General features: G+C 57.5%; 51 protein-coding genes and 1 pseudogene (1 of these 52 running past the window's edge). 23 read left to right on the top strand and 29 right to left on the bottom strand.

Annotated features, from left to right (window positions below; translation table 11 throughout):
* Nucleotides 1-1307, bottom strand: a pseudogene (locus tag HMPREF3039_RS06620) (hypothetical protein); the annotation flags it as partial.
* Between the two features lie 739 nt (nt 1308-2046).
* On the opposite strand from HMPREF3039_RS06620, the gene HMPREF3039_RS14480 reads away from it, so the two are divergent.
* From HMPREF3039_RS14480 to HMPREF3039_RS06630, 3 genes are all read left to right on the top strand, one after another.
* Entirely contained in the window at nt 2047-2181 is a 135-nt protein-coding gene (locus tag HMPREF3039_RS14480) for a phosphoenolpyruvate carboxykinase (GTP) (protein ID WP_167506760.1), read from the top strand.
* A 715-nt stretch (nt 2182-2896) separates the two neighbouring features.
* Nucleotides 2897-6304, top strand: a complete 3408-nt coding sequence (locus HMPREF3039_RS06625) for an alpha-amylase family protein (protein ID WP_067570091.1) — start codon at nt 2897-2899, stop codon at nt 6302-6304.
* A gap of 2 nt (nt 6305-6306) precedes the next feature.
* Entirely contained in the window at nt 6307-7386 is a 1080-nt protein-coding gene (locus tag HMPREF3039_RS06630; protein ID WP_067570092.1) for a hypothetical protein, read from the top strand.
* A gap of 70 nt (nt 7387-7456) precedes the next feature.
* On the opposite strand, the gene HMPREF3039_RS06635 is transcribed toward HMPREF3039_RS06630, so the two are convergent.
* The 4 genes from HMPREF3039_RS06635 to purH all read right to left on the bottom strand — a co-directional run bounded on the left by HMPREF3039_RS06635 (nt 7457) and on the right by purH (nt 10653).
* On the bottom strand, nt 7457-7738 hold the full coding sequence (locus HMPREF3039_RS06635; protein ID WP_147549779.1) for a hypothetical protein: 282 nt from the start codon (nt 7736-7738) through the stop codon (nt 7457-7459).
* Between the two features lie 151 nt (nt 7739-7889).
* Nucleotides 7890-8291 (bottom strand): holo-ACP synthase, encoded by a 402-nt coding sequence (gene acpS, locus HMPREF3039_RS06640; RefSeq protein ID WP_067570094.1) that lies wholly within the window; start codon nt 8289-8291, stop codon nt 7890-7892.
* Between the two features lie 34 nt (nt 8292-8325).
* Nucleotides 8326-9066, bottom strand: a complete 741-nt coding sequence (locus HMPREF3039_RS06645) for a pyridoxine 5'-phosphate synthase (RefSeq protein ID WP_067570097.1) — start codon at nt 9064-9066, stop codon at nt 8326-8328.
* Between the two features lie 39 nt (nt 9067-9105).
* Complete coding sequence (gene purH / locus HMPREF3039_RS06650; protein WP_231863868.1) at nt 9106-10653, bottom strand: bifunctional phosphoribosylaminoimidazolecarboxamide formyltransferase/IMP cyclohydrolase; 1548 nt, start codon at nt 10651-10653, stop codon at nt 9106-9108.
* A gap of 254 nt (nt 10654-10907) precedes the next feature.
* Here purH and rplI point away from each other — a divergent pair, with 254 nt between their 5' ends.
* From rplI to HMPREF3039_RS06670, 4 genes are all read left to right on the top strand, one after another.
* Nucleotides 10908-11354, top strand: coding sequence for a 50S ribosomal protein L9 (gene rplI / locus HMPREF3039_RS06655; protein WP_067570099.1), 447 nt, complete (start codon nt 10908-10910; stop codon nt 11352-11354).
* 175 nt (nt 11355-11529) lie between these two features.
* Complete coding sequence (locus tag HMPREF3039_RS06660) at nt 11530-12522, top strand: magnesium transporter CorA family protein (protein ID WP_067570101.1); 993 nt, start codon at nt 11530-11532, stop codon at nt 12520-12522.
* Nucleotides 12523-12575: 53 nt separating this feature from the next.
* A complete protein-coding gene (argB, locus tag HMPREF3039_RS06665) occupies nt 12576-13469 on the top strand; it encodes an acetylglutamate kinase (protein WP_067570103.1) in 894 nt (297 codons plus the stop codon).
* A gap of 12 nt (nt 13470-13481) precedes the next feature.
* The gene (locus HMPREF3039_RS06670) at nt 13482-13826 is read left to right on the top strand and encodes a lipocalin-like domain-containing protein (RefSeq protein WP_067570105.1); all 345 of its coding nucleotides are present in this window, start codon (nt 13482-13484) and stop codon (nt 13824-13826) included.
* A gap of 40 nt (nt 13827-13866) precedes the next feature.
* On the opposite strand, the gene HMPREF3039_RS06675 is transcribed toward HMPREF3039_RS06670, so the two are convergent.
* A complete protein-coding gene (locus HMPREF3039_RS06675; protein ID WP_067570107.1) occupies nt 13867-14151 on the bottom strand; it encodes a hypothetical protein in 285 nt (94 codons plus the stop codon).
* 327 nt (nt 14152-14478) lie between these two features.
* Between HMPREF3039_RS06675 and HMPREF3039_RS06685 the strand changes: the two genes are divergently transcribed.
* The 4 genes from HMPREF3039_RS06685 to HMPREF3039_RS06700 all read left to right on the top strand — a co-directional run bounded on the left by HMPREF3039_RS06685 (nt 14479) and on the right by HMPREF3039_RS06700 (nt 18411).
* Nucleotides 14479-15516: an energy-coupling factor ABC transporter permease gene (locus tag HMPREF3039_RS06685; protein WP_067570111.1), complete on the top strand. Its 1038-nt coding sequence runs from the start codon at nt 14479-14481 to the stop codon at nt 15514-15516.
* Between the two features lie 7 nt (nt 15517-15523).
* Nucleotides 15524-16336, top strand: coding sequence for a cobalt ECF transporter T component CbiQ (cbiQ, locus tag HMPREF3039_RS06690; RefSeq protein WP_067570113.1), 813 nt, complete (start codon nt 15524-15526; stop codon nt 16334-16336).
* Nucleotides 16333-17079, top strand: coding sequence for an energy-coupling factor ABC transporter ATP-binding protein (locus HMPREF3039_RS06695; protein ID WP_067570115.1), 747 nt, complete (start codon nt 16333-16335; stop codon nt 17077-17079). Before cbiQ ends, HMPREF3039_RS06695 begins: the two co-directional genes overlap by 4 nt.
* Before the next feature lie 99 nt (nt 17080-17178).
* Complete coding sequence (locus HMPREF3039_RS06700; RefSeq protein WP_147549782.1) at nt 17179-18411, top strand: hypothetical protein; 1233 nt, start codon at nt 17179-17181, stop codon at nt 18409-18411.
* A gap of 12 nt (nt 18412-18423) precedes the next feature.
* On the opposite strand, the gene HMPREF3039_RS06705 is transcribed toward HMPREF3039_RS06700, so the two are convergent.
* The 3 genes from HMPREF3039_RS06705 to ispE are packed head-to-tail and all read right to left on the bottom strand — an operon-like array spanning nt 18424 to nt 21908.
* Nucleotides 18424-20409 carry an ATP-dependent DNA helicase gene (locus tag HMPREF3039_RS06705; RefSeq protein WP_067570119.1) on the bottom strand — a complete coding sequence of 662 codons (1986 nt, stop codon included), beginning with the start codon at nt 20407-20409 and terminating at the stop codon, nt 18424-18426.
* Between the two features lie 15 nt (nt 20410-20424).
* Nucleotides 20425-20997, bottom strand: coding sequence for a DUF2059 domain-containing protein (locus tag HMPREF3039_RS06710; RefSeq protein ID WP_067570121.1), 573 nt, complete (start codon nt 20995-20997; stop codon nt 20425-20427).
* Nucleotides 20998-21044: 47 nt separating this feature from the next.
* A complete protein-coding gene (gene ispE, locus HMPREF3039_RS06715) occupies nt 21045-21908 on the bottom strand; it encodes a 4-(cytidine 5'-diphospho)-2-C-methyl-D-erythritol kinase (RefSeq protein ID WP_067570123.1) in 864 nt (287 codons plus the stop codon).
* Nucleotides 21909-22566: 658 nt separating this feature from the next.
* Here ispE and HMPREF3039_RS06730 point away from each other — a divergent pair.
* Genes HMPREF3039_RS06730 through ruvX form a run of 4 tightly spaced genes read left to right on the top strand, consistent with a single transcriptional unit; the run spans nt 22567 to nt 26665 of the window.
* Entirely contained in the window at nt 22567-24408 is a 1842-nt protein-coding gene (locus tag HMPREF3039_RS06730) for a DNA topoisomerase IV subunit B (protein WP_067570311.1), read from the top strand.
* A gap of 22 nt (nt 24409-24430) precedes the next feature.
* Nucleotides 24431-25147: an isoprenyl transferase gene (locus tag HMPREF3039_RS06735; protein WP_067570129.1), complete on the top strand. Its 717-nt coding sequence runs from the start codon at nt 24431-24433 to the stop codon at nt 25145-25147.
* 34 nt (nt 25148-25181) lie between these two features.
* Nucleotides 25182-26243, top strand: coding sequence for a mannose-1-phosphate guanylyltransferase (locus HMPREF3039_RS06740; RefSeq protein ID WP_067570131.1), 1062 nt, complete (start codon nt 25182-25184; stop codon nt 26241-26243).
* A complete protein-coding gene (ruvX, locus tag HMPREF3039_RS06745; protein ID WP_067570133.1) occupies nt 26240-26665 on the top strand; it encodes a Holliday junction resolvase RuvX in 426 nt (141 codons plus the stop codon). The genes HMPREF3039_RS06740 and ruvX overlap by 4 nt, the downstream gene beginning before the upstream one ends.
* Before the next feature lie 38 nt (nt 26666-26703).
* On the opposite strand, the gene HMPREF3039_RS06750 is transcribed toward ruvX, so the two are convergent.
* Nucleotides 26704-27243 carry a DUF3592 domain-containing protein gene (locus tag HMPREF3039_RS06750; RefSeq protein WP_067570135.1) on the bottom strand — a complete coding sequence of 180 codons (540 nt, stop codon included), beginning with the start codon at nt 27241-27243 and terminating at the stop codon, nt 26704-26706.
* Nucleotides 27240-28241 (bottom strand): MDR family NADPH-dependent oxidoreductase, encoded by a 1002-nt coding sequence (locus HMPREF3039_RS06755; protein ID WP_067570137.1) that lies wholly within the window; start codon nt 28239-28241, stop codon nt 27240-27242. The genes HMPREF3039_RS06750 and HMPREF3039_RS06755 overlap by 4 nt, the downstream gene beginning before the upstream one ends.
* Nucleotides 28242-28419: 178 nt before the next feature.
* On the opposite strand from HMPREF3039_RS06755, the gene rpmB reads away from it, so the two are divergent.
* Both rpmB and HMPREF3039_RS06765 read left to right on the top strand, forming a co-directional pair.
* Nucleotides 28420-28683, top strand: coding sequence for a 50S ribosomal protein L28 (gene rpmB / locus HMPREF3039_RS06760; protein WP_067570139.1), 264 nt, complete (start codon nt 28420-28422; stop codon nt 28681-28683).
* A gap of 199 nt (nt 28684-28882) precedes the next feature.
* Complete coding sequence (locus HMPREF3039_RS06765; protein WP_012420228.1) at nt 28883-29107, top strand: hypothetical protein; 225 nt, start codon at nt 28883-28885, stop codon at nt 29105-29107.
* Nucleotides 29108-29549: 442 nt separating this feature from the next.
* Here HMPREF3039_RS06765 and HMPREF3039_RS06770 read toward each other — a convergent pair whose 3' ends face one another.
* Together HMPREF3039_RS06770 and HMPREF3039_RS06780 are read right to left on the bottom strand one after the other, a co-directional pair.
* Nucleotides 29550-31151 (bottom strand): glycoside hydrolase family 27 protein, encoded by a 1602-nt coding sequence (locus HMPREF3039_RS06770; RefSeq protein ID WP_067982245.1) that lies wholly within the window; start codon nt 31149-31151, stop codon nt 29550-29552.
* Between the two features lie 55 nt (nt 31152-31206).
* On the bottom strand, nt 31207-32271 hold the full coding sequence (locus tag HMPREF3039_RS06780) for an FAD:protein FMN transferase (protein ID WP_167506761.1): 1065 nt from the start codon (nt 32269-32271) through the stop codon (nt 31207-31209).
* Nucleotides 32272-32475: 204 nt separating this feature from the next.
* Here HMPREF3039_RS06780 and HMPREF3039_RS06785 point away from each other — a divergent pair, with 204 nt between their 5' ends.
* Both HMPREF3039_RS06785 and HMPREF3039_RS06790 read left to right on the top strand, forming a co-directional pair.
* Nucleotides 32476-35865 (top strand): PA14 domain-containing protein, encoded by a 3390-nt coding sequence (locus HMPREF3039_RS06785; protein ID WP_067570143.1) that lies wholly within the window; start codon nt 32476-32478, stop codon nt 35863-35865.
* A 384-nt stretch (nt 35866-36249) separates the two neighbouring features.
* Nucleotides 36250-39666, top strand: coding sequence for an autotransporter outer membrane beta-barrel domain-containing protein (locus HMPREF3039_RS06790; RefSeq protein WP_231863871.1), 3417 nt, complete (start codon nt 36250-36252; stop codon nt 39664-39666).
* A 108-nt stretch (nt 39667-39774) separates the two neighbouring features.
* Here HMPREF3039_RS06790 and HMPREF3039_RS06795 read toward each other — a convergent pair whose 3' ends face one another.
* Both HMPREF3039_RS06795 and HMPREF3039_RS06800 read right to left on the bottom strand, forming a co-directional pair.
* Entirely contained in the window at nt 39775-41016 is a 1242-nt protein-coding gene (locus HMPREF3039_RS06795; RefSeq protein ID WP_067570147.1) for an LL-diaminopimelate aminotransferase, read from the bottom strand.
* 139 nt (nt 41017-41155) lie between these two features.
* Complete coding sequence (locus tag HMPREF3039_RS06800) at nt 41156-41851, bottom strand: DNA alkylation repair protein (protein ID WP_067570316.1); 696 nt, start codon at nt 41849-41851, stop codon at nt 41156-41158.
* Between the two features lie 112 nt (nt 41852-41963).
* On the opposite strand from HMPREF3039_RS06800, the gene HMPREF3039_RS06805 reads away from it, so the two are divergent.
* The 3 genes from HMPREF3039_RS06805 to HMPREF3039_RS06815 all read left to right on the top strand — a co-directional run bounded on the left by HMPREF3039_RS06805 (nt 41964) and on the right by HMPREF3039_RS06815 (nt 44393).
* Nucleotides 41964-42617 carry a TFIIB-type zinc ribbon-containing protein gene (locus HMPREF3039_RS06805; protein ID WP_067570149.1) on the top strand — a complete coding sequence of 218 codons (654 nt, stop codon included), beginning with the start codon at nt 41964-41966 and terminating at the stop codon, nt 42615-42617.
* An 83-nt stretch (nt 42618-42700) separates the two neighbouring features.
* Nucleotides 42701-43996 (top strand): phosphopyruvate hydratase, encoded by a 1296-nt coding sequence (gene eno / locus HMPREF3039_RS06810; RefSeq protein ID WP_067570151.1) that lies wholly within the window; start codon nt 42701-42703, stop codon nt 43994-43996.
* 28 nt (nt 43997-44024) lie between these two features.
* Nucleotides 44025-44393: an FtsB family cell division protein gene (locus tag HMPREF3039_RS06815; protein WP_067982248.1), complete on the top strand. Its 369-nt coding sequence runs from the start codon at nt 44025-44027 to the stop codon at nt 44391-44393.
* A gap of 878 nt (nt 44394-45271) precedes the next feature.
* Here HMPREF3039_RS06815 and HMPREF3039_RS06820 read toward each other — a convergent pair.
* From HMPREF3039_RS06820 to HMPREF3039_RS06880, 12 genes are all read right to left on the bottom strand, one after another.
* Nucleotides 45272-45511, bottom strand: coding sequence for a hypothetical protein (locus HMPREF3039_RS06820; protein WP_067570156.1), 240 nt, complete (start codon nt 45509-45511; stop codon nt 45272-45274).
* Between the two features lie 91 nt (nt 45512-45602).
* The gene (locus HMPREF3039_RS06825; protein ID WP_067570158.1) at nt 45603-46253 is read right to left on the bottom strand and encodes a hypothetical protein; all 651 of its coding nucleotides are present in this window, start codon (nt 46251-46253) and stop codon (nt 45603-45605) included.
* 53 nt (nt 46254-46306) lie between these two features.
* Nucleotides 46307-46789: a hypothetical protein gene (locus HMPREF3039_RS06830; protein WP_067570160.1), complete on the bottom strand. Its 483-nt coding sequence runs from the start codon at nt 46787-46789 to the stop codon at nt 46307-46309.
* Nucleotides 46790-47024: 235 nt separating this feature from the next.
* A complete protein-coding gene (locus HMPREF3039_RS06835; protein WP_067570162.1) occupies nt 47025-48428 on the bottom strand; it encodes a sulfatase family protein in 1404 nt (467 codons plus the stop codon).
* A 46-nt stretch (nt 48429-48474) separates the two neighbouring features.
* The gene (locus tag HMPREF3039_RS06840) at nt 48475-49149 is read right to left on the bottom strand and encodes a hypothetical protein (RefSeq protein WP_067982252.1); all 675 of its coding nucleotides are present in this window, start codon (nt 49147-49149) and stop codon (nt 48475-48477) included.
* 55 nt (nt 49150-49204) lie between these two features.
* The gene (locus HMPREF3039_RS06845; RefSeq protein WP_067570166.1) at nt 49205-49867 is read right to left on the bottom strand and encodes a hypothetical protein; all 663 of its coding nucleotides are present in this window, start codon (nt 49865-49867) and stop codon (nt 49205-49207) included.
* A 169-nt stretch (nt 49868-50036) separates the two neighbouring features.
* Nucleotides 50037-50696, bottom strand: coding sequence for a hypothetical protein (locus HMPREF3039_RS06850; RefSeq protein WP_067570168.1), 660 nt, complete (start codon nt 50694-50696; stop codon nt 50037-50039).
* 50 nt (nt 50697-50746) lie between these two features.
* Complete coding sequence (locus HMPREF3039_RS06855) at nt 50747-51442, bottom strand: FadR/GntR family transcriptional regulator (RefSeq protein ID WP_067952023.1); 696 nt, start codon at nt 51440-51442, stop codon at nt 50747-50749.
* A 7-nt stretch (nt 51443-51449) separates the two neighbouring features.
* Entirely contained in the window at nt 51450-52247 is a 798-nt protein-coding gene (locus tag HMPREF3039_RS06860; RefSeq protein WP_067570170.1) for an ABC transporter ATP-binding protein, read from the bottom strand.
* A 99-nt stretch (nt 52248-52346) separates the two neighbouring features.
* Nucleotides 52347-53327 (bottom strand): ketol-acid reductoisomerase, encoded by a 981-nt coding sequence (ilvC, locus tag HMPREF3039_RS06865; RefSeq protein WP_067570172.1) that lies wholly within the window; start codon nt 53325-53327, stop codon nt 52347-52349.
* A gap of 582 nt (nt 53328-53909) precedes the next feature.
* Nucleotides 53910-54437 carry a lipocalin family protein gene (locus HMPREF3039_RS06875; protein ID WP_067570176.1) on the bottom strand — a complete coding sequence of 176 codons (528 nt, stop codon included), beginning with the start codon at nt 54435-54437 and terminating at the stop codon, nt 53910-53912.
* The gene (locus HMPREF3039_RS06880) at nt 54434-55300 is read right to left on the bottom strand and encodes a TIGR01777 family oxidoreductase (RefSeq protein ID WP_067570178.1); all 867 of its coding nucleotides are present in this window, start codon (nt 55298-55300) and stop codon (nt 54434-54436) included. The genes HMPREF3039_RS06875 and HMPREF3039_RS06880 overlap by 4 nt, the downstream gene beginning before the upstream one ends.
* A 348-nt stretch (nt 55301-55648) precedes the next feature.
* On the opposite strand from HMPREF3039_RS06880, the gene HMPREF3039_RS06885 reads away from it, so the two are divergent.
* Entirely contained in the window at nt 55649-56554 is a 906-nt protein-coding gene (locus tag HMPREF3039_RS06885) for a hypothetical protein (RefSeq protein ID WP_067570180.1), read from the top strand.
* A gap of 150 nt (nt 56555-56704) precedes the next feature.
* Here HMPREF3039_RS06885 and HMPREF3039_RS06890 read toward each other — a convergent pair whose 3' ends face one another.
* Complete coding sequence (locus HMPREF3039_RS06890; RefSeq protein WP_067570182.1) at nt 56705-57001, bottom strand: DUF1330 domain-containing protein; 297 nt, start codon at nt 56999-57001, stop codon at nt 56705-56707.
* Nucleotides 57002-57210: 209 nt separating this feature from the next.
* A protein-coding gene (locus HMPREF3039_RS06895; protein ID WP_067570184.1) for a hypothetical protein crosses the window boundary here: on the bottom strand, nt 57211-57671 show its 3' portion. It continues 217 nt past the right edge of the window; the window shows 461 of its 678 coding nt (coding positions 218-678); the start codon falls outside the window, past its right edge; it ends in the stop codon at nt 57211-57213.

The following is a 57671-nucleotide window of genomic DNA, read 5'->3' on the forward strand; positions in this document are numbered from 1 at the left end:
TAATCCCTGCCGGAGAAGAGGATTTCCCCCTGGCTTTCCGCTCCTTCGTTCAGATGGACGATGGATGTATTGCCATCATCGTCGATTTCAATAGGATCGTAGAAGGCAATCATTCGCCCCGCCGCCGCATTCAGGCATACGTCGGTATTTTTTCCGATGAGCATGGCGTTGGCGACGTTTTGTTCTGTGTTTTTGTTTCCAGCAAAAATAATATTGCCACCGTCCGCCGACAGCCTGACCTCGCTTCTCGCGGGATCATTCTCCCTGGCGTCAGGAGAACAATAAATGGCCCCCGCTCCCACCGATGAAGAATTCCCGAGGAAGAGGACGTCGCCATTAATGCCGGAAATCTCCAAAAGGCATTGTCTGGCTAGGAGCATCAACCCGCCGCTGCCATAGGCGGAATTATTTTCAAAAAGAATACCGCCCTGCACATTCGTTATCTTCATGGCTGCTACTCCACTAACCAATTCATGATTGGGCGGGTTCCATTGCTGACTTCCCGCCATGGAGAAAAAAATACCCATGTCGGATGTCTTGTTATTGGTTACCTTGATACCGCCGCTAATGCTGTCTATCGTGATGGATGACAACCCCAGACCGGTATTTACCGTCGCAAGAAGACCGGCATAACCAGCGGATCCCCCCTTTGTATTATCCGAGATTTCAATACCGTCACCAATGTTGCTCAGGTTGATTAGCGCATTGCTGATACCTTCTTCACGGGGAGAAACTCGGGCAACAAACCCCACTGAGACGAACATATCGCTTCGGTCTGTTGCAGAATTACGGCTGATTGACAACTTGCCGGAAACATCGGCAATCCGGATGGTGGCCTCCGTATCTCCGTCTGCTCGTTGACTCCAGACATAGACAAGCGATTCCTGTATTTTGCCTCCAGAGAAATCGCTGAAAGAGACGTCTCCGGAAACGTTCTCAATAGTAAAGCGAGCATCTCCCAAGTTTTGCAAACTGACGGGCCCCAGCCACGAAGCAGGCATCTCCGCACCTGCTCCCGAAAAACCCAAGTGCGACAGATTCGAGAACGAAAGGCTCAAAGACGAAGAACTTGTCGATTTCAATTGGAAGAAGGAGCCGTTGCCCTCTTCGTTTTCTTTCTGGACGAAATCGAGGGCATACACCCCCTGTCCATCGTAGTGAACAGCATATTCTTCCGTGATTTTTGTATCCTGAACTTGCGTTCCCGTTAAGATTGTATCTCCCGTTAAAGTGGTCTCGGCGGCGGATTTGGCGGCCAAAACCGCCGTCAGACATCCCAGGAGAATGAAAGGCAGATGTAACTTCATAGTATTTGATGGATGGATTGGTCCGATATGGTGAAAGAAAATTCTTCACCTTAGTATGTTTCCAAGCTAACGGATTTGGAATCCGAAGTCAATCTACAATTTTAAGGGAAAGGCTTTTAAAACAGATTTCTGCCACTTGTACGAACATCGCGGATGGGAGAGAGCAAGTCTCCCGCTTCCACGGATATAGTTATTCCCGATACATGGTCAAGGGGGGAATTCCGTTCCATTTTTTTCCGTCACAATCTTTGCAAGAGACGTGAATAACTTATTTCCAGCAGATTGCATTTATCAAAAAAAATGGAATGGATTCGTTGCCTTACCGGGATATGGAATACTGAACCAGCCGGAAAGAACCGGATTGTTCCCCCAAAGTAAACCTGTCGGATTCCAAATCCGCCGTACAAGAAAAAAACTCATAATTCTTTCATTCTCTATATGAAACAATACCAATAATAAAGACCGATACAGAAAAAAATCAGCAAAAAACAAAATAAGTATTTTTTAAGTAATTAATTATCAATTAATTTTAACAAAAAAAAGTGCGGCAGATTACTAAATCGTATTCATGTTTCCAAGCTCACACATTCTGTCCGTGACCGTTAATTTACTCGTTAACAAATTGTTCTCGCGGACGGCAGGGCTAGTCCTTGGCAAAACAGTACATGCGGCCGCATCCCCCTGTACATAGGATGTTTCCTCCGCGGCCACCGTCATGGGAAGCACGGCCTCCGGTAGATTGACTACCGAGACGGATTCGGATAAAGGGCCGGTTCTGAGCGCTTCCGCAGAAGGTTCAACGAGCATCCGCAAGGACAAGGGCGGCAACTTCATCCAGCCGGGCTTCGGCGACAACATGCGCGTCCCCGACTGAATCCTGCTCCGGGCCGAGGGCCAGGCGAAAGGCCGGAAAACCGTGATGTGACAGCCTCTTTTATTTCCCTTATCTTATCAAACGCACTCAACATGTTCAGAAATCCACCTATGCGGCCGACTCACTTATACGGCACGGTCAAAAAGCACCAACAAGCCATCGATTGCAGATTAAAAAATAGTGAATATCGATGTCCTTTCCCTGTTGCAGGTATGCGGAAAATGATAGAGCATAAAGACCTGGATGATATTGCAGGAATGGAAAAACAAAAAATAAATTATGTATAATATTAATAATCAATGCTTTTTATATTTTTAACTTTATATTGACTTGAGCCGCTATTTTTTATTCCGGGTTTTTCTGAAAGAAAGAAATCGCAAAACGGGTATAGTAGGGAATATGTTCAACCGTGTATTTTCATGGAATTTTATGGCCGCTGGATGTGTTGCGGGCGCATTCCCTGTATGATATCGTGGCCATTTGTCCCTCCGCTTTCATCCGGGACGGTTTGAGTAATACCTGGTTCAGTAGGGGAGAATGATATAAAAACGGCATTTCAAGGATTTTAAAAAGATGAAATCAAGCTTCATGATACTGAGCCTGACCCGCTGATTTGGGAGTCTCCATGTCTTGAAAAAGCGCTTCCGGGCATTCACATGGAAAATTGCTTTGGAAGAAAGCCTGAATTCATTCGAAAAAGAAAGACCATCAATTGATGAAACGATTACCACTGCTGCTCTGCATCCTGCTGACGGGACTTGTTACTTCCGCATTCGGCAAACTGGACGGCACTTACATGAATGAGGCCAGAATGACCCTGAAAACGCCTCATGCCGCATGGGATGAAAAAGGCGAGCTTCCCCATAAGAAAATACTTTTTATCATGCCGCAGACGGCCTCGCGCGAAATCATCGAGCTGGTGCAGCGTTTTCCGGGCTTTGAATATGAAGTGGTCCTTACAGCCACTGAAAAGAGCATCGGAGCGGATGATATTTACAACGATCCGATTGCGGGGCTGTCCACCGCCGACAAACTTCAGGAACTGGACGCCAAACTGGCAAGGGATTATGATCTGGTGGTCATGGCAAACGTGGATTTCTCGATCCTGCCGGACGAGCAAAAATTCCGCGTGATTTCCATGGTGGAGAACGGAACCGGCCTGGTCCGGATCCAATCCCGCGAACATTGGAATGAACTTAGGAAATTGCCTTATAAAAAACCGTATGCCAAGCCATTGCCCCGTCCGGATTGGGTTGCCGGAAGCAACGGCCTTCCCGGAACCAGGCCGGAAAATTTTGAATCGCGCATTTTCAACGCCTGGCAGTTTGGCCGCGGCCGGATCGTGGAAATCGATTATGGCTCGGGCTACCGGGACGGAGTGGGGCTGACTCCGTACTTCGACTACACTACGGACTGGTTCTTTCTCTATGAAACGTCGCAAGTTTTTCTAGCCCAGGTGCTTTATTACTCCAGCGGAGTGGAACTGCCGCCATTTTCGGTACGGCAGGACAAAGGCAAATTTGTCGTGGCCTCTCCAGAGAAAACCACCGTCGAGGGCCGCATCCGGCAGCCGGATAATTCCGTCATCCGGAACAGCCTCGATTTCACGGATCTTCCGGCGGGAAAATATACCGCGGACGTACTGGTCCGCCGGGATGGCAGGCTGGTCAACTTCGGCGCCTTTCCCTTTGCGGTGGAATCCGCTTTCGGCGCCGTATCTCTGGAAACGCCCAGGCTGGTTCGGGACCGCGCTCCCTTCTCCGCCACGTTGAAACTGGCTTCTCCCGCACAGGACGGTTATTCCGCCAAAGTGGAGCTGATGGACGCTCCCTACCGCCATGTATGGTTCAGCAAGACATTTCCTTTGGAGGCCGGGCGGAAAGAGATTCCGTTTGACCTTGAAAATTACCGGATGCCCACCATTGGCGGTTATCTGCGCTGTACCGTTTACGACGCCCGGGGCCATGCGGCACATGCCGAAAAACCGGTGGTTTTCCCGGATTATTCTCTGGAAGATTATCTCCAGCTTACCTGGGGCCAGGTCGGCTGCACCTTCAATCCGGCATTCGGGGAACGGATCATCGACCGCCTCGGCTGGAACGTATCGCTGCAATTTTTCAAAGAAGGAGACATTGAAAACGCCCTGCGGAATGAAAAACTGTGTCCGTATATCTGCCGGATCGGGTTGGAAGCAGGGCCGAACAATGAAACCAGAATATTGCGCAAGCTATGGTCCGAACGGAAGGAAAATATGGAGCAGCTGGACACCTTGAACGGCGACGAATCGTTCTACCATCCATTGGTCCGGAAACTTTGGAGCGACGATCTGCGACGCCAGGCGGAGTACCTGAAAGACCTGAGCCCTGTCCTGTACAACCTGGGCGATGAAAATCATTACACCTACGACGCCGGATTCGGAGAGTCGGATAAACAGCCGTTCGCCGATTTCCTGCGGCGGAAGTACCAGACCATTGAAAACCTGAACCTTGAATACGGAGCCTCCTATGCCGGCTTCGGGGAAGTGCCCCATCTCCGGCTGGAAGCGGCCAAAAATGAAGGCAATCTCGTCGCCTATAACGACCACCGGGAATATATTGAAAAAATGTATGTGGACATGCACCATTTCCTGGCTTCGGAAATCAAAAAGATTCATCCCGGAGCCCGGGTCGGCGCGGAAGGCTCCCCTCCCGGCAATCTCGAAGAAATGATCAAGGGACTGGACTTCTGGGGACCTTACAGCGGCATGCAGGAGAACGAGGCGCTGCGCGCCTTCGGGGCGGACCGGGTCCGGACCATCTGGTGGGGCGGCTACTGCGCGGAACGTTCATCCTATCCGTACAAACTTTGGGAACACCTGCTGCAGGGAGCGATCAACGGCCACGCCTGGTTCCTGATCAACCCCGCCCTCGGAGAAACCAGCCATTCCGGCGATCTTTCCGAGGCGGACTACCTGCGCCAATACATGCCCTATCTCGATGACCTGAGCCACGGCATCGCCCAGCTGCTGATCAAAACGCCGTTTCCGGATTCCGGCATCCTCTTCTACTACAGCCATACCTCGAATTCCGCCGCCCAGGCGGACAGCCGCTGTGTCACGCCGGATGCCAGCATGAATCCGCTGCTCCGGTATTGCTACCAGCGTGGGCTGGGCTTCAACTTTGTGTCTCCGAACACCCTGGAACGCCTGAAAAACGCCCGGCTTCTCTTCCTTTGCGGAACCTCCGCCTTGAGCGACAAAGAATGCGCGGCCATTCTGGATTTCGTCAAATCAGGCGGCACCGTACTGGCCGACGCCAATATCGCGATCCTGAACGAAAACCTGAAAAAACGCACCCGGAATCCCCTGGGGGAACTTTTCGGAGATCTCACGTTCGCCCAGGCGAAAGAGCTCGAAATCCAGCCCTATCAAAGCACAAACGGCACTTTGACTCTGGCGGGAGAAAAGGCACATGTCGTCCACGGCAATCCGGGCCTGCGGCTCCACAAAGTAGGCCAAGGAAACACCATTCTGCTGAATGCCTCGCTCTCCATTCTGGAAAATAATTCCCTGCCGGAATCCTCCCTGAACACGTTCCTCGACCAAATAGTGAAAAGCGCCGGCATCCGTCCTCCGGCCGTCATCCCGGATTTCAGCAACAACCTGATGGTCCGTCCGCGGCGGGCTGGAGAATTCGAACTGCTGGGCGCCCTCGTCCGGGAAAAGGACCTCGGCAAATCTTTCACCGCCGAACTGCCGAAAGAAAAATACATTTACGAATGCCGCAAAGGGCTAGTGGGGAAATCAGACCGGCTTGTCTTTAAATTCTCGGAAGCGCCGTTCCGCTGCTTTGCCCTCTTTGACCGGGAACAGCAGCCGCCCGTTGTAACCGCTCCGGCCCAGGTGGCAAAAGGCGCCCGGGCCCTGATCAAGATTTCCGGACCGGACAATCCATGGGAGCGCGCGTACCGGATTACGGTAACGGCCCCGGACGGCAAGGAAATTCTGCACCGCGGCAAAACCATCTACGGCAAGACGGAATATCCTCTGGATTTCGCCTTCAACGATCTGCCCGGCATCTACCGGATATCCATTGAAGACGCAGCTACAGGCTTGCACACTCAACACGAAATCGAGGTAAAATAGTCATGCAGAAAATCACCCTGACCGTACTGGCCGCCCTGGCCGGATTGTGCGCCACACTGCTGCACGCAGCGCCTTCCATTGAAAAGGAAGAAGAACAGCTTGACCGCAAGGGAACCGCCTTCCTCCTGACCCGCCATACCGTGAACCTGGGCAACGGAAAAATCAATTACCGCACCCTTACCCATCTCCATGACAACAAGCCGGTTCAGCAGGAATGGGGAGACTTCAGATTCGGCATTGAATACTGGCGGGCCCCCAATACTCCCGGAAGCTGGAGTCCCGTCAGTTTTCTTACCGTAGTCGGCCGGGACGGCAAAACACTGCTGGACCGGAAGGCCGCGGAAAAAATTGATGCCGTGGAAAACGGCAATATGGAAATGGCCGTATTCACGTTCCGCCCGGAAAACAGTGTTTTGGACGTCAGGATAGCGCAGTTCAAGGACCGCCCGGACTGGCTGTTCGTCAAGGTCGTTTATCCCGGACAACTGCATGAAGTTTGGGCATCGCCGGTTCACGGTTACGGGAAGCCGGAACTGGAATCACAATTCGCCCTGAAAGAAGGGGACGGGAAAAAACCATGCGGAAAACCGGACTGGATTCTGACAAAAACAACCGGGGGAAACGGAGTAATGAACTTCAACCGCTATGCTTATAGGGAGTTCGGCACGTTTATCGTATTTGAGAAAGAATCCCTTCAGCAGATCCGGATTCACGGCGACGATATCAAATTTGAACTGAAACCGAAGTCGGACAGCTTCAGTTTCGCCGTAAGCTGTTTTAAAGACCGGAATCCGGAGGAGGTCCGTCCGGAATTTTTCAACGTGACGGTTCCGGAAGTGGAAAACTTTCTGAAGTCCGTCGATTGGAATCCGGTCCCCGACCGGAAGACGTTTTCAAGGCTTGCGGATAAAATCCGGAAAAATATCTCCATCCTGAAAAGGAATGGCGGCCATGTGGCGGACTTCGAAAAGAAAATGAACGAGCTGGAAACCGATTTCGCCGAAGTGCCGAGTTTTGAAATTCTGGCCACCCTGCGCGAACTGAATACGCAAATCACCAACAAGTATCTTGAAAACCTGTAAGAACATGGTGTTCTTCCTGATGGAGGATATCAACACGCGCCTCGTTCTACGATAACCGGAAGGCAGTAAATCAAGGTGTTCCGCCACCGACAAGGATACCGGCTATGGGATCATTATCACTCTCCGGCGGATGTTCCCCGGCGCCATTGAAAAAGTATCCGGGAGAAATTTCCGAGGCGCAGGACTGGAAATTTTTCACCGGGCAGGAGGGAAAACAGTTTATATTCCGTTTGAAAAATAGGAGGAAAGCAGGAGAAGACGGTTGCCGCCGCTGCCCCTGCTGGACAAAGCCCCCGGAAAGAGCGCTGTTCATCTGCTCCGGTCCAGATTCAGGGCCGCAGATCAGTTCCATGGAAGGGCCGGCCCGTTCGACGCCGACGGCACTCCTCTGCCCGGCTGATTCCATGACAGATGGGGAAGCAGGGCCGGATACGTTCCCGCCGGCTTGGCGCCAGGTAAAACGATTCCGGGTGCGGCAAAAACTTGCGCCGCTCCTGTCCGCGTCAGGAAAATTCCGGGACTTCGCCCAGGGCAATGACAGTGGCGGCAGCGCTCAGGCGGGAATGGGTCATGGTCAGAAGCCAGCCTGTAATGCCCTGCTCCCGCGCCGTCACTCCGGCGGAGCCGTGCAGGAGGATGGACGGAGCTCCCGCATCATTGCGCACCACTTCCACATCCGTGAAGGCGCATTTTTCCCCGATTCCCGTTCCCAAGGCCTTCGCCACGGCTTCCTTGACCGCAAAACGGGCGGCGAGCCGCGGTACGGGGTCCGCGTGCTTCCGGCAGTAGGCCCATTCATCCTGCGTGCAGATGCGCAGGGCAAACGCCTCTCCGTTCTTCTGCAGGGCCTGGCGCACACGATCCAGGTCCGCCAGGTCCATTCCCAGTCCCACGATGCGGTTCATTTCCTTTAAAAACGGAAGGGATGAAGAAAAAAGCTCAGCTCAGGCGGTCGATCGCCTGGCGCATTTCCCGCACGGCCTGTTCCAGCCCCACAAACAGGGCGCGCGACACGATCGTATGGCCGATGTTCAGCTCATGCAGGTGAGGCACGCCGTTCATCAGCTGCTCCAGATTCTGGTAATTGATGCCGTGCCCGGCGTTCACCTGGAGGCCCAGGGAATGCGCCAGTTCCGCGGCGCGTTTCAGACGGGCCAGTTCCGCGGTGCGCTTTTTTCCGTCGTTGTTGGCAAAACACCCGGTGTGCAGCTCAATCATGGGTGCGCCGAGGCGCGCGGCGGCTTCCACCTGGGGCAGGTCCGGATCAATGAACAGGCTCACCTGAATGCCGTTGTCCGCCATCCTGTCCAGGGTGGGGGAAAGCTCCTTTTCATGGAATACGGCGTCCAAGCCGCCTTCCGTTGTGATTTCCTCCCGCTTTTCCGGGACCATGCAAATATAGTCCGGTTTCAGTTGGAGGGCAAAATCCACCATTTCCGGGGTGTTCCCCATCTCCAGATTCAGGGGAAGGGCCACGCTCTCCCGCACCCGCAGGGCGTCTGAGTCCTGCATGTGGCGGCGGTCGCCGCGGACGTGGATGGTGATGGAATCGGCTCCGCCCCTCTGCGCCGCATAAGCGGCGTCCAAAACGCTGGGTTCCACGTTGAAGGAATCAAGCATGGTCGCATAGCGGGCCTGCCTCAGCGTGGCGATGTGGTCTATATTTACACCTAGCAACATATGCGTCTTAAGACAAGGGAACGGAGCCGATCATTCAAATTAATGGAGGAAATGGCGGTGCCCGGTGAACACCATCGCGATGCCTGCGGCGTCCGCGGCGGCGATCACTTCCTCGTCCCGGATGGAACCGCCGGGCTGAATGCAGGCGGTGGCTCCGGCGTCAATGGCCACCTGGAGGCCGTCGGCAAACGGGAACATGGCGTCGGACGCCACAACGCTGCCCTTCAGGTCCAGGCCGGCCTGCCCCGCCTTCCATACGGCGATGCGGGCGGAATCCACGCGGCTCATCTGCCCAGCGCCGATTCCCAGCGTGCGGTCCGTGCCGCCGAAGACGATGGCGTTGGAATGCACCTGCTTGACGACGCGCCAGTTGAAGCGCATGGCCGTCAGTTCCTCTTCCGTCGGCGGACGCTTGGTCACCACCTTGGCTTCCAGGTTGTCCAGCCCCATCACGTCCGTATCCCGCTTCATGGTCATGAAGCCGCCGGGAGCGGAGCGGATGATGGGTTCCTGGCGGGACTTCATCCAGGCCTCCGTATTCATGCGGATAATGCGGCAGTTTTTCTTCTTCTGCAGAATGGCGCGAGCTTCCGCGTCGTATTCCGGGGCAATGATCACGTCCGTGAAAATGGCGCTCAGCACGCGGGCCAGCCCTTCCGTCATCGGACGGTTGATCACGATCACGCCGCCGAAGGGAGCCTGGGTGTCCGTTTCAAAAGCCTTCTGCCAGGCGTTGCGCAGGTCCTCGTCGTCCTGGCCCACGCCGCAGGGATTCGTGTGCTTCAGGATGCCCACGGTAGGGCGGCGGAACTGGGTGATCAGCTCCGCGGCGCCTTCGATGTCCAGCACGTTCGTGTAGGAAAGCTCCTTGCCCTGGAGCTGGTGGAAAATGTCCCCGAAACTTCCGTACAGGCTGGCTTCCTGGTGGGGATTGTCGCCGTAGCGCAGTTCCTGGTACAGGGGAGCGCAGATGCAGAAGCTGCCCTTGGTGCTTTCCGCGCTCTGGTGGCCCAGGTAATTGGTGATGGCGTTGTCGTAATTGGACGTGCGCATGAACACCTTCACCGCCAGGTTCTCGCGGGTCTTGAGGGTCGTGTCCCCCTTGTGGGTCTGCATTTCATCCAGAATGCGGGGATAATCCGCGGGATCGGAAACCACCGTGACGGAAGCGTAATTCTTGGCGGCGGAGCGGAGCATGGACGGACCGCCGATGTCGATCTTTTCAATGGCTTCCTCCAGCGTCACGTCCGGCCTGGCTACCGTTTCTTCAAAGGGGTACAGGTTCACGCAGACCAGGTCGATGGGCTTGATGCCGTTTTCCTTCGCCTGGCGGACGTGCTCCTCATTGTCGCGGCGGTGCAGCAGGCCGCCGTGCACCATCGGGTGCAGGGTCTTGAGACGGCCTTCAAACAATTCCGGTTCCCCGGTGTAATCGGAAATTTCAATCACCGGAAGCCCCAGGCTCTTGAGGAAAGCGGCGGTGCCGCCGGTGGAAATCAACTCTACTCCAAACTCGTGCAGGCCCTTGGCAAACTCCTCCAGGCCGGTTTTGTCGGAAACGGATATCAATGCGCGCTGAATAGCCATAAGATCAAATATCTGTAAATGAAACCGCTGCGGACTCTCCCCGACGGGAGCGGACGCGACAGGTGCGGTTCCTTTCCCTACATACTAGCGCTCCGTGAAGCAAGCGCAATGTCACGCATCATGACACCCTTCTGCATTTTTCATCCGGAAACGGAAAAAAAACTCCCTTTTTATCGCTCTTGTCTTGACATTGGGCCGAATACTTACTAATTCAACCGCTCACAAATAACCATTTCTTTTTAGCCATGGCAACGATGGAAGTAATTCTCGCAACAAAAATTGAAGGACTCGGCGCGGAAGCCGACCTGGTGACCGTTAAGGCTGGCTATGGCCGCAACTATCTCATCCCTCAGGGTCTTGCCCACGAAGCAACGGCTTCCAACCGCCGTTTCATCGCCAATCTTCAAGCCGCCCGCGCCAAGCGCGAAGCGGAAGAACTCAGCGCTGCCCAGGAAGTGGCCGCTAAGATCAACGGATTGACCGTGGACCTCGTCCTCGAAGTGGGCCAGGGCGGCAAGGCGTTCGGCGCCATCACCAACCAGAACATTCACGAAGCCCTCACCGCACAGGGCGTGGAAGTGGACCGCCGCGCGATCGAACTTGAAAAGCCGATCAAGAGCGAAGGCGAGCACGCCGTCGTGATCAAGGTTCATCCCCAGGTGGAAGCCACCCTGAAGGTGGTCGTCAAGGAAAACGCCTAAGCGGCGACATCTCCTTTCCTTTTTCCGGAAGGCCCGGTTCCTCGCTTGGGAACCGGGCCTTTTTGTCACTTATTTTACTTTCCTTCCCCGTAAAAACAGGGCATCATACGGCCCGTTGGGTGTCACTCGACATCATGCGCGGAACCGTTCCACCACCCCTACCGACATCAACGGCATGATTCGACTTTATCGTCAAACCCCGGAAGGCATTGAGCGCACCACCCAGGTGGATGCGGAAGCACAGTACTTTGACAGCATCTTCTGGATTGACCTCCTCACGCCGGAACCCGGGGAAATCAAATTCGTGGAACGCCTCTGCGGCCTGGAGATGCCCACCTACGATGAAATGCGGGAAATTGAGGCCACCAGCCGCCTGTACACGGAAGACGGCGCCCGCTTCATGACCACCACGGTTCTCAGCCGGGTGGATACGGAATCCCCCTCCCTTTCGGAAATCACCTTCGTCCTCATGGGGGCCAAGATCATCACCATCCGACATTCCGACTCCTACTCCTTCCGGGTCTTCTCCCACCAGCTCCTGCGCCAGAAGCAGATCAGCCGCGACCAGGTCTTCACCGGGCTGCTGGAAACCATCGTGGACCGCCAGGCGGACGTGCTGGAACGCTTCGGGGCGGAACTGGACCGCCTCTCCAAAAACATCTTCCGCAGGGACGAACCGGAAATCAAATCCAACAAAAGGGCCCCTGTTTCCAGCGCTCTGCGCCTCATCCTCCAGGACCTCGGCAGGGTGGGCGACCTCCTGACCCGCCAGCGCGACTGCCTGGTCAACCTTCTGCGCCTGCTCACCTACGCCAGCAATGAAGAAGCCCTGGACGACACCAACTCCACCCTGTACATCAAGCTGCGTCCCCTGAGCCGCGACGTCACCTCCCTTTCCGAATACGCCAACTTCCTGTCCAGCAACGTCAACTTCATGCTGGACGCCGTTCTGGGGCTCATCAACATTGAGCAGAACGAAATCGTAAAAATCTTCACCGTGGCGGCCGTGGTCTTCATGCCCCCCACGCTGATCGCCAGCATTTACGGGATGAACTTCTCCAACATGCCCGGCCTGGAATACGAATACGGCTACTACATCTCCCTGGCGGTCATGCTCGTTTCCATCATTCTCCCCCTGATCTACTTCAGGAGCAGGCGCCTGCTTTGAACCGGCCCCTTCCCCCTTTCCGCATCAATCATCTCTACCGTTGCATTACTGATATGGACTCCAAAATCACCCGCCTGATTGAACAGGCATCCGTCATCGTCGGTGCGCTTCCCTACCTCCAGGCCTACCGGGACAAAACCTTCCTGATCAAATTCGGCGGCAGCGCCATGGACGACCCCCGCCTGGTCAAAAAGCTCATGAGGGACATCGTGCTGCTGGAGGTGCTGGGCTTCAACCCCGTCATTGTCCACGGAGGCGGAAAGGCCATTTCCAAGGCCATGATGGAAGCCGGTCTGGAAGCCCGCTTCATCAACGGCCTGCGCGTGACGACCCCGGAAGCCATATCCATTGTGGAACGCACTCTTTCCGGCACCATCAACCCCGGCCTGGTCCAAATGTTCCGCGACTTCGGCGGAAAAGGGGTGGGCATCCCCGGAACGGAAATCTTCGTCGGAGAGCGCATTCAGGAGAAGGATGAACAGGGCAACCCCGTGGACATCGGGGAAGTGGGCACCGTCATCGGCTGCCTCACGGAACGCGTCACGGAAGCTCTGGAACTGCAAATCACCCCCATCGTCTCCCCTCTGGCCAAGGAACTGGGCACCCACAAGCCGCTCAACGTGAACGCGGACCTGGCCGCAGCCGCCCTTGCCAGGGAACTCAAGCCGGTCAAGCTCATCTACATTTCAGACGTCCCCGGCATCATGAAGGACCCCTCCGACCCTTCCACCCTCATCAAATCCGTCACACGGTCCGAAGCCCTTGAACTCATCGAAAACGGCACCGTTTCCGGCGGCATGATCCCGAAAATCCATTCCGCCATCGACGCCCTCAACGCGGGCGTGCGGAAAGTCCACTTCATTGACGGGCGCCTGCCCCACACCCTGCTGCTGGAAATCTTCACTCCGGACGGCATCGGCACGGAAGTTATCCGGGAACAGCGCTAAAAGCACCCCGCCATGAACAAGCTTCTCTGCACTGCCGCAGCGCTCCTGCTGGCTTCCTGCGCTTCTCACCGGGCTGAAATCACGGGGTGCTGGGTTCAGCCCGTTCCCGGCCAGCCCGGCGCCATGCAGGGCATCCGGCTCCTGCCCGGCGGCAAGGCGGAATCCGTCAACATGCACACGCTGGTTTACACGGGATGGAGCCGGAACGGCAACATCCTTACCCTCCGTGGGAAAAGCATCGGCAATAAAAACAGCGCTGCCTTCACCTCGCGGGCCGTCATCACCAGCTTGACGGATGGAAAGCTGGAACTGGAAACGGACGGCCAAAAAGACGCCTACACCCGCGTCAAGCCCTAGGCCCGCACGAAGACGGACCGCCCAAGACGCAGTGGAACAGCTACTCGTCCTCCAGCAGGGACTTGTTGGCGGCCTTCGCCAGTTCGCAATTCGGGCACTTGTTGATCAGCCGGTCCACCAGGGCCTCAATCCGGGCGTCTTTCGCCATCAGCTGCTCGTCTTTCTTCTTGAGCAGGTTCAGCGTATAATTCACCGCAATCGTCAAAATTCCCAGGCCGCCAATGGCTCCGGCGGAGGAAACGGCGGTGTCCGCGGAAACATTGCTGAGGATGGTTGTACAGCCGCCTATTGAAAACAGGCACTTTGCTAAGGAAAAATTCATCATGAGCCCCGTCTAACAAACAAAAGACTGTGGCGCATCAAGTCCAACCCGTTTACTTCCAGCAGGCTTCATCCTGAAAACATTTCCGGATTAAAAAAAAACTCCCGGACCGGGCACCATGCGGCATGCGGAAAGGCCCTCATCCTTCCGTACGGAATCATCAACTGCGGCGGCAATTCCCGGCCCCCGCACACATGTACAAAAAAATAATCCCTTCCCATGTTGCCGCACTTCCTTCTTCGGCTTTCCGGCATTTGTGCTAAAGTAACGCCAATCTGCCCAATCCGGGGCATTTCACCACCATTCCACCCATAGAAAGACACAGAAACCATGCATATGGCGGACGGCTTCGTTTCACCGGCGGTAGGCTGCACCATGTGGGCGGCCACAGCGGCCATCACCGTACTCTGCGCACGCAGGATCAAGCAGGAAAAGGAAGCTCGGCTCGTCCCGCTCATGGGCGTGCTGGGAGCCTTCATCTTTGCCTGCCAGATGCTGAACTTCACCATTCCGGGCACCGGGTCCAGCGGGCACCTGGGCGGCGGCCTCATTCTGGCCATCCTGCTCGGCCCCTATGCAGGCTTCCTGGTCATGGCGGCCATTCTGGCCGTCCAGGCCCTCTTCTTTGCGGACGGCGGCCTGCTGGCGCTGGGCTGCAACATCTTCAACCTGGGCTTCTTCTCCTGCCTGGTGGCCTACCCCTTCATTTACAAGCCGCTGGCGGGTGGCAGCCCCGGCACGGGCCGCATCACGCTGGCAAGCATCACGGCTGCCGTCATCGGGCTCCAGCTGGGGGCCTTCTCCGTCGTTCTGGAAACTACGGCCTCCGGCATCTCCGCCCTGCCCTTCGCCCAGTTCGTGGAACTGATGCTGCCCATCCACCTGGCCATCGGCGTGGTGGAAGGGCTTGCCACGGCCGCCGTGGTCATCTTCATCAGCAAGGCGCAGCCCTCCCTGCTGCGTCCTGCCGGACTTGAACATGGAACTCCCAAAAAGGCGTCCTTCACCGTCCTGGGCATCTTTGCGGTAGCCGCCCTTCTCTGCGGCGCGGCCCTCTCCTGGTTCGCCTCCGCCTACCCGGACGGCCTGGAATGGTCCGTGGCCGGAGTCACGGGCTCCGAAGAAACGAGCCTGGCGGAACCCTCCGCCATCCACCGAAATCTGGAATCCGTACAGACGGCCACAGCCATCATGCCGGACTACGCCCTGCCCGCCGCGGAAGAAACGGTCCCGGACACGGAGCCCGCCCCCCTCGTCAATCCTGAAACGAGCCTGGCCGGCATCCTGGGCAGCGCCATCATCGCGGCGCTGATCTTCCTGGCCGGATTCCTCTTCGGCAGAAAACCGCACGAAGACCGCCCCCGCTGATTCCTCCATGCCCCTCTTCACGGACGCCGCGCGGCAATTCCGCCAAATGGACCGGTTTTCCTGCGGAAACACCGGATTCCACCGTCTGGACGCCCGCATCAAGATAGGAGCCTTCATCGTCTTCCAAATCTGCGTCCTCTCCTGGCCGCCGCAGGAAATCACGGGGCTGCTCCCCTTCTTCCTGTTCCCCGTATGCGTCATCCGCATGGCGGGGCTCCCCCTCGGCTACCTGCTGAAACGGACACTGTGGCTCCTGCCCGTCGCCGTCATGATCGGGATATTCAATCCCCTGGTGGACAGGGCGCCCGCGGGGGAATGGTTCGGCATTCCCGTCACGCGGGGCATGATCTCCTTCATCTCCATCATCCTGCGGTGCATGCTGACCATTCTGGCGGCCTTCACCCTGCTGGCCTCCACCGGCTTCGCCCCGCTGTGCCGCGGCCTCCGGCAGCTCGGCGTGCCGCGCATCCTGATCACCCTGCTGGCCTTTTTGTACAGGTATGCCTTCATTCTGGTGGACGAATTCCAGAACACGCTCCTGGCCTTCCGTTCCCGGCGCGGCTCCTCCGGCGCCGTCCCGCTGTCCATATGGGGGGCCATGACGGGACAGCTCCTGCTGCGTGCGTTCGGCCGGGCGGAACGCATTTACCAGGCCGTCCAGTGCAGGGGCGGGGAAGATCCCGAATTCTCTTCCGTTCCCGGCGTCATCACGGCGCGGGGAGTCATGGGCGGCCTCCTCTTCTGCCTCTTCGCCATCCTTTTCCGCTGCGTTAACGTCACCATGCTGGCGGGCCAGTTCACCCGCAATCTCATCTCATGAGCCACCATCTTGTAGAAACCATCGACCTGTGCTTCAGCTATCCGGACTCTCCCCCGGCCCTGAACGGCGTCACCATGCGCATCACGCACGGAGAATCCGTCGCCCTCGTCGGAGGAAACGGGGCGGGAAAATCCACCTTGCTGCTCCATCTCAATGGCCTGCTGACGCCCTCCTCCGGGCAGGTGCGCGTGGGGGACATCCCCGTGACACCTAAAACGGCCGCCCGCGTCCGGGAAAGCGTGGGCATGGTGTTCCAGCAGGCGGACGACCAGCTTTTCATGCCCACGGTCCGGGAAGACGTGGCGTTCGGCCCTCTGAACATGGGGCTCCCGCAGGAGGAAATAGACCGCCGCGTGGCCCAGGCCCTGCGGGACGTGAATGCCGCCGCCCTGGCGGACAAAATGACGCACCACCTTTCCGGGGGGGAAAAACGCGCCGTCTCCATCGCCACCGTCCTTTCCATGAGCCCGGACATCCTCGTCCTGGACGAGCCCAGCGCCAATCTGGACCCGGCCTCCCGCCGCACGCTCATCAACCTGCTGCGCCGGTTCTCCCACACCAAAATCATCGCCACCCACGATCTGGACATGGTCATGGACCTGTGCACCCGCTGCATCGTCATGAAAGACGGCTCCATCCTGGCGGATGCTCCCGTGCCGGACATCTTTGCGGACTGTGCCCTGCTGGAGGAAGCCCGCCTGGAACAGCCCCTCAGCTACCGTCTGAGACACTGCGGCAGGTAAAAGGAAAATATCCCCACACTGTGTTCCGGGCTGCCGCCATTCCGGTCCCGTCCGGGAAATTTACCCTGCAAATTCGGAATCCGTACGATGTGGGCTGACATGCCTTCAGCCCTGGATATTCCAAAAACCGGACACCTGCAATCCAATGGTTTGCACCGCCTGACCTGCACCTTTCAAACGGATGACGATCGTCGCGAAGTCTGGGCGGAACTGGAAGAACAGGCCTGCCGGGCCTGGGAGGACTCGCCCGCCAGGGGAGATGCGTGGACGCGCCTGCTCATCTTTGAGATGATGCGCATCGGCGGCGAATTCAGAATCAACGCTCCGGTGAGCCTCACCCTGCTCCGGAATCTGGAAAACTTCACGGAGGCATTCATCAAATGGTACCCGGACAAGCTCCATCCCGTCACGCTGACTCCCGAACAGATCATTGACGATAGCCAGGACCCGGTGGACGACTCCGCCCTCGTCTGCTTCTCCGGAGGGCTGGATGCGGCCTTCTCCGCCTACAGGCACACCTCCGGCCAGGCGGGAAGAAATACGCTGAACATCAAGGCAGGCTTCCTGGGAGCGGGCCTGGACGTTCCGCTCACCAAAAAACAGGTCCTGCTGGGGGTGGAGGAAAACGCCCGCCTCATGCTGAAGGACCTCGGCATCGACAAGCTGTACGTTATCCGCTGCAATTACCAGCACATCTTTCTCGAGCACTCCGCACTGTGGGGAGAACTGAGCCATCTTGCCGTTCTCGCCGGGCTGGCGTCCTTCCTGGCCCCTTCCGGCTACCGCAACCTCATCGCGGGAAGCTCGGCTCCCTACGACACCCTGACTATTCCCTGGGGCAGCCAGCCCATCACGGACCACCTTCTTTCCCAGCGGCAATTCCGGGTTTACCCGGACGGCCACGGCTTTTCCCGCACGGAAAAGGCGGAAAAACTTAAAGGCTGGCCCTTCGGCGTGTCCCGCCTCCGGGTATGCTGGGAAAATCCCCAGCCGGGCGGGAAAAACTGCGGCCATTGTGAAAAATGCAAACGCACCATCTTGAACTTCAAGGCCTGCGGAGCGGAATACCTGCTGGAAGGCTGCATGCCGTCCGTGGAACTATCCTCCAGGGATATCCGCTCCATTGACCTGGCCACGCCGTCCCTGCGCCACGCCTACCAAACCCTTCTCCAATTCTGCCGGCAGCGCCATCTGTCGGAGCCCTGGGTAAAGGACGTGGAATTCCTGCTTACCTACAGAAAACCGGCTCTCTGGCACCTGTGCCGGAAGAGAAGGACAACACGGAAACTCTACCGCATCTTCTTCGGACGGCAGAACTGGAAGCTGAACTGAGCGCACCCGGCCTCACACGAACTCCAGCCGCGCGTCCGGCAGAGACTTGATGAACCTCGCCCCGTACCTCTTGGTGGCCACGCGGGGATCCAGAATCACCACCATCCCGGAATCGTTCTTCGTGCGTATCAGCCGCCCCACGCCCTGCCTCAGCTTCAGAATAGCCACGGGCACGGAATACTCGTAAAACGGATTCCCGCCGCGCGCCTTGATGCTCTCAAAGCGGGACTCCACCAGAGGATGGTCGGGCACTTCGAACGGCAGGCGCGTCACGATCACGTTGGAAAGCGCCTCTCCCGGCACGTCCACCCCCGTCCAGAAGCTGTCCGTGCCGAACAGCACGCTGTTCACGTCCTTCCTGAACGCCTCCAGCATGGCGTGCCGCTGCATCTCCTGCCCCTGAACGTACAGATTCCATCCCTGCTCCTCACAAAACGGGCGCACCTTCTCCGCCGCCTGCACCATCAGGCGGTAGCTCGTGAAAAGCACGAAAGCCCTGCCCTTGGACTCCGCCAGATACCTCTTGATCCATTCGGGCAGCACTTCCGCGTACTCCGGCTGGTCCGGCTCCGGCATGGAGCGGGCCACGATCAGGCGCATCTGCTCCCGGTAATTGAACGGACTGCCTATCTGAAGCTTCCGGACATTTTCCGCGCCTACGCGCCCGGCAAAATAGCTCATGTCCGCATCCCCCGTCCCCAGCGTGGCGGAGGTCAGAATGGCGGCGCGGCCGGCGGAAAACAGGCGCTCCCTCAGGATTTCCCCCACTTCCACGGGGGCGGAGCACACGCTCAGGTTCCTGCCCTCCGGTCCGGACTTCTCCGCCCAGTACACGTGCTCCTCCTCCGTCATGTCCATCAGCACTTTCAGGGAGGCCTGCGCCTCCTCCATGCGGGCGGCCATGTCCGCCAGTTCATCCTTCACGGAGACATTCTCCTCCTGTTTCAGGGCTTCCCGCTTCAACTCCCCGACCAATTCGGCCAGAGGAAGGGAAAGCATGTCCTGCGACCATTCCGGCTGTAAAATGCGGACAATCTTGCCGTTCCCAGCAAAGCCCAGGTCATCCCGGGCATTCTGGAAAAACAGGCCGGAAGCGTCCAGCACCTCCTCCACCCTCTGGAACAGGGCGGGATTGTTCAGCGGCTTCAGCAGGCCTTTCTTCGTGCGTGGATTGTACATCCTCAGCAGTTCGTAATTCAAATGGGATTCCGACAACTGCACGCCAAGCTGCCGGGCGGCGATGTTCTCAATCATGTGGGCCTCGTCCAGAATCACGAAATCCCCGGGAAAAACGAATCCCGCCTCCTCGGACTCCTCCGCCTGCGCCATCAGGCCGAAAAACAGCGTATGGTTCAGAACCACCACCTTGGCGTCCAGCACCCTCTTGCGGGCCACCTGGTACGGGCAGGAGGGCCCGCAGTTGCGCATGCTGCACGCGTGCGGCTCGCTGCACACCATGGCCCACACCTTGGGGGAGGGCCTGAACGTCATGTCGCTCAGGGTACCGTCCTGCGTCCGGAGGGCCCAGTCCTGAATGCGCTTCAACTCCGCGGCCTCCGTCTGCGTAAACAGGGAATCCATCTGCCCCAGGGCGCGTCTCAGCCGGGAGTGGCACAGGTAATTCTGCCTGCCTTTCAGCAGGGCGGCGGAAAAATCAATCCCCAGGGCGGCGCGCAGAAGCGGAATATCCTTATTGAACAACTGCTCCTGCAAATTGATCGTGTGCGTGGAAACAACGGCTTTCCGCTCAAAATCCAGCGCAAACTTCACGGCGGGCAGCAAATAGCCCAGGGACTTGCCCACGCCCGTTCCGGCCTCCACCAGCAGGGGGGCGTCCACCTGGAGCGCCCGTGCAACGGCAAGGGCCATGTTCTGCTGTTCCGCCCGGTATTCAAAATCCCTGGCGCGGGAAAACAGGCCGTCCTCCGCGAATGCCCGCCGGACATACGCTTCAAAGGCGCTAACGCCGCAATCCTCACCTGCACCGGCGCCGTTCATACGGGAACGCCTCCCTTACTGGCCGACAGGAAGCTGGCGGGAAGAAACCGGGGGCAGAACCACCTGGGCGGGCAGATCGTAGAACAGGGAACGCAGGCCGTTCACGTTCATCTTGGAAGCGTCGATAAACGTCCACGGTCCATTTTCCTTCACGTCCTTCACCAGGATGAGAACGCCGTTGTTCTCCGTCTTGACGGGGACGCCGTCCGGCCGCTTCATGGAAATCACCATGCGCGTGGGAAGCACCACGAGGGCCTCCGTTCCGTTCCTCACCAAGTGTTCCGCCGTCGGATTGCCGATTTCATAAGTCTCCACCACCATGCCGCGTTCCTTCATGACGGCGGCGGCGGCCTGCATCTTTTCCCGCATGGCCTTCATGAAGGCTGCCTCCCCTCCCGGGAAGGAAGACACAAGCTGCTTCTTGATGGGCGGATACATCTTCTCAATCATCCACATCATGTCGCCGGTCTTGACGGCACCGGAAAGCTCGCGGGCGGCCTGAACGGCGCTGTCCCCGTACTCGCCCGCCTGGAGCTGAAGGACGCACGCACCTGCAAAAAACAAGCCTGCAAACAAATTCTTGAACATGCGTGAAGTGTAACGGCACGCATCCCCCGCCGTCAAGGCAACGCCGCTTACAGCGGCATGTTTTTACAAAAGCCCCGCTGCGCGACACGGCCGGACCACATCCACAGGGTGGGGTCCAGTTCCCGGGCGGCGTCTTCCATCAGGGTGCGGGCGGCGTCCCCGCCCTCCATCACGGCAAACATGGTGGAACCGGAACCGGACATCATCGCTCCGCGGACGCCCGGCCTTTCCAGCAGCCAGCGCTTCATTTCCGCCAGGAACAGGTGCTTCTCAAACACGGGCCGCTCCAGGTCGTTGACCAGAACATGGCCGTCCACCTCCTGTTCCCCGTAGGGAATGCCCGGAAGCTCGCGGGAACCTGCCCAGCGGCGGTAGGCATCCGGCGTGGAAACACCGAACGACGGCTTAAGCAGAACAAGCAGGGGCGCCCATTCCCGCCAATCCGGCAGAGGCGCCACCTTCTCCCCCCGGCCCGTACAGCGGCAGGCGGTGCCGTAAATGAAAAAACCGACGTCGGAACCGATCTCCCCGGCCAGCTCCGCCAGCCGTTCCGGCGGCAGTCCTCCGTTTTCCAGGCTGTTCAGGGCTTCAAGCACGCAGGCGGCATCGCTGCTGCCGCCACCCAAGCCGGCCCCGTGGGGAACATTCTTCACCAGATGGACATGCCAGGGCATGGGCCGCCCCAGTTCCCGTTCCATCAGACGGCCGGCCTTCATGACCAGATTGCTCTCATCCACCGGCACGCCGGGAGCGTTGCAGCTCATTTCCAGACAGGGGGCCGGGGAAAACTCCAATTCGTCGCACAATTCCAGCGGAACCATCACGGTATCCACCTCATGAAAACCGTCCTCCCTTTTTCCCAGAACGCGGAGGGAAGCGTTCACCTTGCACGGGGCCTTGTAACTGATCATGCCTCACGGATTCCAGCAGGGAATTTCAGCCGGGTCAAGCACCTTTCACGCCGAATCTTGCAGTGCTTCCCGCACTTCCTCTTGCCGCAAGCATGCCAAAAAACGAAAGGCCGCGCGGTTTTTCATTCCTGATGCCGTTCCCCCTCCGGCAGGCCATTCCCCTTCCTGTTCATGAAAACCCACCTTTTCTCCTTTTATCCGCCTCCCCTGCCGGGAAAATGTCTTCCGGCTGCGGAACAATGATGGACTCGCGGAGCGGCGGCAGGCAAAAGGACAGCCCCTGAAAACGCTCTTCAGGAACTTCCGTACATCCGGGCTTATCCCCATTTGGAAGGAGAAAAAGCCGGCGCCTTTTCCACTTCCATTCCTCCCGCCTGCCCCTGCGTATGACAAATTCCATTGCGGAACCGGCCGCTGCCGCTCTCCGGCCATTTGAACGGATGAAGCCCTTGTACCGCAAAAAGCGCCGATACGGAACCGATGTCCGCAAAAGGTTTCAACTTCAACCCGCAGAGAAGCTTCCCGCCCAGAAAAGGCATCCCCGCCGCGCAGCATGGCGGCTCCCCGCGGGAACGGCCGCTGCGGTGCAGAAGGTATGAGGAATTTTTTCGTCGTCATTACCCTCCGCTTGCCGTATCATGGGCGCGCTTACTATTACATGGCCTACGACGAAAACAGCATCAAGACCCTGGACTGGCGGGAACACATCCGCATGCGTCCGGGGATGTACATCGGCAAACTTGGAGACGGAACCTCACCGGACGACGGCGTTTACGTCCTGCTGAAAGAAGTCATCGACAACTCCATTGACGAATTCGTCATGGGATTCGGCAAAAAGATCACCATCGACGTCACCCCGGACGGCCTGTGCGAGGTGCGCGACTTCGGCCGCGGCATCCCGCTGGGAAAACTGCTGGACTGCGCCGCCAAGATCAACACCGGGGCCAAGTACGACAGCGACGCCTTTAAAAAATCCGTGGGCCTCAACGGCGTGGGCATCAAGGCGGTCAACGCCCTTTCCGACTTTTTTGAAATCCAGGCCTATCGGGACGGAGAAACGCGTTCCTACCAGTTCTGCCGGGGGGAGGAAGTCCCCAAGGCGCGCCGGAAGGGCGGTACGGACGAGCCCAACGGCACCCGCACGGCCTTCCACGCGGACCAGGAAATCTTCCCGGCAAACACCCGGTTCCGGCCGGAATACATTGAAAAAATGTGCCGGTACTACTCTTACCTCAACAAGGGGCTGGTCCTGCACTTCAACGGACGCCGCTACGTCTCCAAAAACGGCCTGCTGGACCTGCTCACGGAAGCCATGAGTGAAGAGCCCCTTTATCCGATCATCCACATGGAAGGTCACGACATCGAGGTGGCCTTCACACACGGCAGCCAGTACGGGGAGGAGCACTACTCCTTTGTCAACGGCCAGCATACCACGCAGGGGGGAACGCACCAGGCGGCCTTCCGGGAAGCCATCGTCAAGACCCTCCGTGACTTCTTCAAAAAGAACTATGAGGCGGCGGACATCCGCTCCTCCCTGGTGGCCGCCATCTCCATCAAGGTGAAGGAACCCGTCTTTGAATCCCAGACAAAGACCAAGCTGGGGTCCAACACCATCAGCCCGGAAGGGGAAACCATCCGCACCTTCGTCGGCAACTTCATCGCGCGGGAACTGGACAACTACCTGCACAAAAATCCGGAAACCGCCAAGGCGCTGGAAATAAAAATCAAGGACGCGGAGCGGGACCGCAAGGAACTCTCCGGCATCCAGAAGCTGGCTAGGGAAAACGCTCGGAAGGCGAAAATCCACAACAAAAACCTCCGGGACTGCCGCGTCCACTACAACTCCAGGCACGCCCGCGCGGGAGAAACCACCCTGTTCATTACGGAAGGCCTCTCCGCCTCCGGCTCCATCACCACGGCGCGGGATGCGGAAACCCAGGCGGTCTTCTCCCTGCGGGGCAAGCCCCTGAACTCCTTCGGCATGAGCCGCAAGGTCGTTTACGAAAACGAGGAATTCAACTTCCTCCAGCACGCCCTGAACATTGAAAACGGACTGGAAGACCTGCGGTACGACAAAGTAGTCATCGCCACGGACGCCGACGACGACGGCATGCACATCCGCATCCTGCTGATGACCTTCTTCATCCAGTTCTTCCCGGAACTCATCCGGGAGGGGCATCTCTTCATCCTCCAGACGCCTCTGTTCCGCGTGCGCAACAAGCAACAGACCATCTACTGCTATTCGGACTCCGAGCGGGAAGCGGCCATCGCCCTGCTGGGCAAAAACCCGGAAATCACCCGTTTCAAGGGCCTCGGGGAAATCTCCCCGGATGAATTCAAGGCCTTCATCGGGGAGGGAATGCGCCTGGACCGGGTACGTCTGGAAGACTCCCACAAGGTCAAGGAACTGCTGGCCTTCTACATGGGCAAAAATACGCGCGAACGCCAGGAATACATCCTGGAAAACTTGCGTGTTGAACTGGACCCCGTCATGGACTAGTCTGTTGGCGCGACATTTATCTATGCACACCATCCCCAAGGAAAAACTGCCGCGCCATATCGCCTGCATCATGGACGGCAACGGCCGCTGGGCGCACAACCGCGGACTGCCGCGCCGCGCCGGACACAGGGCGGGGGCGAACACCGTAGAACGCTGCGTTGACTTCTGCATCTCCCACGGCATTCCCTGGCTCACTCTCTACGCCTTCTCCTCGGAAAACTGGAACCGCCCCAAAACGGAAGTCCAGGCCCTGATGCTCCTGCTGCACGACTTCCTGAAAAAACGCCTCCGGGAAATGAAAGACAAGGGCGTGCGCCTCCTCGCCATCGGCGACACCAGACGCCTGCCCGAACGCACCAGGAAACTGCTGGAACGCAGCATTGAGCAAACCGCCGGAAATACCAAAATCAACCTCGTGCTGGCCCTCTCCTACGGGAGCCGGGCGGAAATCGCGGGCGCGGCCAGAAAAATCGCACAAAAAATCTCCGCAGGGGAACTCCGTCCGGACGCCATCACGGAAGAAACATTCGGCCAATACCTGGACACCGCCGGCATGCCGGACCCGGACCTGCTTATCCGCACCTCCGGAGAAATGAGGATTTCCAACTTCCTGCTCTGGCAGATCAGCTATGCGGAGCTCTACCTGACGGACACGCTGTGGCCGGACTTCAGCGAACAGGACATGGAAGCGGCCGTCAAGGACTACGCACGCAGAACGCGCCGTTTCGGCGGCATCTGATTCCCTCCTGCACCCAATTCATCAAGGAATAGCCATGAATCAATATGCTCTCATTCTGGCCGGCGGCAGCGGCACGCGCTTCTGGCCTCTTTCCCGGGACCACCGCCCCAAGCAGCTCCTGAACATCATCGGGGAGGACACCCTGCTCCGCCAGGCCATCGACCGGCTGGACGGCCTCGTCCCCCGGCAGAACATCTTCATTCTGACCAACCACTTGCAGGAGGCGGAAGTGCGCCGCCAGGCGCCGGACATCCCCGCGGACAACATCGTATCCGAACCCGTCCGCCGTGACACGGCTCCCGCCATCGCCCTGGGCATCGGACTCATCAAGGCGGCGGACCCGCACGGCGTCATGCTGGTCATCCCGTCCGACCAGCTCATTCAGGACCGGGAAGCTTTCCGCACCCTGATGCAGGCCGCCATGGACACCGCCGCGCAGGAAAAAGCCCTCGTCACCGTTGGCATCAAACCCACCTGGCCCTGCCCTTCCTACGGCTACATTGAACGCGGGGAGGAAACGCCCTGCGCCTCTCCGGCCCATTCCTGCCGGGAAGTCCTGCGCTTCAAGGAAAAACCGGATACGGAAACGGCCGCCTCCTACCTGGCCCAGGGCAACTTCTGCTGGAACGCGGGCATGTTCGTCTGGAGCATCCCCGCCGTTTGCGAGCAGCTGGACAAGCACTGCCCGGAACTGGCCTCCTTTGTGGAACACATTGCGGAAGCCCCGGACCCGCATCACATCCTTCAGGAAGAATTCCCCTCCCTCACTCCCATTTCCATCGACTTCGCGTTGATGGAGCACGCCGACCGGGTGCTCAACTTTGAAGCCACCTTCGACTGGGACGACGTAGGCTCCTGGATATCCGTAGCGGACTATCTGGAAAGCCACAACCGCAATAAAACCAACACGGACATCACCGTGCAGGACGCCTCCGGCAACATCGTCTTCTCCCAGGGCGGAGACAAGCACGTGGCCCTGCTGGGCGTGGACAACCTCATTGTCGTGGAAACGGCGGACGCCATCCTCATCGCAAACAGGGACAAGGCGGACGACATCAAGAAAATCGTCAACCAGCTCCCGGACGAACTCAGATGACCAGCCAGCATCCCGCCCTGGGCATCGACTACGGAGAAGCCCGCATAGGCATAGCGGCCACGGATCCGGTAGGCATCATGGCCCACCCCGTGGAAACCATCCACAGGCAGCAGACGGACGCCGTCACCCGCATCGTGCAGATCGTTCAGGAACGGAGCATCCGCACCCTGGTGCTGGGCCTCCCCGTGCGCATGGACGGCACGGAAGGCAGCGCGGCCGCCAAGGTGCGCGCCTTCGGCAGGGAACTCTCCGCCGCCCTGCCCGGCCTTCCCCTCATTTTCATGGACGAATGCCTCACAACCGTCATCGCCCAGGAAAAACTGCATGCCGCCGGAAAAAAGGCGAAAAGCTTCCGGCCCGTGATCGACCAGGTGGCCGCCGTGGAAATCCTCAGCTCCTGGCTGGATTCCACCCTGGGGTGAACCAAAACCATCCTCCGGCGGAACAACCGTTCCGAAGGCTATTCTCCCACTGCGCTTCGCGCATCCCGCTTCAGGCACAGGGTTATCTCCCCTGCTATCAGAAACGCTGCCAGCCACAGGGCCGTGGACGACTCCGGCCACCAGATGAACCCATCCGCCACACGGGCATTTTCCGGATCGCCGGGCAGATAGCAGACCCGGACGGCATCCCCCTTGGAATAGTCGGACCAAAACAGAAAGGACGGAGACTGGAACGTTACTTCCCCGCCTCCTCCCTGCTCAAGGAACCGTACCCTCGGGGCCCATACCGGGATGCGGCCATATCTGCGGACCGACCCAAAAAACTCCTGGGTGACGCTCATCACCCTCCCTTCCGTACACAGGCCCTCCTGCGCAAAACGGTGCTTGTCCAGGCACATGCCGCCCGCTTTCCCCAGGGCATAAAGGCTCAGAGCCGCCATTCCCCATGCAAGCAGCCAGTACCATCCGAACCACGGAACGCTGAAAAAATCTCTCCAGAACTCTCCGGACCGGGACGGAAACAACAGTTCCTTCTCTTTTCTCCTGACGTACTTCACGCCTCGTCCATCTTCAGCACAATCTTGCCGTTGCGGAACTCTTCCTGCGCCTTCTCCACGGCCCGGCGCACCTCGCTCAGCGGGAACACCGTATCCACGGCCTGCACCAGACTGCCCTCCGCCATCAGCCGCGCAAGCTTGTCGTAGGCAGCCGCAATATCCGGCGCCGGAGCATGTTTAAGCCATTGGGTCACCCACAGGCCTTCCAGCCTGATGCCCTTGAAAATCAGGAATCCATTCGGCACCTTGATGCTCTTCCTGCTCATGGCTCCGTAAGTAACCATGCTTCCGCCGGGCGCGAGCATGTCCATCAGGCGCAGGGCGCTTTCCCCGCCTACGGCGTTGGAAGCCAGCACGGGGCGCTTCCCGTCCAGAAGGGCCAGGGTACTCTTCACCACATCTTCGTCATTCTCACCGACTACCAGATCAGCGCCCAGCGCGGTCAGCTCCTCCCTCAATTCATCCGGCCTTCTCACAAAATTCACCGTCCTGACGCCCATCTGGCGCGCAAGCTGGATGATGCAGCGCCCCACCCCGGAATTGGCGGCGTTCTGGACAATCCAGTCGCCGGGCTTCAGACTCACGAACCCTTCCAGCATGCGCAGGGCCGTGAGGGGATTCACCTTCAGCATGGCCGCCTGCACGGGGTCCACCGCTACGGGCAGCTTCATCAGGTTGACGGCAGGAACCGCCACAAGCTCGCTCCAGGAGCCCACGCCGCGCAAAAGAATCACCTGGTCCCCTTTCCGGAAGCCGTCCGCACGGGACTCCTCCACCACGCCGCAGCCTTCCAGTCCGGCGCGTGAATGCGGCAGCACGGGCTTCACGCCGTACACGCCCTGAATGAAATTGATATCCGCCGGATTGATCGGGGCGGCCATCATCCGCACCAGCACCTCTCCCTCCGCCGGGACCGGAACGGGGCCGGAAACATAAGCCAGCACGTCCTGGGGCTTCATGCCGCATTCGGAAAACTCTGCATAATGATTTTCACTCATGCTTCCAATCTCTCATGGAGCCCCTCCGCGTGCAAGTGCAGGCTACGTTTTAACAGGGAATGAAGTCCGTCCGCACGGCGCCGGGCATAAAATCCGGGCCTTTTAATCAGTTGTTCTTGACCTCGGGCAAAAATACGGTAATCTTTCTTCCTCGCATTAACAAATAACTTCGATTGCCATGTCCCGAATTTGCATCATCCGAGGTACCATTCCTCACAAAGGTCGTCGTATCCATCGCTCCGGTCTTGCCAAGAAAAAGGGCGGTATTGGTCGTCACGTCACTAAGACTGTCAATCGTACCGTTTATCCCAATCTTCAGGAAAAGCGTATCTGGGTTCCTGAACTGGGCCAGTTCGTTAAAATGAAGATTTCCGCCAAGGCCTTGCGTACAATCAACAAGAACGGTGCGTACAACACTCTTAAAAAGGTAGGTCTCCTGTAAAAAAAGATTCTTTTTTTGAACGTTGCTCTACCGGCTGAACTCTAAGGCTTCAACGAGGTGAGCAACTGGCAAAAAGGATTTCCAAAAGACAAGGGATCATCTGCTTAAGTGAGGCACCTCCAAGTTGAAGGTTTTATTGAAACATTAATATACCATTGGACGTAATATAAGACGTCCTCCACTGGAAAAGATCACACAGATGAAAGCCCAAACCAAAATCGCTCTTAGAATTAATGATGACAACCCCAACCATCACCTGTGGAACAACAGGGGGGTCTGGTGGTGCCACGTCACGGTTCACAAGCCTGACTCCACGGCGGAACGCCTGAGATTCTCCTTGAAAACCCGCGACATCGAAAAAGCCCGCGCACGCCGCGACAAGATTTTCGCTTCCATTCAGCAGCACTTCGGCATCGCCGCCTAAGCCGCTCTGAATAGAAATCAAGGCAAAGTCACATTCAATACTTTTGAACTTTGAGAACCGTCCCGGACTACCGGGGCGGTTCTTTTTGTTTGCGCCCATGCAACCGGACAACAAATGCCCCCCTCCCATTCCTTGCCGGGCACACATTGATTTCAGAGGGAAAAATTAAAGCATCCATTCTCTTAAATAAAGAAACGGAAACAAAAAAACGGAGGAGAAAAATAAAGCTTCATTCCAGGCTGTTCCCCTATGTTTCAAGCCTTCCCCTGCACCGGTAAATGAAGCGCCCTGCAAATAAATCAGAAAACACGGGCGGAAAAACAATCCGGTGCTCCGTATTCAGCCCTGCACACGTCCGCCGGAACTCCGCCATCAAGGGGGGAAATCCCGGAACACCCCCCAGGAGAAACCATCCCGATGAAACCTGCCAGCATACCGGGCATCACTCCTTCCTGGTGAAGCGGAACATGGCCGCACCGTGGCTGTTGAGCTCCACGGCAATGTCCCCTTCCGCCGTTCCCTGGTCCGCACGCTTCCAAAGGTCCCGGACTTGATAGGGACCGGACAGGCCGATATCTTTCAGATTTACCTTCAGAACCTCCCTGGAGCCGCCGGTATTGAAAAAGCCCGCTGCCGTGGACCCGTCCGCCAGCTCCTTCGTCCATACCTGGAAATTCCCCTGGTTCCACGCCCTGCGGGCCGGACGGGCCGCCGGATCCTGATCCACGGCAATCACCTCGTCATTGGTCAGCAGACCCATCGTGAACGAATCGATATTCTCCAGATCGCAGGAAATGATGAGAGGGGCGGACAGCAGGCACCACAGGGTCACATGCGTGTATTGTTCATCCGGGGACAGCCGCGTCTGGACAAACGCGGTATTGGGACGATTGGGCTTGCCCAGCTTGCCGACCTGGAGAATGTCCGGATCGTTCCAATGCCCCGGGCGCATGTACTTCTGCCAGCGCTCCTGGGAAAAGCCGATGCCGCTGACGCTGCCCCAGTGGTCCTCGATATCTCCCGTCGTCCTCCACAAATTGGCCAGCCTGGACAATTCTTCCACATGTTCATAAGGAGCCGCATTGGACAGGCTCAGCACGATATCGCGCCCGGACTCATCCAGAGCCTTCCGGATACGTTCCGTCGTGGGCACGTCATTGGGCTTCCAGTCCACCTTCACGTAATCGAATCCCCATTCGGCCCACTGCCGGGCGTCGCGGTCAAACAGCCACACGGGCCCCGTGCGGTCGGCATGCTGACGGTGAACGCCGGGATAGCGTCCGAATATCTGGCACTCCTGCAGACGGTCCTTTTCCGGGATGCTCAATGCCGCGTAATCCGCCTTCCTGTCCGGCGCGCTTCCGCCGATAAAACCGGCGTACGTCCCCATCCAGGGCGTCGAGTAAATGCCGGCCTTCAATCCCATGGCGTGAATGGCACGGCACATGGCCTTCATATCGGGAAAACGCTTGTTGGGCTGGATGGAAAAATTCTTCCCTCCCCGTTTCCCCTGCCAGCAATCGTCAATGTTGATGTAGGTCCAGCCGTGGTTGACCAACCCGCGTTCCACAAAAAGCCGGGCTGTCTTGAGCACCTGGTCCTGTCCTACCGCCTCGCTGTAGGAATACCAGCTGCTCCAGCCCATCGGCGGAGTGAGGCATAAATCGTCCCCCACCTTCAATACCCATTCCCCGGCGTCCTTTCCGTGTCTGTTGGCCGCCTGAAGCTTCACCCGGTATTCTCCCTTCCGCATCGGTGCTTTGCCGGAAATCAGGCCGCGGGAATCCATCTTCACCCCGGCGGGCAGTCCGGACGCACTGAACTGCATGGGACGCTCCCCGGAAACGGGCACCTGGAACAGCACCTCAGACCCCGGTCTGACGCCCAGGACGCGGGCTCCATTGATCGACGGAAGCGGGGACGTCTCCGGCGTCAGGCGCGCTCCGGAAACCGGAGCGGGATAGGGATTCGGAAAATCGGCGCAAAACGCGGCGGGGATAGCGGACCCGAGGACGGCTAGACACAAAAGGCGGTACAATTTCATAAACGTTTTCAATACGGGAGTACTTCAACAAAACGTCATGTCCGCCGCACTTCTTTCACGGAACCTTCTGCCCGGAGGAGGCACGGCCCTGTTCATTCCCCGGCGGCGGATGCCGGAAAAACCCCAGCACGGAAACCCCGGGAATTTTCCCGGCAAGAGCCCGGAACGCCTCTTCCGGCATAACGCAGGCCGCCGTGGACAGCGCATCCGCCAAAGCGGCTGCGGGAGCCTGGACGCTCACCTGCCTGCCCTCCGTGACGCCCAGCCCCGTGGCGGGGTCCAGCACATGGGAATACGCCACGCCGCCTATCTCCGCAAACTGGTGCGCATCCCCGGAAGTGGACACGGCGGCATGGCTCACCAGCCGCTGCTCCAGCCGTCCCTCCCTCACGGCTACCCGGAGCTTCCAGCCCTGCATTCCCGGGGGGGGAGCCCCCGCCAGAACATCGCTGGTGCTGTCAATGCAGAAAGACTCCACTCCCCTTTCTTTCAACATATCCGCCATCCTGTCCACGGCAAACCCTTTGCCGATGCCTCCCAAATCCACCCTCATCCCCTCCGCGGCCTTCATCACCCCTTCCCCGTCCACGGACAGCTTCTCCAAGCCGGAGGCCCGGCGCGCACGCTCCAAGTCCTCCCGGGAAGGAAGAACCCCGAGGCGGCGGGACTTCTTCCACAAACGGATAAGAGGCCCCAGCGTGGGGTCAAAGGCTCCGCGCGTCAAACGGGCGTATTCCAGGGACAGCGACAACACCCTCCGCAACTCCGGAGAAACGGGAACCTTCACCCCTGCCGGAGCGGCATTCAGGGCGGCGAGCCGGCTTTCCGCATCCATGGCGGACATCACCCCCTCCCAGAATACGGCACAGGCCAGCGCCCGCATGCAGGCTTCTTCCGTCCGCGCTCCGTCCATGCCGTGGCCGGGATAGGCGCGCACCGTAAACACCGTGCCCATGGCCGCCCCCCTTGTCGTCACCCTGCCGTCCGCGGCATGTTCGCAGGAAACAAGCCGCGCGGAAACGGCAGCCGCAGGCTCCCCCGTGCCGCCGGACATACCGGCGGCAGGCAGAAAAAAGGCGCAGCACGCCAGAACGGCAGCTTTCCAGTAAAACAACTTCATGCGCGTCCGGGGGACCATCCGGCAAAACTTACTCCGTGCAAACGGACAAGAGCAAGAACCCAGCACGCCATTCCCCCTCTTCCCCTCCCGTGCTGACAGACATGCGGCGGATTCCCTCATTTGAGGCTGGAACTCTGGTCTCTTTTCATGATAAATGGAACGGTTCAAATTCCAGCGCGATTTGTTCCCAGCCCTTTCATTCTTATGTCCAAATTCATCCTTTCTCTCTGTTCCCTCTGGCTTCTCCTGACACTTCCCGTCTCCGCAAGCTGGTATGGGGATGAAGTCAAGGCGGGTTCGGACATCATCATGGTGGACCTTCTGTATCCCTACTGGCCGGAATCCACCTACTTCTCCTGCTGGAACCTGGACATGTTCCCCAAGGGCGGCTACTTTTACGCGGGCGTGGCAGCCAACGTCAATGACAACACGAACCTGGAAACCTACCGCCCCTCCACCGTCTGGTCCTTCTGGCCCGCTCCGGTTTACGAAGGGCGCCAGGTGCGCAACGTGTACGTCAACCCCCATGTCTATGCCCAGCAATACGTGGGGGAAGGAGCCTCCGGCAAGGCCGGGGGCCGGGACGTGCCGTGGATCAAGACCAAGCAGTGGTACACCATGTTCATACGCACCTGGGGTGCGGACGAGGCCAAAAAGGAATGCTACGCCGGATGGTGGATGAAAGACCAAGCCGGCAACCAGTGGCACCACATCGCCACCTTCCGCATTCCCTATGCGGCGACGGGTTTCAAGGGCAACGGAGGATTCCTGGAGGACTTCGGCCACGGAGGGCGCAAACAGCGGGAACTGTGGCGCGGCAAGGGCTTTTACAGGCACAACGGAACATGGGAAAAATGCGATACCGTCTCCATCAACGTTCCCAAGGAAGGAGGCATGAAATACAGCGGCTGGACGGTCCACCAGACGGAAAACGACTCCGTCCTGACCATGTCCTATACGGAAAACAGGCAATTCCCCAGAAACCTGGACCCGGGCCGCAAGCACACCTTCCGGCTGAAGCAGCCGGACGCCCCGGCCATGGACGCCATCATGGCGGAAGGGAAGGCGCGCCATAACGGAGGGCAGGTCATCGTGGACTGGTCGCTGAAAGACACGTCCTCCCCCCAGTTCGCGTACAAGATAGAAGTATTCGACAACCCGCAATACTCCGGTACCCCCGTCCATGCCGTGGAAGAGCAAATCCCCCACGTGCGCACCAGGGCCCTTTCCCTGCCGCGGGACATCTCCCAGTGCTTTGTCAAACTCACCATCACGGACATCTTTGACCAGAAAAAGACCCTGGAACTGGCCAGGGCGGAAACGGAAACCCCCATGAAAGGGAAAGGGCTTCCCGGCAAGCACGACCTGTCCCCCGGCCTGGAATACAAATACCTGGAAAGCAAGGACGGCTGGTCCAAACTGTCGGAACTGGACTTCTCCAAACCAACGCGAACCGGAGTCTCCCGCGGGTTCGACACCGCCCTGCGCGGCGCCAGGGAAGGACGCTTCGCCTTTGACTACGAGGGGCTGCTCATCGTCCCCCAGAGCGGAGCCTACACCTTCGCCCTCCAATCCTGCGACGGAAGCCGGCTGGACATCGGGGGGAAAACGGTCATTGACAACAACGGGCTGCACAGCACCTCGGAAAAGCGCGCCTCCGTCTTCCTGGAAAAGGGGACGCTCCCCATCAGGCTGACCTACTTCAAGAAAAAACCGGAACACGAATTCACCGTGGCATGGGTGGGCTGGCAGTACGGCAACCAGCCCCTGGAAGCAATTCCGAGTTCCAACCTGATGCGCCCCAAACGGGCCGACATCCCGGAAGCCAGGCTGGACATGACCGGCCAGGGCTTTGAACGCATGCTGAAAACGGTCCTGTCCTCGGGACGGATCAACAAGGTGGAATACTACAACGGCAGCAAGCTCGTCTCTTCCTCGGAAAGCGCTCCGTTCACCGCCCCGCTGATGCTCTTCAACGGAGAAAACAAAGTGTGGGCACGCGTCTTCTACAATGGGAACCATACCGTGGACACCCTGGTCCTCACCATCCCTTCCCAGAGCCGCGTCGCCCCGGGCTGGGACATCATGCTGCGCGGGGAGCCGGGCCTTCCCTACGCCATCAGCGGCACGGGTAATGCATTCCGCTTCGTGGGGGAAGGGGAATACCTCGTGAATAAAAAAATCAAGGGGGACTTCATGCTGACGGCCCACATCAGCTCCTTCAGCGACAAATCCCTGGACCCGGGCGACGACTGCTGGGTGGGCATCATGGTGCGCAAGGATGCCGGAGCCACCAACTACGACGATGAAATAGCCGTCTTCCATACCGTGGGCCGCGGCCTCAGATGCAGCGCGGACTTCAGCGACTACGGAACGGGACGCCAGTCCACCTTCGGCCTGAACAAGGAACACCGCTGGGTGCGCATCGTGCAGCGCGGCAACGAATTCACCTGCCTCACCTCCCCGGACATGAAAAAATGGGAGATAGGCATGCAGCGCATCATCCCGATGAAGGAGGAAGCCATCGCCGGCATCACCTTCAGAACCATTCCCGGCAAGGGAAAAGGCGTCTTCTCCGCCGTGGTGGACGGGGTTACCCTGAAACCGGCCAAACTCCAGCCGCACAAAATAGCAGCCCCCATGCCTGCCGGAAAAATCGTCGGCTACTCCCTCCTCTCTCCGGAACTGACGGCCGTCCGCTACCGCACGGGAGCAGACCTGCTGGAACACAAGAACGGCGCCTACGTGCGCAAGCCCCTTTCCCTGCCCAGGGGCGTCAAATCGGTTCGGTCCATGGCTCTTTCCGGGAACAGGCTCCTGCTGCTCGCCCCCACCTCCCAGGGGGGCGCCCTGTTCAGCAGCACGGACATGGGTAAAACATGGACCGTCGCCAATCCGGAAGTAAAGGTGGACCCCTCCCCGGCTTCCTTCATTGCGGGGGAACTCATCTCCGTCAATCCCCGCAATCCCCAGGAAATCATTGTGGGATCAGACCGGGCCGGACTGTTCATGAGCACGGACGGAGGCGCCACCTGGAAAAACACCGGGCTGGAAGGGGAACCCTTCACCAACGTCGCCTTCCATACCATGGTCCAGGGACGGATGGCCGCCCTGTCGGCCGACCGCAAGACCAACATGAGCAAAATCTTCGTCTCCACCAACAATGGAAAGAAATGGGACCGGAAAAACGAAGTGCAGGGAGCCGGATTCCTGAAAATCGTCTTTGACACCCGGGCCGCGGACCAACTCTATGTCTTTTCCACACTGGGCGTTTACACCTCCTTCAACGACTGCCGCACCATGAACCGGGTCATGCAGGGCCTTTCCGTCAGCCAGCCCACCCTGGCCATTGACAGAAGAAGGCTGGACGACACGTTCATGCTGGCCGTCCCCCTGGACGGCAAAGGCGTGTACTCCAGCGAACGTAACGCCAGAAACTGGAAAAAGCGGGCGGACAAGGAAGACTGGGGAGCCGCGTTCAATCTGCTCATTGACACGGCGGACAACAAGCACATCACCCTGTACGCGGAAAAGGGCATCTATGAAAGCACGGACGAAGGGAAAACCTGGAAACAGGTCCATGCCTCGCGCTAACACGCTCACCGTTCACTGTTATCCGCATACAACGAATTCGCAATCCGAAGTCAATCTTCAATTCTAAGGAAAAACCATTTAAGAAAATCCTCCGCCCGTTTCTCCGTAAGCCTGTTACCCGGAAACGGAAGCTCCCCGGCTCTCGCGGATGAACCGTTTCCGGAAAAAGCAGAGAGGGAATTTTCCACTCCGCTTTCCGCCACCCAAGGCTTTTGAAGAAACATAATTCCATAATCACCAGCATCTTGCATTTTCCCTGCAACATACATTGAACGGGTAGTTTCATCGGCACATGCAGTACCGGTTCAACCAGAGAAAGGTTGCGCCAAAAGTCGCGCCATTCCTGCAAAATGTGCTTCGGATTGCGAATTCGCAAGGATATGGATGATGAGAATACCACCACATCTTAATCCAACCATATCCTTCTTTTTACATACTGCCGCCATCGCTTTGACCGGCAGTTCCCTGGCCGCCGGCGACGGCCCTGGCCTGACTTATCCCGGAGCGCCTCTCGACGGCAACGGCAGCCTGTACCCTGAAAACAGCTCTTCCGGAAACACGGTCACCATTCTATACGGGGATATCCCCGGAAACGCCTACGGCGCCAAAACCGGGGACGGAAACGCCGTCCGAAACAGCATCACCATGAATGACGGTTCCGTGGGATTCCTCGTCGGCGCCTCCTCGCAGACGGGAACGGTGGAGCATAATTCCGTTCTCCTTGACGGGGGAACGGTCCGGGAAAATGTTTACGGCGGCCAAAGCCTCCATGGAGATGCCCGGTACAACTCCGTCATGATGACCTCGGGGACGGCAAACTGGCTGGCCGGAGCCCACTCGCAGACGGGAACAGTGGCGTACAACTCCGTCTCCATGAGCGGCGGTTACGTCAGCTACCTCGTCGGCGCCTACTCGCAAACGGGACCGCTGCTGAAAAACAACACCATCACCATGAGCGGCGGTTACGCCGGTTCCCTTCTCGGAGCCTACTCACGGAGGGGGACGGCGGAATACAACAGCGTACTCCTTGACGGCGGAACGGTCACAGGGAATGTTTACGGAGCAGAAAGCGGCAACGGAGACGCCAGGTACAACTCCATCTCCATGACCTCGGGCACGGCAGGCTTCCTCGTCGGCGCCTACTCTCAAACGGGAACGGTGGCGTACAACTCCGTCTCCATGAGCGGCGGTGACGCCAGCTCCCTTGCCGGCGCCTACTCGCAAACAGGGACGGCGGAACACAACAGCGTATTCCTTGACGGCGGGACGGTCTGGGAGAATATTTACGGTGGGCAAAGCGACGACGGGAATTCCCGGTACAACTCCATATCCATGAGCGGCGGGTCCGTCACCGCCCTCATCGGCGGCTACTCGAATACGGGAACGATGGAGTACAACTTCGTTTCCATGAGCGGCGGTAACGCCGAAAAACTCTTCGGCGCCTACTCCGATATGGGAACGGCGGAGCACAACAGCGTACTCCTCAATGGAGGAACAGTCACAGGGAATGTTTACGGCGGACGGAGCCTCCATGGAGATGCCCGGAACAATTCCGCCATCATGACCTCGGGATCGGCAAGCTATCTTCTTGGAGCCTACAGCGAGACCGGAAACGTGCAGTACAACAGCGTACTCCTCGGCGGAGGGACGGTTGAGAATAATGTTTACGGCGGAGAAAGCACCCAGGGAAATGCCCGGTACAACTCCGTCACCATGACCTCGGGAACGGCCAACTGGCTTCTTGGAGCCTACAGCGAGACCGGAAACGTGGAAGGCAACCGGGTCATCGTCTCCGGGGGGACCCTGACCGGGGGAGTCTCCGGTGCGGAATCCGCCAGTGGAAACGCAGTGGGAAACAGCGTGCAGTTCAGCAATGTCACGGCAACAAACATCAATGGAGGATACACCGACACGGGCAGCGCCTCCGGCAACCGGCTCGTCATCGACAGCGGTGTTGCCAAAAACAATGTTTTTGGCGGCATGGTGAACTCCGGAACGGGCCGTGCTACCAACAACCTGGTTGTGATCAACGGGGGAGAAATAGGATCTGAAGGAGGAGAACCCTATTATACCGTCTACGGCATCTTCGGAGGCCGCGCTTCCGCAGGAGACGCGGTCAACAACCGGGTAGTCATGACCGGAGGCCATACGGGCTTCATTGAGGGAGGAACCAGCATGGACGGAGGAACCGCCTCGTACAACTCCGTTCTCATTACAGGAGGCCGTATTGACAACGGCGTCACCGGCGGTTTCAGCAGAAACAGTTCATCCTCTCACAACACGGTGGAAATCCGGGGAGGAAGCATTAGAGGACATATTTACGGCGGTAAAACGGAAAACGGGGCAGCCACCCATAACACCGTCATTCTGGCCGGCATGCCGGACCTGGAGCAGGCCCAGATCATGGGGGGATTTGACTCTTATGCCCCGACTCCGGACGCCAGTGACGTCAGAACGGGAAATACGCTGATTCTGGACGGTTTTCAGGGAAAAGTCGCTCAAATCGCCAACTTTGAGCGTTACGACATCCGCCTCTCCACCTGGGCCGGGGACGGAAACTCCGTCCTGACGGTTTCTACGGAAATCCCCTACCTGGCTTCAACTCCGACCGACCTCTCCGGCGCCGCTTTCCGGGTGAAAATCAGCGGATTCTCCACGGATTCCCCCCTTCCCTCCGTCGGAGAAACCATCTCCCTCATCCGCAATGAAAATGGGATAAACACGACGGGAATGACGCTGGAAACTCCTGCCATCTCCGGCGTCAAGCGCGGCATCTCCTTCCTGTATGACGTGGCCGTCACTGCCGGAGAAAACAGCATTGACGCCACCATCACGGGACGCCGGCTCAATCCGCAAACCAAATCCCTTTCCGAAGGCCGTGCCGCCGCCATGCTCCTGGCCGGCCAGGGTGGGGATCTGGTCGCGGGCCAGGGAATCAACAATGCCGTTCTGGCCTCCATGCAGGGAACCGCCGCGTCCGGCGTGCAGACCTTCTTTGCCATGTCCGGAAGCCATTCCCAATACGACACGGGCTCCCATGTGGACCTCTCCGGCTTCTCCGTGCTGACGGGCGTCTCCACCAGCCTTCAGAAACTCCGCTCCCTGGTGCTGGGCGGCTTCTTTGAAACAGGCTGGGGAAACTACACCTCCCACAACACGTTTGCAGACGCCTCCTTCGTCCGCGCCTCCGGGGACACATCCTACTACGGCGGCGGTGCCCTGGCCCGCTATAACCTCACTTCCGGCGGCCTGAAAGGGCTTGCGCTGGAGGCCTCCTTCCGTGCGGGAAGGCTGGATGCGGACTATCATAGCGGGGACCTGACAGATGGAGCGGGCAACGCCTCCGGCTACAACCTCTCTTCTCCCTACTGCGGAGGGCACGCCGGATTGTCCTATGAACGCAAGCTCGGCTCCAAAATCGGGATGAGTTCCTATGCCCGTTTCCTCTGGACCCGCCAGGACGGTGACCGTGCCGACATCGCCGGGGACAACATCAGGTTCCGCGCCATGGACTCCCACCGCCTGCAAGGCGGCGCACGCTTCCATTATGAAGCCGCCCCTGCCATCCGCCCCTATGCGGGAGCGGCTTATGAATGGGAATGCAGCGGCGCCTCCCGCGCCGTCACGTACGGACAGGATATCGCCGCGCCCAGCCTCCGCGGAGGAACGGGCATGGCGGAACTTGGCGTGGTATTCCAGCCGTTGGCGGAAAAACCGATCTTCCTTGATCTGGGGGTGAAAGGTTACACCGGCAAACGGGACGGATTTGGCGGAAACATTCAGCTCCGCGCATCCTTCTGAGAAACCCTCTGCATAAGATAACCTGCCGCGGCAAATCACAGGCGGCAACAACAAACACCCTCCGCCCGGGCGGAGGGTGTTTTTCGTCCTCAAGGCTGAAAACCCCGTTTATCTGGCAAACAGGGCGTGAATGCGGCGGCATACCTCCTCCACGTTCTCCCGTGAGTTGAACGCGGAAATGCGGAAGAAGCCTTCCCCCTTGGAGCCGAAGCCGGAACCCGGCGTGATGACGATATTCGCCTCGGTCAGCATCTTGTCAAACAATCCCCAGCTGTCCAGGCCGTCCGGACAGGCCGCCCACACATAGGGCGCGTTTTCCCCGCCCCACACGCGCATGCCCGCCTGGCGGCACGCATTCAGCAGAAGAGAGGCATTCCCCAGGTAATGACTGATCAGAACGTCGGTCTGCGCCATCCCTTCCAGCGTGAACAGCGCTGCCGCACCGCGCTGAACGATGTAGGAGGCGCCGTTGAACTTCGTGCTGGTGCGGCGGCTCCACAACTGGGAGATGGGGACCCTGTTCCCGCCGGCGTCATGGCCGTTCAGCTCCTTCGGAATCACCACGTAGCCGCAGCGCACGCCCGTAAAGCCGCCCTGCTTGGAGAAGGAACGGAACTCAATGGCGCAGTCGCGCGCGCCCGGAATCTCGAAAATGGACCTGGGAACGTCCGGGTCCTGGATGAATGCCTCATAAGCGGAATCATACAGGATAATCGCATGATTGGCGCGGGCGTACTCCACCCACTTCAGCAGCTCCATGCGGGAGGCTACCGCCCCGGTCGGATTGTTCGGAAAGCACAGGTAAATCAAATCCACATGTTCCTGCGGCAGATCGGGCACAAAATTATTCTCCGGCGTGCAGGGCAGATACACCAGCCCTTCGTAGGAGCCGTCCTCACGGGCTTCCCCCGTATTGCCGGCCATCACGTTTGTATCCACGTAAACGGGATAAACCGGGTCCGGCACGGCGATCCTGTTCCCTCTGCCGAAAATATCCAGAATGTTCCCCGTGTCGCACTTCGCACCGTCGGACACGAAAATCTCGTCCACCTCCACATGAATTCCGTGGACCTGGTAGGCTTTCTTCGCAATCGCCTCCCTCAGCCAGAAATAACCCTGCTCCGGACCGTAGCCGTGAAAGCGTTCATGCGTGGCAAGATCGTCAACCGCCTGGTGCATGGCCTCAATGGCGGCCTGGGGCAGCGGTTCCGTCACGTCGCCTATGCCGCAGCGGATCAGCCGGGGGGCCGCTTCAGGATGGGCCTGGATGAACGCGTTCACGCGGCGATTGATCTCCGGGAACAAATATCCCGCCTGCAGCTTGAGGAAATGGTTGTTGATAATAGCCATGGTTGTAGTAGTAAGTGGAACCCATTCCATACCGTACACAGGAAGGAATCAAGACCGGGGTCCGGCATCCCCGCCCCTTCGGGGGAAAAATCTTCCCGCGCCCGCAATGCATCCTCCGGAAAGAGGCGTTCCGGAAAATTCAGCGCCGTTTCATGCTCCTCATCAGCTCCTTGTCTTCCGGGCTTACCCTCAGGGACTCGATAATCTTTTGAAGAGCCTTGTTGTAAGGGAAATCAGGCAGGGAGGAACGCCGCAAATATTCCAGCGTCAGCGCCGGGAACTTTACGTAGCAGACGGAAACGGCCCAGGCCACGGCCATGGACACGTAATAATCCCCATGCCGCACGCCGTCCAGCAGCTCCAGCACGCGCTCCACGTAATCCTCCGTGATGAAATGGTCCAGCATCACCACCACGGCAAAGCGCACGTGCCACGCATCAGGATGCTTCAAATACGGCTGAATGAAATCCCAGACCATTTCCGGATGCCTTTTGCTGAACTTCAACCCGGCGCAGAACGTATCGCACACGGCCCAGTTATCCATGCGGGGGACAAAACGCCGCACCCACTCCAGGCGCTCCTCCGGCTCCATCCGCGCCAGTCCGGTCAGCATGCCGTCCAGCATCACCTCTTCCGCATAAGGTTCCTGCGCCGGGTGCTCCAGCAGTTCCCTCCAATCCCCCCGCGCCTCTTCCCGCGCCAGATTGCGCAAAACGGGGAGCCTCACCCCCAGCAGGCGCGTGACGCCGGGAATCAGGGAAGCGGAAAATTTCTGGAACTCCGGCTCCGCCAGAGCCTCCACCTTCTCCCGGAGCCTGCGTCTTCTCTCAATCATGCGCGCCATCCTATAAAAGGAGGTAATGAAGGACAAGGGAGAAAAAGAAATGGCAACCGGCAGACCGTTATAGTAGCGTAGAAGCAGAACGCTACCTGCCCCCCTGCCCCTCATGAAACAGCCCGGCCAATTCAACTGCCCCCAATGCGGCGCGCCCTTTTCCGCCGCGGACGTGGACGCCGCCCAGAATACCGTCACCTGCGGAAGCTGCGGCCACGCCGTGCCCTGGAACTCCCTGGTCCGGGAAAACGAGTCTCCCGACCCCCTGCCCGCGCCTCCCAGACATCTGACCGTGCAGAAGGAAGACGGCAAAATCACGCTCACCTACAGGCATTCCCGCTTCAAGGTCCTGTTATCCCTGGGCTTCGCCCTCGTCTGGGGCCTCATCACCCTGTTCCTTCTCCGACTGTCCCTGGGACCGGCAAAAACGGACTTTGCCCTGCCCGTCTTCACCACCTTCTTTGCCGTGAGCGAGGCATTCATCATCTTCATCTGCGTGGACATGCTCCTGGGCAAAGTCGTGGTCCGCGCGGAACCGGGCCGCGGCGCCCTCTTCCGCGGCATCGGGCCGCTGGGCTCCACATGGACCTTCCTGCTGCCCATGCAGGCCGATGTGGCCGTGGAACGTCCGGGAGGGGATGGGGACAAATACCGCCGCATCTCCATTCCCCAGCCTTCCGGCAGGCCCTTTTACTTCTGCGGCGGAATCTCAGAACCGGACGTCCTGGAATACATCGCCCTCGTTCTGCGCCGTTTCCGGGCCTGAAGCCGCACTTTTCCGGCTCATGACATGCTCTCCGGAAACGGAGGGCCCCCTTTTATTGTCCAACTGGCACAATAAAAAATTCCATGATAACCAACGAACTTGAAATTATTGACGTACGCGGCCGTGAAATCATCGACTCACGGGGCAACCCCACCGTGGAAGTGGACGTGGCCCTGGCAGGCGGCGCCATCGGCCGCGCATCCGTCCCCAGCGGCGCCTCCACCGGAGAGCATGAAGCCTGGGAGCTGCGCGACGGAGACTCCAAGCGCTATGGAGGCAAGGGCGTGCTCAAGGCCGTGGAAAACATCAACAAAATCATTGCTCCGGAAGTCGCGGGACACGACGCCACCCTCCAGCCCGCCATCGATAAAATCATGATCGACCTGGACGGCACGCCCAACAAATCCCGCCTGGGCGCCAACGCTATTCTGGGCGTCTCCCTGGCCGTGGCCAAAGCCGCCGCCGTCCAGCTGGACCTGCCCCTCTTCAAATACCTGGGCGGCCCGAACGCCAAGGTGCTTCCCGTCCCCATGATGAACATCATCAACGGCGGCGCCCATTCGGACTCCCCCATCGACTTTCAGGAATTCATGATCATGCCCAAGGGCGCCCCCACCTTCCGGGAAGCCCTGCGCTACGGCGCGGAAGTATTCCATGCGCTGAAGGACGTCCTGCACGACCGCGGCCTGTCCACGGCCGTGGGGGATGAAGGCGGCTTCGCCCCGGCCCTGAAATCCGCGGACGACGCCCTGGAATGCATCGCCCGCGCCGTGGAACGCGCAGGCTACACGCTGGGCACGGACATCTTCATTGCCCTGGACGTGGCCTCCTCCGAATTCTACGACCCCTCCCAAAACCTGTACGTATTCAAAAAATCGGACGGCCGCGGCAGGACGGCGGAAGAACTCACGGCCTACTACCAGGAGCTTCAGAAAAAATACCCCATCATCTCCATTGAAGACGGCTGTGCGGAAAACGACTGGCAGGGCTGGGAGCAGCTCACCAAGGCGATGGGGGACAACACCCAGCTCGTCGGGGACGACCTCTTCGTCACCAACGTGGAATTCCTCAACCTGGGCATCTCCCGCCATGTGGCGAATGCCGTCCTGGTCAAGGTCAACCAGATCGGCTCCCTCACGGAAACGCTGGACACGGTGGAGCTGGCCAAGGACAACAAATACTCCGCCGTCATTTCCCACCGCTCCGGGGAAACGGAAGACTCCATCATTGCGGACATCGCCGTGGCGACCAACGCCGGACAAATCAAGACCGGCTCCCTCAGCCGTTCCGACCGCATGGCAAAATACAATCAATTGCTCAGAATTGAAGAGGAACTGGAGGATGACGCAATTTTTGGTGGTAAAATTCATATCTTGTGATCAAAAATGCCTTGTTTGACTTAGTAAAATGCTCTGGAGACGCCGCTATTACCATCGTTTTACCTTGGCGGAACTTGAAATCCGCCGGGAAAAACGTGCCCTCATCGTTCAGAGGGCTCTGCGGCTCTTCGCCATTGTGCTGGCCCTGTGCCTGACCATGCTGCTCTCCCTGGTCTGCTTCAAGCCGTGGAAGGACCTGCGCTCTCTGGAGCATGAGCGCTCCTTCCTTCAGGCGCGCCTGGAAAAGGCGCGGGAACAGATGGAACAGTCCAAAAACGAATTCATCTGGATTTCTCAGGACCCCCACTACTTTGAAATGATCGCGCGGGACAAGGGCAACCTGGCCCTACCCGGCGAGCATATCCTCCGCTTTGCGGAACCCAAGCGCCTTAAATAAGGCTGCCCCCTTTGGCGGAATCCTCCCTTTCCCGGTAAAAACGGAAACAGAAGTCGGCAGGCCGGAGACACGGCCCCGGCAGAAAAAGGGAGCTCAATGAATAAACAGGCAGGCTCATTCCGGCAACTCCGCAATCGTGCCGAACACTTCCCGCCAACTCTCCATGGAAGCCTCCAGCCCTTGCAAGAGACTCTTCCACTGTTTCGTATTGCCGGTTTTACCGCGGTTTACACCAATCAGCAAAAAATAAGGGACTTATATACCTGATTAACCATTCAGCAAACGACCTTTCCCTTTTACATAAATCCGGTGCATCGAAAGGTAACCGGCAGGAATCGCACCTTTGCCTCGAACTGCCTTGTTGTTACAAGGAGTTCTCATGATATGATTAATCAAGTAGATAGGTCCCCAAAAAAATGATTGCAGCTTTATAAATGAGAAAACCGTTTCCAACATTCATCATACTGCTTTTTGAGCTTTTCTTCCTGCTTTGGCTCTGCGGCTTTGCTGCCACTCTCGTTAAATCATAAAATGAGAAGAGACAGTTCCGTTATTATCCATAGATGTTGCGCGGCTGTTTATGATGCCAGCTCATAGGCTCCGGACCCTGTCTTGCTTCCTTCTATCTACTTTTTCAAAATTCCACTCGCATTCGTTAAAACGGTAACATTGTTCTTCGTCAAAAGAAACAACAGGAGGTACATAGGGCTGAAAAAACAGGTACCATACCCATTGGTATTTACCATCATCCTTTTCCTCCGGATATAAAACGGGATAGTACAGGTAACATGGATTGTCCCAAATCTTTATGCCGAGTTGTTCTCCCGGAAGATGAAATAGAAACCTGACACACAGCAATTCCGCTGAAGAAAATGTTCCTACCCCCTCTTCCTGGAAAAATCACAGGATTCAAATCCTAAAATACCCAAGTCCGTTTCACCAATATAGCGGGACCAAAAGAAGCCTGTATCATCTGCAAAACCATCTTCCGCAAATAGCAGCTTCGCCTCTTCCTCCGTGACAATCTGAAGCACTTTACGGACATTGACACCTTCATTGTTCCACACGATATCCCCTGCACGAACAGGCGTACCATCCGGATAGCAAATAGTTTTCATAAATTATACGGGTATTAGATGAAATCGGCCTGTGATCCTGTTTTTCTTCTCACTGACGGTATTGGGACATCAAACAAAAATATTTTATCTTTCATTCCACATGAGCGGCAACTTCTCGAATGGGAGGCATTACATATATATAGCATGCAATCTCTTCTTTAAAGGAATCAAACAGTATCTCAAATTTTTGAGGAGGGTCGATCCAATTTTTACCGGACAATGTTAAAAGCATTCCGGAATGCCCTATGTATCCGCATTCATGTATGTTGACTACTTCCCCATCCTCATCCACGATGCCTAAACTCAATTTATGATCATCCTTCTTCCGGACATGGATTCCAAGTCCTCCGGCATAACATTTCCAATGTCCCGTGATCCAGTCGGGGAAAACATCTCCCTGGCAAGTAAAAGAAGTAGCAACTGCATCCTTGGATTTTTCCCGTCCGGACTTCTTGAAAAAAAGTTCCTTGTCCTTAATTTCCACACCTATCTTTCCCGATTTCGATTTCGGAAATATTCTGATACGCATATTGTCCAAACTTCCTTGAACAAAAAATTCCATGAAAAATGGAGAAATTTTTAATGGAACAAGAGTAACATTTTCACTTACCGATATATCCTGCAATATAACAACAAAATATTTACCTTTGGAAGTTATTGAGAGGATATAATCAGAGATATGTGAAAAAGACCACACTCCTTCATAACGTTCTATTTCAATATTTTTCTTATCTATTCTCATTGCCTTCCGGAAAACCGTTCATGATCTCTTATGTTTCTTTCTCCCCCGCAACATCAATCTCCCATCATTATTTTTTTCAATTCAATACATTCGTTTTTATAATCATACCATGCGTTATTCTCTATCAGTTCCGATATCTCCCATATCAACTTCTTCTCCTTGGCGTTTAATGCATCGTAATGCTCCCTAATACTATCAAGGGCATGTTGTACAAAAGAGTCGATATTACCCATCTTCTCTCCATGATACTCACCCAGAAAATAGTTGACGGTCAAATTTAAACATGCCGGGAAATAATATCTGAGAAACGATGTTGAAAAAATATAAGATGGCAAAATCGTGGTATCATATTCCAGAGGCAGCAGATCGTTCTCCCATGAACATTCAATCCAGTTCATTTTCCCGGCATGTGCATACTCACAAAATTCAATGACAGGGAGCGCAAAAGATTCACCATCCAGGGAATGGAGACATATTTTAAATTGTTCATCGCTCGGCAGTGGGAACGCAGGATACATCTCCTCCATGATATTCATGAAATATTGATGTGATCGAGTATTTTTATCCATAATTGCGAATAAACGGAAATCCGTGCTTCAATCAACAGCATCCTTTCCGCGAATATTTATTCTTTAACGCTGCCATATCCCTCCCCTTTCATATTTTTCCGCAACCTTTTAGGGCAAGCCTCCATGCCTTCCGCAACCATGGGGTCGGAAAACATGGAGAAAAAACCGGAGGAAAAAACTTGCGCACCCGGTACAGTTCGGCTTACTTGCCCGGCTGCACTTCCGGCCTGGTCGCCTGGGAATATTCCTTCAGCAGCTTGGAGGACCACTGGATGGTGTCGGGATAGCGGCAGGCGGGTGTTTCCGTCAGATAGGAACCCAGTTTCCGCGCCAGAGGTTCCGCAAGCGCGGGATTCTGGAAATAAAGGTCCTTCTGCTCCTGATAGTCGCTGCTGACGCGGTAGCATTGCGGGGCGCGGTCCGGCACCAGCAGGTACTTCAGGTCTCCGTCCATCACGGCGGAAGTGTAATCCGTGCACCAGAACATCGTGCGCGGCACCTCGCCCGTTCGGTTCCCCACCAGGGACAGGATATCCATCCCGTCCAGCTTTTTGGGAATCTCTGCCCCGTTGGCTTTCAGCAGGGCCGGAAGCAGGTCCACCGTGGACACGGGCTGCTTGCACACACTTCCGGGCACAAGCCTCTTGTCCGCCGGATATTTGATGATGAACGGCACGCGCACGCCGCCCTCAAAATGCAGCCTCTTGTGGCCGCGGAAAGGGGCGTTGCAGGACGGGGCCTCCGGCGCTCCGCCGTTGTCAGAAAGGAAAACCACGATGGTATTTCCGTCCAGGCCGTCTTTTTTCAGAGTGTCCAGAATGCGCCCTATGCCCTTGTCCATGGCGTACACCATGGCGCAATATAATCTGCGCTCCCGGTTCTGGATATTCTTGAACAGGGCTATGTCCTCCGGCTTGGCCTGCATGGGCCAGTGCGGCGCATTGTAGGAGACGAACATGAAAAACGGCTTCTTGTCCTGCTTGGCTTCATTCAGAAACTCCACGGCCCTGTCCGTGATGTCGTCCGTCAGGTAGGTAATGCCCGTCTTATCCGTGAAATTGGACTCAATGGCGGACGGATTCAAGCCCTCTATCTCCTTTTTCCGGGGGAAATAATCGCGGGAGCCGCCCAGGAATCCCCACCAACGGGTAAATCCCCGTTCCGGAGGGGTAAATCCCTTGGTATGGCCCAGATGCCATTTGCCGAATACGGCGCTCCGGTAGCCGAAAGGCTCCAAATATTCGGGAATCAGCTTCTCCGTCAAGGGCAGCCCGTAATGGGAAGCCGGCAAATAATCGACTTTGGAATTGGGGTTGGTGGTGATGCCGTAGCGCTTCGGGAACCGTCCGGTCAACAGCCCCATGCGGGAGGGGGCGCACATGGGGGCCGTCACATAGGCGCGGGAACAGAACACGCCCTCCTTCGCCAGCCTGTCTATGGAAGGGGTCGGAATCTGCCTGGAGCCCGTGCATCCCAAATCCCCGTATCCCAAATCATCCGCCAGAATGACGATCATGTTCGGGCGGACTGTCTCACGAGTTTCCGCCGCAGCCACGGAACAAAAAAGCCCTGCCAAGACCAGTACCGTGTATAATTTCCTCATCATTCCGCCAATATACGTACCGCCAGGGGCGGATCAATCAAAAAGAATCTTATTCCCTCCACTGCCTGAGGACTGCGGCCAGGTACTTTCCCGCTTCCCTGTCCACGGTTGTCATGCCGAATACGAACGGTCTGCCGGACGGCTGTTCCACGGAAACAAGCACTTTCCCGCCGGGCCCATCTTCCAGGGAGATGCGGGCTCCTTTCGCCAGGCGAAAACCCCGCCTCCTCCCCATGCCCCAAATTCCCCGGAACAATTCTCCCCGGCCAGGCCTCAACGCCAGTTTTGCAGTACCGAACAGAAGAAACACGGCTCCAAACAGGACCACGGCTCCCACCATCACAAAAGGAACGGTGAACAGCAACGCAGCTTCATCCAGGCCGGTCTTCTCCACACCGTTCAAGGTGTAAGGCTTTCCGGAAGCCATGACATACAGGAAAGCGGAAATCATCGTATTCCAGACCAGGGAAAACAGCAGCAGGAAAAAACCCTCCTTCTTCATCTTCCCGAAGCGCAGTACGACGCCGTGCATGTCCTTGGCAACCGAAACTCCGCTCGGCACGACTTCCGCAATCCCCTCTTCTTCCTCCGTCTGCATCAGTTCCGAAAATTTTCCCATGCGGGAACAGGCGCGGCACAGGAACACGTCACCGGCTACATTCACATTCTCCGGCAGCAGGGATGCTCCGCACTTCGGACAGTTCACTTGAAAAAGAGCAGCCATGAAAGTCGTTTCATGATATTCCGAATCATCAGGCCCTGCACCGGAGTCCCGCAGACTAATCCCTCATCTGCCGCAGCAGGGCCGCCACATACTGCTGGGCCTCATCTTCCGCAATTCCCGTGCCAAACTGGAACGGCTTGCCGCCCGGCTGCTCCACCACGATCTTGCGCAGCACCCTGTCATTCTGCCGCATGCTGCTGTCTTCAATGGTAATGCGGGCATCCCTGGCCAGAAGAAACTTCTGGCGGCGGCCCATATCCCCCACCCCGCGGAACAGTTCGCCACGGCCGGGATTCAACGTCAGCGTCATGCGGCCGAACAACGCATAAACGGCGCCGGCCAGCACCCCAATCCCCACCAGGATAAAAGGAATGAAAAACAACTGCTCAACCAAACTTCCGGCTCTTTCATTCCCGGAAGAACTGAACAGGAAAATACACAAAAAGCCGTTCCAGAACAGGGCAAAAAACAAAAAGAAAAATCCGATGGCCTTTGATTTCCTGTACGTCACCTCCAGGCCGCGCGGCGTTTTCATCACTTTCATGCGGCATGGAAGGGTCTCCAGAATTTCCTCATCATTCTTCTCCCGGACCAGATCGGAAAATTTGCCTGTGCAATTGCAGGAGCGGCACAGGATGACATCCGCAGCCACATTCACATCTTCCATCGCCAGCGGGGCGCCGCACTGCGGACACTTCAATTCAACCGGGGCAGTCATTGACGGTTAATCTAACATATTTTCCGGTTCTGGAAAGTATAAATACACCTTAACCCTCAGGCAATCCAATTTCCATATCCCGCACCACTTCCCCCCCTTTGCGGATGCTTCACATCAACAGCGCGCGACCGGAAACAACCGGCACCGCCAATCCGTCATGACGGCATTCCTAAACGGATTTCCGGTTCAGCCACGCACAAATGTATTCGGCCACTTGCACATCCTGGTTCCCCCAGCCGAAACGGAAATCCTTCCCGCCCGGCTGCGGAACGGCAACAAGCTGGAGAACGGTTCCCTTGGATGACTTTACTTCCACAACCCGCGCCGTCTCCTTCCCGGAAAAGAAAAAACGCCAGCTCCACCCCACCGGGCCTATGCCCCGGAATACGGTACCCTGCCCACGGCCCACCTCCACCACCATCCTGCCGAACAACAGCAGCAGACCCATGACGGGAACAACTATGCCGGCCAGCACGAACGGAAGCAGAAACAGCAGCAGTCCCGCTGCGTGCATATGACTGAGAGAGGAGGAAAAAATATCGGACAGGAAAGAGACCAACGCCGAATCCCATACGACGGCAAAGACCATCATGGCAAGCCCCTCCCAGCCGAAGCGGCGGTAAACCAGCCTTCTCCCGTTCATGCTGCACTTGTCCAGCGTGATGCACGACGGCTTTTCCACACAGAAACAGGCCCTCTTCACATCATCCGCCTTTCCCGTATAACCGCAGGAGCGGCACAGGGCAAGCCCGGTTTGCAAATTGACGTCCTCCCCCGGCAGCACGGAGCCGCACCAGGGACAGTAATACTCATTGATGGAACCATTCATCGGCAGGAACGCGGCACACTTGATCGAAAAACGGCCTGAAACGGAACGGCCTATTCCGGCGGCTCTCCGCCGATGCTGACCGTATCAAACTCCACGATTTTCACAATAATGTTCTCCGCGGCGTCCGCTTTCCGGCCGCGGATGGCGTCCAGGAGGTCGTCATGGAGCTTCATCGCTCCGGGATCGTACTGCTTCTCCTCAAGCAGGTTTTCCAGATTCTCCTGCACGTTGCGGATGATCACATTGTACAATTCCGCAAGCACCGGGTTGTGCGTGGCCCGGGCCACGGCGGCATGGAACAGCATGTCGTCTTCAATGCCCGGCCTGACCCTGGCATGACAGTCCTTCAATGCGGCCTCCAGAATCTCCAGGTCCTCTTCCGTCCTCTTCACGGCAGCCAGGCGCGCAATCTCCTTTTCCAGCGCCAGACGCGCTTCCAGAATCTGGGGAAGCTCCGACTCTCGGAGCCGGTTGCTGACCGCCACGGCAAAACGGTCGGAGGCCATCACGTAGGTGCCGTCCCCGGGCCGGGCTTCCAGCATTCCCATGTGGATCAGGGATTGCAGGGCTTCCCGGATGGTGTTGTGGCTCACGGAAAAGGCGCGGGCCAGCTCCGGCTCCGCCGGAATGCGGTCGCCCACCTGCCATTGGCCGGACCGTATCATGGACTCCATGGCATTGAGAACCTGCCGGGAAAGGGACAGCCTCACGGGTTTCTTCAAATCCATCTGTTTTCCTTTTTTCATGGGAATCTCAGCGAATCACCGTCCAGAGACGCCCCTTGTCCGTCCTGATCAATTGAATATCCAGGTCAAAGGCGTTCTTTAAATTCTCCTCCGTCAGCACCTCGTCCCTGCTGCCGCGCGCCACGATCTCGCCGGACTTCAGAATCATCCCGCAATCAAACACCGGCAGAATGTCTTCAATGCGCTGGGTGATGAAAATCATGGTCAGGTCCGGCCGCGTGGCCGCCAATTCTTCAATGGTTTTCAATAAAAACTCGCGTCCGGCCAGGTCCAGGTAAACGCTCGGCTCGTCCAGAATCATCAACTCCGGATTCGTCATCAGCGCACGGGCGATGAGCACTTTCACCTGTTCTCCGGAAGACATGGCCACCACGGGCCTGTCCATCAAATGCTCCGCCTTCAGGGACTTCATGATTCCGGCGGCCTTCTCCTCCTCTTCCGGCGTCGGTTCGCGCAGGAGGCCGATCGTTCCGTCCGGCCCGGAAAGCACCATGTCGCGGCCGTTCCAGGCCCCGTCTTCCAGCCACTTGTGCATGAACGGGCTCACCCACGCAATGGATTTGCGCAGCTCCAGCAGGTTCACGTGTCCGAACGTCTTGCCCAGTACCTGCACCTTCGCGCCGAAGAGGGGCCACGCAAACCCCATCAGCAGCTTCACCAGCGTAGTCTTTCCGGCGCCGTTCGCGCCCAGAATAAAACAGCGCTCCCCGCGCCGCACCTGCCAGGAAATATTGTGCAGGATTTCCTGGCCGCCCAGGTACACCCTGGCGTTCTCCACATTGACGGCCGGCAGAAAATTGTCCATATCCAGAAAAAGAAGGGCTTCCGCGGGGAAGCCCGATGATTGTCCGGGCCGCTCCGTCCCGTGCGGAGGAGCGGCCCGTGGAAAAAATCAAAGGAAGCCTCAGTTCCTTTCAAACAGGCTGCGGATCTTGGCGCCCACGATTTCCACCGGGTGCTGGCCCAGGGCTTCGCGCTTCGCCTTGAGGTTGGGAGCGCCCTTCGCGGCTTCTTCCAGCCAGTCCTTGGCGAACTTGCCGGATTCGATGCGCTTCAGGGATTCCTTCATGCGTTCCTTCACGTCGGCGGGCAGAATCTGCGGGCCGTTGTAGTACTCGCCGAACTCGGCGGTGTTGGAAATCACGGAATTCATCTTCTGGATGCCGCCGTTGTAGATCAGGTCCACGATCAGCTTGGCTTCATGCACGCATTCAAAATAGGCCATTTCCGGGGGATAACCGGCTTCCGTCAGCGTCTCAAAGCCGTACTTCATCAGGTCCACCAGACCGCCGCAAAGAACGTTCTGCTCGCCGAACAGGTCTTCATACGTTTCCTGGGCCATCGTGCATTCCAGCACGCCGCCGCGGGTCAGGCCTTCCGCCTTCGCCATCGCAAGGGCCACGTCGCGGGCCTTGCCGGAGGGATTCTGGTGCACGGCTATGAGGCCGGGGCAGCCGAAGCCTTCTTCAAACACGCGGCGCACTTCCGTGCCCGGTCCCTTGGGGGCCACCATGATCACGTCCACGTCCGCGGGGGGAACGATGGTGTTGAACACGTAGGCGAAGCCGTGGGAGCAGCAAAGCGTCTTGCCGGCCTTCAGGTGGGGCTTGATTTCAGCTTCGTACACGGAACCGTGGCTTTCATCCGGAAGAAGAATGTGGATGATGTCCGCCTTTTCGGCGGCTTCAGCCACGCTCATCACCTGGAAGCCTTCCTGGGTGGCGGCGTCAAAAGACTTGCCGGGGCGAACGCCGATAATCACGTTCACACCGGAGTCACGCATGCAAAGTGCCTGGGCGCGGCCCTGCGCGCCATATCCGATAACGGCAACGGTCTTGCCGTTCAATGCGCCGAGATCAGCGGCGTTGTCATGAATAATATCCATTGTTACTCCTTCTTTAGGTCATTCATCCAAACATCCAATGTTTGGATGAATGACAACATAAGCTTCTCCGCTCCGATTGCAAGCGCATTCGGCGCATTTTTTCGTTTTTATGTTACAGACTCTTCCCCGTCAAGGCGCCGTCGGCCTGCAACTCCGCCCTCCGGTCACGGGCGTTACAGGCAAAAAATCAAACAAGGAAATGCCCTTGAACCTGAAAAACGCCTCTTTCCCGGGCACGTTCAACCCGTGCGTCCGGCGTTCCCCGGCCGGCAAAACCTCACGAAAGGCGAAGAAAGGAACTCTTCTCCCCCTGACGCCAGTAAAGCGTTTCCCTTCCGGAAACTCCGCTTTCAGGGACAAAAGCTTCCAGTACCCAGCGCATCCCGGTTATGAAGGAATACGGCGGAAATATTGCCTTGCCGCAAACCCGCGGCACCATCCTCCGGCAATTAAAATTCCCGGCTTTCATGCGCAGGATCGCACGCCAAAGCGAAGCAAAGGGAACATGCCGCTGTTTCCGAACCACCCGGAAAGACGGGAAAACGCCTGTCAAAGAAAACCGCCCCAGTCCCGGAAGCCTCGTTAACGGCACTGGCCCACTCCGGCCTCCGCCGGACAAAAGGCATGGGAATAAATCAACCGGGACGTATCATACCCCAGGTCCCGCGCACAACGCAGCATCTCTTCCAAATGGTCCTCTTCCACATCGGGATTCCGGGCCAGCAGCCACAAATAATTCAGGGAACCGCCGGACACCACGGCGCGGGTGTAATCCTCATCCACAAAAGCCACCTCATACCGTCCGTACACGACCGGCACGAAGTACACCTTCAAATGGTTCGGGGCATCCGCCACCCTGGCGCGGGCATGCACCTCGCGCCGTTCTCCGGTCCGGGCGTCATAACCGCCGTTAGTCACGGAAACGGTACCGTCTTCTCCATGGTCGTAACGGGCGTACACCTTGCGCAAGCCGCTCTCAAACCAATTCTCCAGACGGGCGATTTCATGCCATTCTCCCAGATAACGTTCCAGATTGAAATCCGGCATGGCGGGGGTTTTCACGGAATGTCCGTGGAACAGGGACGTAACGATGGTCTGCAACACACTCATGACTTGACGGGAAATGCTTGATGGAAAAATGTACTGATATCGGGATATTGAAATTCAAAACCTTCGCGCAGGAGGGTCTCCGGCTCGGCGCACTGGCCGCTGGTAACCACCTGGGACGCCTCCCCCATCACCAGCCGTACGGCGGCATCCGGAATCCGGACGGACGCCCTGGTATGGAAATGTTCCGCCACGGCCTTGTAAAACTCCTCATTGGTGGTGCGTTCGGGGGCCGTCACATTGACCGGGCCGGAAACATCCCCATGCTCCAGGATAAACGCCAGCGCGTTCACCAGATCGTCCAGGGCCACCCAGGAAAAGGCGTGATCCGGCTTCCCTACGGAAACCGTCACCCCGAAGCGGGTCGGCATGATCATCTTGGGAAGCGCGCCGCCGTCCGGGGAAAGCACCACGCCAAACCGCGTGCGGACCAGGCGCACGTGATCGTTCACGCGCTCCGCCTCCGCTTCCCAGGCCTCGCACAACTCCGCCAGAAAAGAGCCCTCCGCCGGATCGTCGTGCTCGCCGTGGCAGCCGTCCGGACTATAATACCCCACGGCGGACGTGGAAATCATCACTGCCGGAGGTTCGTGCAGAAGATTCACTGCCTCCACCAGCTTGCGCGTGGTCATGATCCGGCTGTCCATCAGCTCCAGCTTGTAGGCATCCGTCCAGCGGCGGTCCAGGGGAGCGCCCGCCAGATTGACCACGGCGGAACATCCCGCCAGCGACTGCACCAGACAATCCGGGCTGTCCTGCGTGAACAAATAGCGCCACAACGGCACCGCCTCATGTCCCAGCACCTCCAGGCGCTCGGACAAATGGCTGCCGATGAATCCGCTGGACCCCGTGATGGCGACTTTCATGACTTTTTACCGGATAAGGACACCATCCCCGCACATTTCCCCTCCGGTTACTCCGCCGGCGGAAACGCTGCCGGAAACGGGCGTCCGCTGGCTGATGAGACATATCCCTTCCCGTCCTCCGTTCAGCAGAGAACGCAACTAATGACGCTGCGGCATGAAGGATGCCCGCATTTCCCTTAATAAAAAACTTCATGCGGCCCAGAACATTGATTACCATGCTGCGTGCAGGTCCGGAACAGCCCCGTTCATTAAACGGAACGCCATCATTCGCTCTTCCGCCATCTGAAAAGGCGGCAAAATGCAGGAAAAATCATGAAAACATTTTTCTCCAACGCAAATATCACAAGCATGACATCCGGACTCTTTTCCATGCTCCTTGTCTGGATGCTTTTCCATGCGGGAATTGAAGGGGCTCAAGCCGACACGGCAGGCGGAAACCTCCCAAGCCCCGGGACCATAGCCCTCCTGCAGACGGAGGACGAGGAATGTATTGCCCTGGGGAAACTCCTTCAGCAATCGAAACTGGAACAATTTTACTCCAAGGCGGATACCATGCTGGACAATATTGACACGCTGAAAGGGGAGGATTTGCGGTTATCTGAACTGAAACGGCTTTTCTGGGTGTTTTACCATGTGGCCTCTGCTCCAACCTTCCACCTGGACTATGATGAACATACGGAGAACACTTTTGATGAAGGGATGGACTATGAGGTAAAGCTCAACATCCAATATGACATGGAAAAACTCTCCCGCAGCCTGGAATCGGTTTCCGCCAGGCACCCTATTGACAAGGAAAGCGCGGCTGCCCTGCTGGCCCAATATTCCTCCGCCATCGTCCTGGCGTTTCGCAAGGACTATAATAAGGATTTAAAGGAAAAACACAGGCGGATGGTCATGGAATACGATCAAAAGGAAGCTGTCCTGAAAGAAGAATACGCAGAGAAAGAAGAATCTTCCCTCTTCAATACGCTGGTGGACAAAAGAATCAATTTTGAAAACAAAATTATTATTCACGAAATAAGAAACAACAAGGTGCAGCAGACTCTTCAAAACTCGCTGGAAAGAATATGGCTGACCCTTTTGCTCCAATGCTGTCCGGAACAGCCTGCCGCGGTAAAGCGATACATACGGAATGCAGGATACGAAGAAAAAGAAATTCCCGCCCTGCTCCATAGAACCGTCGGAAAAACAAAAAACACGGAATTCCTATACGACGCATTGGAAAAAGCCCCCGCATCCCCGGCACATACCTGACTGCCTCCACTGGAAAAAAGTCCCGGTCCTGTTGAACGGGCATCCCTGCGGATATCTGTTCTTTCCCCGGATCAGGAAAACATGGATGAACCGGCAGATTCCTCCCCCTCCCGGCAACCGCACCTCAGGCAATGAGTCTGAGGAAGCCCTTCAAAGGCCTTCGGCAATAAACGCCTTTGTTCTCACCGTTTCCGCGCGCAGCGCCATGATCCGGCGGTATTCTTCGCTGGCAAAGCATGCATCCAGCCTCTCCCGGTCGGGAAAACGGATGATGATCATCCGGTCCGGCCTGTCTCCGGGCGAAAGCGAATCAATCACCTCCGTACGTACCAGATATTCTCCGCCGAAACGTTCGACAATCGGCTTCACCAGGGCGATGTAGGAGTCGTACGGCGCACGGTCCACCGCTTCGTCCATGGAAATCATGACTATAAAATAAGCACTCATGAATGTTCCATACTGTACTCCGTTTTAACCGTAAATCCATGTTAAAAACGGGTCCGGGCCCTGCGAACCGTTCCCCCGCCTGCATGCGTGCCCGGCAAATCCTCCCGGACGGAACCATGGGGATTCCTTCCGAGGAACGGAAAATTTAAAAAGAAAGGCTCTTATTCCCAAGTATTTCCAGAATTTTCTCCCCATCTGAAACCCCGGCATCAATCCATACTGGAAATGGAAAAGCCGTCATCGTCTTCCTCTTCCGCAAATTCATGCTTCAGCAGAAACAGGCCGAAAGCGTTCATCAGCACACAGGTGATGTAAAGCATCACGGCCAGCGAGAAGAAAGTCATCAATATTCCGGAAGGAAGGTACGCTACAATCACCGCCCCCGCCAAAACACCGAGAACCAGTCCCAGATAAGTCATGGGCGCCTTCCTGACGAGATCCCACCAGCCGGAGGGGGAAAGACCGTCAAAACTGTCCATGAGAGCCGTTCTCATGAATATCCCCGGAAAATAGATAATTCCCGCGATCATGAAAAACCACCCCGGAAGGGCGTCCGGCTCCCAGTCAACCACATTCAGGTAAATGGAGAGCGGGAGAAAGGCAATGACGGCACACACCAGAGTCCGCACATAAGGCAGAAAAAGGGACTCAAACCAGCCCTCCAGCTCGG

The organism is Akkermansia sp. KLE1798, assembly GCF_001580195.1.
In the GTDB taxonomy this organism is placed as follows: domain Bacteria; phylum Verrucomicrobiota; class Verrucomicrobiia; order Verrucomicrobiales; family Akkermansiaceae; genus Akkermansia; species Akkermansia biwaensis.

Bases quoted from the DNA above. Each gene is read 5' to 3' on its own strand.
- HMPREF3039_RS06625 (WP_067570091.1), top strand. From the start codon at position 2,897: ATGAAACGATTACCACTGCTGCTCTGCATCCTGCTGACGGGACTTGTT.
- HMPREF3039_RS06630 (WP_067570092.1), top strand. From the start codon at position 6,307: ATGCAGAAAATCACCCTGACCGTACTGGCCGCCCTGGCCGGATTGTGC.
- HMPREF3039_RS06635 (WP_147549779.1), bottom strand. From the start codon at position 7,738: ATGGAACTGATCTGCGGCCCTGAATCTGGACCGGAGCAGATGAACAGC.
- acpS (WP_067570094.1), bottom strand. From the start codon at position 8,291: ATGAACCGCATCGTGGGACTGGGAATGGACCTGGCGGACCTGGATCGT.
- HMPREF3039_RS06645 (WP_067570097.1), bottom strand. From the start codon at position 9,066: ATGTTGCTAGGTGTAAATATAGACCACATCGCCACGCTGAGGCAGGCC.
- purH (WP_231863868.1), bottom strand. From the start codon at position 10,653: ATGGCTATTCAGCGCGCATTGATATCCGTTTCCGACAAAACCGGCCTG.
- rplI (WP_067570099.1), top strand. From the start codon at position 10,908: ATGGAAGTAATTCTCGCAACAAAAATTGAAGGACTCGGCGCGGAAGCC.
- HMPREF3039_RS06660 (WP_067570101.1), top strand. From the start codon at position 11,530: ATGATTCGACTTTATCGTCAAACCCCGGAAGGCATTGAGCGCACCACC.
- argB (WP_067570103.1), top strand. From the start codon at position 12,576: ATGGACTCCAAAATCACCCGCCTGATTGAACAGGCATCCGTCATCGTC.
- HMPREF3039_RS06670 (WP_067570105.1), top strand. From the start codon at position 13,482: ATGAACAAGCTTCTCTGCACTGCCGCAGCGCTCCTGCTGGCTTCCTGC.
- HMPREF3039_RS06675 (WP_067570107.1), bottom strand. From the start codon at position 14,151: ATGATGAATTTTTCCTTAGCAAAGTGCCTGTTTTCAATAGGCGGCTGT.
- HMPREF3039_RS06685 (WP_067570111.1), top strand. From the start codon at position 14,479: ATGCATATGGCGGACGGCTTCGTTTCACCGGCGGTAGGCTGCACCATG.
- cbiQ (WP_067570113.1), top strand. From the start codon at position 15,524: ATGCCCCTCTTCACGGACGCCGCGCGGCAATTCCGCCAAATGGACCGG.
- HMPREF3039_RS06695 (WP_067570115.1), top strand. From the start codon at position 16,333: ATGAGCCACCATCTTGTAGAAACCATCGACCTGTGCTTCAGCTATCCG.
- HMPREF3039_RS06700 (WP_147549782.1), top strand. From the start codon at position 17,179: ATGCCTTCAGCCCTGGATATTCCAAAAACCGGACACCTGCAATCCAAT.
- HMPREF3039_RS06705 (WP_067570119.1), bottom strand. From the start codon at position 20,409: ATGAACGGCGCCGGTGCAGGTGAGGATTGCGGCGTTAGCGCCTTTGAA.
- HMPREF3039_RS06710 (WP_067570121.1), bottom strand. From the start codon at position 20,997: ATGTTCAAGAATTTGTTTGCAGGCTTGTTTTTTGCAGGTGCGTGCGTC.
- ispE (WP_067570123.1), bottom strand. From the start codon at position 21,908: ATGATCAGTTACAAGGCCCCGTGCAAGGTGAACGCTTCCCTCCGCGTT.
- HMPREF3039_RS06730 (WP_067570311.1), top strand. From the start codon at position 22,567: ATGGCCTACGACGAAAACAGCATCAAGACCCTGGACTGGCGGGAACAC.
- HMPREF3039_RS06735 (WP_067570129.1), top strand. From the start codon at position 24,431: ATGCACACCATCCCCAAGGAAAAACTGCCGCGCCATATCGCCTGCATC.
- HMPREF3039_RS06740 (WP_067570131.1), top strand. From the start codon at position 25,182: ATGAATCAATATGCTCTCATTCTGGCCGGCGGCAGCGGCACGCGCTTC.
- ruvX (WP_067570133.1), top strand. From the start codon at position 26,240: ATGACCAGCCAGCATCCCGCCCTGGGCATCGACTACGGAGAAGCCCGC.
- HMPREF3039_RS06755 (WP_067570137.1), bottom strand. From the start codon at position 28,241: ATGAGTGAAAATCATTATGCAGAGTTTTCCGAATGCGGCATGAAGCCC.
- rpmB (WP_067570139.1), top strand. From the start codon at position 28,420: ATGTCCCGAATTTGCATCATCCGAGGTACCATTCCTCACAAAGGTCGT.
- HMPREF3039_RS06765 (WP_012420228.1), top strand. From the start codon at position 28,883: ATGAAAGCCCAAACCAAAATCGCTCTTAGAATTAATGATGACAACCCC.
- HMPREF3039_RS06770 (WP_067982245.1), bottom strand. From the start codon at position 31,151: ATGAAATTGTACCGCCTTTTGTGTCTAGCCGTCCTCGGGTCCGCTATC.
- HMPREF3039_RS06780 (WP_167506761.1), bottom strand. From the start codon at position 32,271: ATGAAGTTGTTTTACTGGAAAGCTGCCGTTCTGGCGTGCTGCGCCTTT.
- HMPREF3039_RS06785 (WP_067570143.1), top strand. From the start codon at position 32,476: ATGTCCAAATTCATCCTTTCTCTCTGTTCCCTCTGGCTTCTCCTGACA.
- HMPREF3039_RS06790 (WP_231863871.1), top strand. From the start codon at position 36,250: ATGATGAGAATACCACCACATCTTAATCCAACCATATCCTTCTTTTTA.
- HMPREF3039_RS06795 (WP_067570147.1), bottom strand. From the start codon at position 41,016: ATGGCTATTATCAACAACCATTTCCTCAAGCTGCAGGCGGGATATTTG.
- HMPREF3039_RS06800 (WP_067570316.1), bottom strand. From the start codon at position 41,851: ATGATTGAGAGAAGACGCAGGCTCCGGGAGAAGGTGGAGGCTCTGGCG.
- HMPREF3039_RS06805 (WP_067570149.1), top strand. From the start codon at position 41,964: ATGAAACAGCCCGGCCAATTCAACTGCCCCCAATGCGGCGCGCCCTTT.
- eno (WP_067570151.1), top strand. From the start codon at position 42,701: ATGATAACCAACGAACTTGAAATTATTGACGTACGCGGCCGTGAAATC.
- HMPREF3039_RS06815 (WP_067982248.1), top strand. From the start codon at position 44,025: ATGCTCTGGAGACGCCGCTATTACCATCGTTTTACCTTGGCGGAACTT.
- HMPREF3039_RS06820 (WP_067570156.1), bottom strand. From the start codon at position 45,511: ATGAAAACTATTTGCTATCCGGATGGTACGCCTGTTCGTGCAGGGGAT.
- HMPREF3039_RS06825 (WP_067570158.1), bottom strand. From the start codon at position 46,253: ATGAGAATAGATAAGAAAAATATTGAAATAGAACGTTATGAAGGAGTG.
- HMPREF3039_RS06830 (WP_067570160.1), bottom strand. From the start codon at position 46,789: ATGAATATCATGGAGGAGATGTATCCTGCGTTCCCACTGCCGAGCGAT.
- HMPREF3039_RS06835 (WP_067570162.1), bottom strand. From the start codon at position 48,428: ATGATGAGGAAATTATACACGGTACTGGTCTTGGCAGGGCTTTTTTGT.
- HMPREF3039_RS06840 (WP_067982252.1), bottom strand. From the start codon at position 49,149: ATGGCTGCTCTTTTTCAAGTGAACTGTCCGAAGTGCGGAGCATCCCTG.
- HMPREF3039_RS06845 (WP_067570166.1), bottom strand. From the start codon at position 49,867: ATGACTGCCCCGGTTGAATTGAAGTGTCCGCAGTGCGGCGCCCCGCTG.
- HMPREF3039_RS06850 (WP_067570168.1), bottom strand. From the start codon at position 50,696: ATGAATGGTTCCATCAATGAGTATTACTGTCCCTGGTGCGGCTCCGTG.
- HMPREF3039_RS06855 (WP_067952023.1), bottom strand. From the start codon at position 51,442: ATGAAAAAAGGAAAACAGATGGATTTGAAGAAACCCGTGAGGCTGTCC.
- HMPREF3039_RS06860 (WP_067570170.1), bottom strand. From the start codon at position 52,247: ATGGACAATTTTCTGCCGGCCGTCAATGTGGAGAACGCCAGGGTGTAC.
- ilvC (WP_067570172.1), bottom strand. From the start codon at position 53,327: ATGGATATTATTCATGACAACGCCGCTGATCTCGGCGCATTGAACGGC.
- HMPREF3039_RS06875 (WP_067570176.1), bottom strand. From the start codon at position 54,437: ATGAGTGTGTTGCAGACCATCGTTACGTCCCTGTTCCACGGACATTCC.
- HMPREF3039_RS06880 (WP_067570178.1), bottom strand. From the start codon at position 55,300: ATGAAAGTCGCCATCACGGGGTCCAGCGGATTCATCGGCAGCCATTTG.
- HMPREF3039_RS06885 (WP_067570180.1), top strand. From the start codon at position 55,649: ATGACATCCGGACTCTTTTCCATGCTCCTTGTCTGGATGCTTTTCCAT.
- HMPREF3039_RS06890 (WP_067570182.1), bottom strand. From the start codon at position 57,001: ATGAGTGCTTATTTTATAGTCATGATTTCCATGGACGAAGCGGTGGAC.